Origin of the sequence: Mycoplasma sp. 21DD0573, assembly GCF_034863425.1 — a bacterium.
In the GTDB taxonomy this organism is placed as follows: Bacteria; Bacillota_I; Bacilli_A; order Mycoplasmatales; family Metamycoplasmataceae; genus Mycoplasmopsis.
The window spans coordinates 1-55,523 of the sequence record NZ_JAYFEZ010000005.1 but is presented as its reverse complement, the minus strand read 5'-3'; the positions used below and the strand labels follow the sequence as shown (position 1 = coordinate 55,523).

Below are 55,523 nucleotides of genomic sequence, written 5' to 3'. Positions count from 1 at the left end.
ATTCAGACATTTTAATGAATTATTAAAATAACTATTCAGTTTTCAAAGAATATTTAGCACCTTTAATGGTGTTTTTTTATTTTATTAAAAAATATTATAATTTTAATATATGACAAAAATCAAAAGAACAAATATTTCTAAAAGAAACGTAAAAAGACGCCAACAATGACATCTTCAGTTAAAGAAAGACAAAGAATTAAACAAACTTTATTTACGCAGAAGGCAAATAGGTAATGTGATTAATGCATCAAATACCCTTGTAGTGAAGTTGACGAATGAAGAATTATCATCTGAATTTGAGAATAAAATTGAAAGAGTAAATAAAGAATTGAAGAAATTCATTTATTTTCAAGATGTAAAATTTATTTTATATTTTGTGAAGCAAAGATTAGAATTAATAAATAAAGATAATGATAAGTTATCATATAGATTTATAGGTTTTGACTTATTTGATATCTTGTTTAAAGAAATGAGATTACTATTCAAAACAAAAGATATAGATCATAAATTATTTTACAAAGTCATAACAGATATCATTTCGAATAAAATATCAAATATTGATTTACTGAATGAAAAAATTTCAAAATATAATCCTGCAAATACTAATGATGAGTTCATTAATGACATTTTATTTGAGAAAGTAAATCAAAATAAAGAAATTATTTTGCAAAATTTAAATAGATTTGTTCATAACTTCACAAAAAGAGACAGAATTCACAAATTCAATAAATACATTTACTTACATATTACAAATATTACGGAAAAGCATTTCAAAAATAAGAAATTTATTTTCAATAATTTAAATCAAATGATAAAAACATCAGATGAACATTACACTATAATAACACATACAAATTGAGTAGGTATACCTATTAATGTTTTCTTATTCAAACATCTTCCTTATGCAGATAAGGATAAACTAATTTTAGATACTATTCAGTTATATAAAAGAGATGATAAAAGTATTTCAGTTATTCCTTATGATTGACCTCTTGACATTGAGAACTTATCAAGTAAAAGTAAGGAGCTTAATAAGTCAGTCGCTAAATATATTATGTATTCTAAAAATATATTTACTGAAAAATTAAATGACCATTACAAAAAGAGAATAAATACAGTTTGATCTAGAGTTTTTAGTAGAAAAGATAGTAATAAAGTAAATATTATTTCTAAGAAACCATTAAATCGTCTAAATTACTTATACATAGAAAGTTCTAAAGATAAAATCAATATAGATAAACAGGATTTAATTTATTTCAACAAATTGATAAATTTCGTAGAAAATAGGGATGACAATTTTGATGTAAGTAGTTTAAATAATATTGAACCAGATGAATATTGTGAAAAAGAAATGAAATATTCAAAAATTAAGAACATTATCAATATAAAAGATGGTTATGAAGCTCCAAAATTATGAGAGAAAATTCGTAGAGATAATAAGAATTTAGGATTACATTTCGCTTTTACAAATTTCAAAATACCTAAAAAGAAAGATTTAATTGATATATTAAAAAATGATGTAGATAACTATGAAAATAGTCAAATGATGAATATATTGATAAGTAGTTATAAAAAGTTTCTGAAATCATTTGAAGATATGAATGGATTTCTATTTACTAATTTAATAGCTATCTCAATAATTAAAATATTAAAATATATAATAAACTTATTTATTCGTTCAAATCCATATTGTATTTGTGATGAATTTAGTACATCGGAAATTTTACAATTAATTATATTTAATGAAACTAACAAATTCAGTAGTGAAATTAAATATAACCTTCAGAATTCGAAAGAAGATGATGTATTCTTTAACTTTTTAAACAAATATGATCAGTTTGCAAAAATCTTGAAATGAGCATTAATCAAAGAAGACAGTGATGATACTAATACACCTATTACATAGGTAAAAAAGTCTATTTTATACTCCTTTTATCAAATAATTTTATATAATATAAAACATGTTCAAAATAGGTGTGGATGCAACTAATATTAATAGATTTATTAATAAAAAAACATCTTTTATAAATAGAGTTTTATCAACGCAAGAATTAGCAGAATATAATCAAATAACTGATCAAAATTTGAAAGCTAAATTTCTCGCCAGAGCATGAGCTATTAAAGAATCTATTTACAAAATTGATAATAGCTACATCGATTTTCGTAATATTGATTTAGTTAAAAAAAACAATATTTGAGAATTTAAAAACTTCTGTATTTCTATTACATATGTTGATAATTTAGTTATTTCCGTTGCTATTTCTAAGGAGAAAAATGAAAAAATATAATGTAAATGTAATTTTTAAGATGATTTTATTTTCACCAGTGTGATTATTCAGATACTTTTTAATTAAATGAAAAGCTAGAAAATATAGAAAATCACCTGAAACAAGTAAATTAATCGAAAGATATGCTTTCTTACTCAAACTTTCTAAAAAAATGTTAAACCTTTACAATGTGGATGTAAAAATTGAGGGATATGAAAACCTTCCACAAAATGGTTCTGTGTTATTAGTGGCTAACCATAAGTCAAACTTTGACTCTTTAATCTTAATGAAAGCTACAGAGCAACAATCATATGAACAAGGTGCTAAAGCTATGATGCCTACTTTTTTAGCTAAGAGCGAGCTACAAAAGAAAAAAATAGTTAAGGATACTTTGTCACTTTTAGACACTGTTTTTATTGACAGAAAGAGTATTAAAAACAGTTTAAATGCATTAGGAGATTTCGGTGCATTTGTTAAAGTTCAAAAAACATATGGTGTAATTTTTCCTGAGGGAACAAGAGTGAAAAGTGAAGGTTTAGGTGAGTTTAAAGCTGGTGCATTTAGAGTTGCACAAAAAGATTATATGGCAATTATTCCTACTGTAATAATAAACTCTTTAGGTTCTGATAGTGTGCACAAAAAGCAAAGACAGCAAGTTACTGTTAAATTTTTACCAGCATTAAAACCATCTACATTTATGAATCAAGAAACATCAAAATTAGCAGAAAGAGTTAAAGGCTTAATTGAGTCAGAATTATTGAAGGAAAAAGATGAAAACTAATTACACAAATTACGATTCAGAATATAGCTTTAAAGTTGAAAAGTTTAATTTTGATGGACCATTAGATTTATTACTTGCATTAGTTAAAGATAAAAAGATCAGTATTAATGAAATTAACTTAGTAGAAATAGCAGATAGATATTTAGAAATTATTTCTCAATTAAAAGAGCAAGATATTGATTTAGCTGCTGATTATTTAGTTATGGCTGCTACATTACTTAAAATCAAAGCAGCTATGGCAATACAAGAACCAGGACAAGAAATCCCTGAAGAAATTGAAGAAGATAAAAGACAAATTTTGAGACAGTTAGCTGAATATGAACAATTTAAATCGATTAAAGAAGCTCTTAAAACATATGAATTAGATAGACAAGATATTTTCATCAAAGATCCATCAAATGTTGATGAATTTATCGTTGATACCAATGACACTAGGTTAGACGGTCATTCTAACCCAGTTAAATTAATTGCTGTTTTAAGAAAAATGTTTGAAAGAGTTTATGCTCAAAAACTTAGAACAGCAAAATTAGAAACATTTAAACTATCACCATCTGATCAATATGGAATGATTAAAGAGTTACTTAGAAAACATGAAAAATTAACTTTCCAAATGGTCTTTTCACAACCAAGTATGGGACACTTTGTTGTTACATTGCTTGCTGTATTAGTTTTAGCTAAAGAACAATATTTAAAAATAATTCAAGAAAAAGAATTTGAAGAAATCTCAATTATTAGAGGAGAACTTTACGATGAAAAATAAAATTTTAGAAGCACTATTATACATTCAAGGAGATGATGGACTTAACTTAGAACAAGTTAAAGACATTTTCTCACTAGCTACTTTAGCTGAAGCTAAAAAAGTAATGCAAGATTTCTTAAGAGAGTTTAATGACTTAGAAAGAGCGCTTAAAGTAGTTAACTTCAATGATGTTTACAAATTAGCAACTAGAGAAACATTCAAAGATTATGTTACAAAAATGGTTTCAGTTGTTAAAAAACAAAGATTATCAAATGCTGCTATCGAAGTCGCTGGTATCATCGCTTACAAACAACCAGTTACAAAAGGTCAAATTGCATCAATTAGAGGTGTTGCATCTGATCAAGTTGTTAATACACTTTTAATGAAAGGTGTTATTGAAGAAGTCGGGATTTCTCCTACACCAGGTAACCCTGTTCTATATGGAGTTACAAACAAATTCTATGATCACTTCAAATTAACAAGTATGAGGGACTTGCCTAAAATGACTGAATTTAACTATGTAGAAGGTGTAGAAGATGAAAATCAAGACTTTGACTTATTCGGAAGTCAAAGAGAAGAATAATTATATTCAAGATGCAAAATTACTATCACAAATTTAGTGATAGTAATTTTTATTTTTCTGATAAAAGTGACTAAAACGAACAAAGAGTATGCTTTGTCCGTTTCATATTAAAATATTTTTATGAAGCAATTAAAGCTGAAGCGGTTGGTAAACTTATTTGATAGATTTTCTTAGAAGACTCCTCAATTTCTTTTCTAGAAATTGCTTGAGAAGATTTTAACTTATTCAATCAAGTCTCACATATTGATTTGATTTCTCTAATTTTGCTTGCCATTCGTGAAGGTAATGTGTCTATGACACTATTCTCAGGTAATTGAGAATAAGCTGATTGTAATACTGCAGTAAATTGTGTTCTTTCTTCATCTGTGATTTTATCTTCTGGTTCTATTGAGGAACATGATATAGCAAATCCTGTGATAGTCATAGTAGGTGCTAAAACACCTGATAAAATTAATAATTTTCTAAGTTTAATTCGTCCCCTTTATATAAATTAAATTTAATTTAGATAAAATATATAACTTTCGTTTAAGTCTTGGAGACTATATTTTTAGCAATTTTAATATCCATTTTGTATGTTGTTCAATACTTTATTAGGTGGTAAAAAATATGTTTTAACTAAAAGTATTGATATTACATTTTTTATTTTATTTAATAAAATAAAAAAATATAATTACATTAATAAAGCAGGTAGAAATGATAGAAATAAAAGCAACATTAAATGATTCAGGAAGAACAATTTTAAAACTTATTCAAAAATATTTGCCTAATTTAAGTAAAGGATTTGTTGAAAAGTTATTTAGGAAAAATGAAATTAAAATAAATGGATTAAGAAAAATTCAAAAAAGTCAAATTGTAAATGAGAATGATGCTATCACTATTTATGGTTTGAGTGAATCTGATTTGCAACAAGAATATGAAGTTAAAAAATCAACTCCAGTTAATTTGAAAGTTTTATATGAAGATCAAAATATTTTAGTTTTAAATAAAGCAACTGGAATTTCAGTTCACGATGAAGATGATTCATTAGATGAACAAGTTTTATCATATTTAAACTATGTGCCTACTGATAGTTTTAAACCAACGCACGTTGGTCGTTTGGATAAACAAACAAGTGGGATCATCACTTATGCTAAAACTTATGAGGCCGCTAGACAATTGAATGATAATAGTGAATTCATCATTAAAAAATATATTTTCATCAGTGATATTAAGTTAGATAACTTTTCTGAACATAAACCTTTTGTAGTTAACAATTGAATTTACAAAGATGAACCAAATAAAAAAATGAAAGTTGCAAAAAGTAATATAAGAGATGCTAAGCAAGCGACAACTTTATTTTATTCAGAAAAAAATCGAAAAATTGCACAAATTAAAACAGGTAGAAAGCACCAAATTCGTGTGACTTTATCAAATTTAGGTTTTCCTATTTACGGTGACAAAAAGTATGGTGGTAAAAAAGAAACTAGATTAATGTTACATTCATATTATGTTAAATATAAAAATATGAAGAATAATTTAAGTTATTTAAATGATTTAGAGTTATATTGCTTACCTAATTGAAAGAAAGGTTAATTATGGAAAAATTAGATATTGAAAAATTAAACCAAATAGTTAAATCATTAATGTTTGAACCTACTAAAGAAGTTCAAGAACAAATTTTGTTAATTTGAAAAGATATTCAAGATGGAATTAAACTTCTTGACAAACTTGATTTATTAAATGTAAAACCAATGGAAAGAATTAATGAGCAACCTATTTTAGAACTCCTACGTGAGGACATTGAAGATATGAGTTATTCAGTTTCAAAAGGAAACATTTTAAATAATGCAAAAGAAAAAGATAGTGACTTTATTTTACTTACAAAGGTGGTTAAATAATGAGTAGAGAATTTTTAAATAAAGGTAATTTTGAAGCTGCATACAATGAACTTCAAAATGATAACAATAATGCAGTTAGCTGCTTATATGAAAAATCAGAACAAGTTTTAATTTCAAGCAATCTACTCAATGGTGTTGTTTTAACTATCAAAGATGTTTTTGCCACAGAAGATAAAATCACTAGAGCTTCAAGTAAGATTTTAGAAAACTTCAAACCTTATTACAATGCTACTGTTGTTGAAAGACTTTTACAAAATGGCGCAATTCCGGTTGCTAAGGTTAATAATGATGAATTAGCTTTAGGAGGTACAGGAACTCATAGTGCTTATGGTTTTATAGTTAACCCTAAAGATACTAAACGTTATGTCGGTGGTTCTTCTTCAGGTTCAGCTGCAACAATGACAAAAAATATAGGCATTGCCTTAGGTTCAGATACTGGAGATAGTGTTAGATTACCTGCTTCATTCAATGGTTTAGTAGGATTTAAACCATCATATGGCGCAATTAGTAGATATGGAATGTTCGCTTATGCTTCATCATTAGATACAGTCGCTTACTTTACTCATAATGTAAATGATGCAATCATTATTGCACAAGCTGTTTTTGGTAAAGATGACAAAGATATGACTTCAGTTGATGTTCAAATAAACAATGCAATTAAAACAAAACCAAAATCAGTAGTTGCTCTTGATTTTAGTTCATTAACAAAAGATTATGTGGATGCAAGATTTAATCAGTTACTCGAAAAATTAAGAGAGCAAGGTATAGAAGTCAAATTAGTGCAACCAAATTTTGATATTTTAAACACAATTTCTATTGTTTATAAAATCATTTCTTTCTCTGAAGCTAGTTCAAATTTAGCTAACTTAAATGGAATAGCTTTTGGTTCAAAGGTTGATGGAAACTCTTGAGAAGAAGTTATGTTTAATACAAGAAGTCAAAAATTTGGAAAAATGGTTCAAGAGAGATTAAGTTTAGGAAGTTACTTTTTATATTCAGAAAATCAAGAAGAAATTTTTATTAAAGCTCAAAAAGCTAGAAGAGTTATTGCTAAATACTTTGAGGACTTGAAAACACAAGGCGATGTTTTAATCTTTCCAGCTTACGTAGGTATTGCTCCATTATTTGAAGATAAATCAAAAAATGGTGTTATGGACTTTATTTTAACTGGTGCAAATTTATCAGGTCACCCATCAATAACAATTCCATTAGGTGAATATGAAAATATGCCATATAACTTAGCTCTTGAAACAAAATTATATTCAGATGAAAAATTATTAGGTTATGCAGAATACTTTGAAGAACTTATAGGAGATTTAAATGAATAATTTTGAAACTATTATAGGAATTGAAATTCACGTTGAATTAAAAACTAAAACAAAAATGTTTTCACCAGCCGGAATTGACTTTAATGCAGAACCTAATACAAAAGCACACCAAATTGACTTAGCTTACCCAGGAACATTGCCTCAAGTTAATAAAATAGCAGTTGAATATGGAATCAAACTTGCAAAAGCTCTTAATATGGAAATTGATGATGAATTACATTTTGATAGAAAAAACTACTTTTATCCAGATTTACCAAAAGGTTATCAAATTACGCAGTTTTTTAGACCAATCGGAAGCAATGGTTATGTAGAAATTCAAACTTCAGAAGGATTAAAACAAATCGGTATTGAAAGAATTCACCTTGAAGAGGATACTGCAAGACAACACCACGACGATTTAGTTACAAAATTGGATTATAATAGAGCTGGAATCCCTTTAATTGAAATTGTTACTTACCCAGTGATTAGAAGTGGTGAGGAAGCTGCATTATATGTTGACATGATTAGAAAAATTGTGCAATTTTTAGATATTTCTGAAGGTAAGTTAGAACAAGGAACATTAAGAGCCGATATTAATATTTCTCTTAAACCTTATGGTGTAGATAAATTTGGTACAAAAGTTGAAATAAAAAATATGAACTCAATTTCTAACATTAAAAAAGCAATTGATAATGAAATTAAAATTCAAAAAGAAAAACTTCTTAAAGGTGAAGAAATATTACAACAAACAAAACGTTTTGATGATCAAACTAACACAAACGTGGTTATGAGAACAAAAACAGGTTCTGTTGATTACAAATATTTTGCAGATCCAAACATTCCGATCATTAAGTTATCTCAAGCATTTATTGATAATGTTAAATTAAATGAGCTTCCAAACCAAAAAGTAAAAAGATATAAAGATGCAAATATTGCAGATATTTACATTAACAGTTTAATTGATGATATACCATTAGCTAATTACTTTGACTCTATTGATTATGATAATAAGGAAGCTTTATCAAAAATTTTCTTCTCAGAAGTAGTTTCATTAGCAAATGCACAAAATAAACACGTTATTGATCTTGATATTAAACCTGAATATTTAGTTCAGAGTTTACAATTATTAAACCAAGAAATTATTTCAAGTAAGTCGCTTAAAAAACTTATAACACTATTACCAAGTTATAAAGGTGACATAAACGACTTATTAGATGCGCACAAATTAAAACAAATAACAGATAAAAATATTATTGCAAGTTATATAGACGCAATTATTAAAAATAATATTTCAATGTTAGATGAATATGAAACTAGACCTGAAAGAGTCATTAAATTTATACTTGGTGCATTAATGAAAGAAACTAATGGACAAGTTAATCCACAGTTGTCAAATGATATTGTTTTAGAAAAAATCAATGAGTTTATTAAACAAAAAAACTAATACAAACACTGATTATAATAAGTTAATAAAACTTAAAAATGTAACTAAAAAAACTAAAAAAACCTTTCATCAAAACTTAATTTTTCCTGAAAGATTTACATTTTTTTCAAAGATTTATGAGTTTATAATCAAGAAATGCTTGATTAGATTTTTCGCAAGCATACTGATTTGAGTTAGAAATGAATCAGATCATAGAAAACGTTTAAAAGTTGTGGATAATGTATATAGTAAATTCACAAGTAGTGAATATAACTTTATTTGATTGTCTACTGCATTTTACTTATTAATATCATTTGTCCCTGTAATATATGTGGTTTTCTTGTTAAACATATTTTTCGGTTTTATTCCAGGCTATAACAATCTAGTTGGAAGCAATTTCCAAGATAACTTCATAACAATTATTATGTCAAGATTCATCCCTGGGTCGCAAAACTACTTACAAAGCATTCAAATGAAAGATCAAGGTACATCTGCATTCAATTTGCAAGCATTGCTACCTAACATTTTCCTATTTTTATCATCACTATATATATCAAGCACAGGATATGGAAAGTTAATTTCAGCAAATAACTACATTTACAAACATAATAAAATTGGTTCATATTGAGGTAATAAAATAAAAGGATTATTCTTAGTTTTATTTGTATCAATATTATTCTGAGTTTTTTCAACAATTGACATCATCATTGAAAAAAAAATAACAGAAAAATATAACGGAACGATTTGATTAAATACGTTTGTTTATATATTAATTTCATTTGTCTTTGTGTTTGTAATGTTAGTCGGCTTATTCAAACTTATTCCATCATTTAAGTTAACCATTAAATCTGTTTATAAAGGAGCTATCTTATCAACCACTCCAATTGTTTTATTAGTATTATTATTTAAAACAATTAATCAACACATTAACTATGACAAATATGGTGGTCCTGTAGGGTTCTTCCTTACGATTGCATTCTTTATAAACTGAGTTGTTTACTTTATGTTCTTAGGTATTGCTTTCAATAATGCATACTATAAAAACTATATCAGTGAGAGAACAATCACAAAGAGAAATTGATTTATTTAACCAGTATACACTGGTTATTTTTATTACAAAAGAGTATAATTAAAATATGAGAAAAATGTTAAAGCTAACTAATGACTATAAGGATAGAATTTTAGAATTCCTTTATGCACAAGACAAATACCTTAATATGATGTTAATTGCAGATATCGAAACATTTGGTCTAGAAGGCGAAAATATTGATAGTTACATTGACTATGTAAATGAAAGACCTGTTTTAATTTTTTATAGATTCCATGATACATTGTTAATTTTCGGAAGAAAATTAAGAGGTAAATACGAAGATTTAGAGAATATTGTTAAAAAATATAATATCAAGAACTTTGTCTATCAAAAAGAACTTTATAACGAATTAAATAATGCATTATCAATAATTATTGGAAATAATATTGTCCCTACTTATCAATATGTTTTAACTTTGAATAAAAAAGATTTTAAGAAACCAACTAATTTAAAATCAACAATGATTAAAATTTCAGATCTTGAAAATATCATTGAAAGTAGAAAATTAATTCCTGAATTTGCAGGGCTATCATCACATACGCTTGATATTAAACACTTAAAAAGATCATTTGAAAAAGGTGCATATTGAGGATATGTGCTAAAAGATGAAAATGAGAAAGTTTTATCACATGCATCAATTAACTGTCAATCAAAAGATGCAGTTATGATCGGAGGTGTTTTCACAATTCCTGAAGCAAGAAAGAAAGGATATGCAAAGGATTGTGTAATGAACATTTGCGAAAGGATACTATACATAGAAAAAACACCTGTTTTGTTTTTCAGTAACAAAATTGCAGGTGCTATGTATTATGGACTTGGCTTCAAAGATTATGATAAGATCGCTTTAACAAAAGTTAAACCTACAATCAAACAAAAATAATTACTTTTATCCCTAAAAATTGTGGAAAAAAGTTTTTTTGTATTATAATATTGTTATTACAAGCTTTTAAAAGGAGACATTGAAATGACTAAAAAAGAATACATTTTAGAAGTTGCAGATCGTGCTGAAATGACACCAAGAGATGTTGAAAGAGTTTTCGATGCTATGGTTTTCGTTCTTAAAGAACAATTAATCATGGAAGATAAAGTTAGATTATCACATTTAGGAATTTTTTCAACAACAGTTAAACCACAAAGAAAAATGGTAAACAAATTCAAAAAATCAGAAAATGATGCTGATTTTATTGTGGTTCCACAAAGACGTGTTGTTAAATATACACCTTCAAAATACTTACGTGAATTAATAGATTTTAAAGCTTAATTTAAAAATGTTAAATATCCAGGAAATTCTAAAAATAACTTTTTAGAATTTCTTTTTATTTCTTCATATTTGACACTACTTTTATTTTTAAAATATTGTAATAATTCTGGAACAGTTATTTTATAGAACTCATCATATAATGAAAAGTACACAATAGCAAAAGAAATGCCTTTATTGCTATGTATAAGGTTTAAATATTCGATTTGATGTTTCTTAAATAATTTTTTAGTGAGTGAATTATTATTTGTACTCTTGGCTTCAAAACAAATAAATTTACCATTATACATACCTACGTAATCCACTGTTGATTTCTTAATTCTAAATGAACCCAAGACATTATTTTTGGTCTTTGATTGAATATTTTTTATATCAAGAGGAGTGCTCTTTTTCTCGATGAATGCAATGTTCTCTTGTCATAAATAAGCTATGGTGTTGTTGATTATTTTTTCTAAAAACATCCCTCTATTTTTATTATTTGAACTAATTTGCATATTCTAATTTCTTCATTCTTAATTCAAGTTCAGCTATCCTATGTTTTATAAAGTCAGATGATCTAACTTTCTCTAATCTTTTCATTTTTAAGAACATTAATCTGGAAATATAAATGTATATAAAAGGATAAATTATGTAGTATCAAAATTGATAATAAAACTTATATGTAACATTTGCTTTTGATAATAGCTGGATGAAAGATTGTGCTAACTCAGCAAATGGAACTGCTATAAAAGTTATTGGTAAAGTTAAGGTAAAGAAAATAATTAAAAACTGAAATATTGGTGTCAAAATAATTGAGTAAACATAAGATATTAAACTAATTTCTCTTATATATGCACTAATTATGGATATAGAAATGAATCAGGGCACGAAATAACCTACAAAAAAGTTTACTGTTTTTTGTTTTCATTTTTTAGGTTTTCAAAATTTATCCAAATCTACATTTAACATAACAATAGTCAAAATATATGATAGTCAATAACCTAAATTCATAACACTATAAGGTCTAAAGGATAAGAATAAAAATGCTATTACGAATAATGGGCAACCGACATTCAATTCTTGATCTTTTTTAAATATTTTTCAAAAATGAATGACAAGTATGAATAAATAAGTTCTTATGATTGACACTGATTTCTTGCAAAATAGAAAATAAATAGTAAGTATAAGAACTTGTAAAATTCCATATTTATCAAACTTTGAAAATATCATTCTAACGAATACGTAAATAGTACCTAGATGTAGGCCGCTAACAATCATTAAATGAACTACCCCCATTTCTTTTAAGGTAGTTAATGTTTCGTTATTTGTAGATGTGTTTATACCAAAAATCAATGGGAAAATAAAATCAGAATATGCTTTATTTTTGTTTAGAAAATGGTTATAAAACATATGTCTTAAATTGAACCAATTATTAACAACAATAACTTTGTTAGGTTTAATTAAAAAATCAATTTCATTAGCTAGCAAGTAATTTGATTTTACTTTAAGTTCCTTCAATGTTCCTCAAATAAATATTTTTGAATAGATAGTTATTTGGTCTTTAGCAGATTTTAATTCAGACCTGTTGAGTATGAATTTGTTCATAAATTTATCCTCAACATAAAGAGCTTTATTGGACATATCAATCACTGTGTAAGTTTCGGAGACACCTTTATTACTGTAGAATCATGCATTTATAATAATATGTTTAAGATTAAAAAATATCAAAAATGTTAATAATATTGCTAACAAAATTACGAAGTCATTTCTTTTTAAAATAATGGAAAAAATAAAGAGTGGAATTAAATATACCAATAAAATTAAATCTGAAGTGACTAGCAATAAACAAAATACAGATAAAATTAAAAAGAAATTAAACCATCTTAAGTTAATTCTATAACCGTTTGCAAGTATTCTATAGTACGAGTAGAAATTCCTTTTATATCTAGCAATTCTCGTCATGAGTGTAAACTTTCATTCTTTTCGCGATGTTTATAAATTAACTTTGCAACTCTTGAGTTTAGACCTAATCATTTTAAAGTCTCAACATCTTTGATTTCTTCCCATTTTATTTTGTATTTTCTTAAACCAACATTAATGACACTAGATGTAGTTGCTAAATCATCTAGGTTGTAATTACTTATATCTGAACTTGTTTTAAGCTTTACTTTATTAAAAACATCTCTGTATGTTAAAGGCTTGTCTGATTCAAATGTAGCAGGAAATAATACATTACCAGCTACTGTATATTTGTAAATTTTATTTTGCTTATTTAGTTCGTCATCTATTTTCTTTGTTTGTTTCATTTCTTTAAATTTAACAACACTTATGAAAACACCTGAACTTAAACAAATAATTACTAATAATATATTGAATCAACTAATCTTTTTCATACATATATTTAGTAAATTTCTTCAAAAATGTACAAAGTAGTAAAAAAGTGCATAAAAAAACACTCAAAGAGTGGTTTGTTAACAATTGGCGGGGCAGAGAGGATTCGAACCTCCGCTGGTGTTGCCACCACTACAGTCTTAGCAGGACCGCCTCTTCAGCCTCTTGAGTACTACCCCAATAATTAAAAAAATTATAATATAAAAAATAGATTTTCTTAATTCAATTAAAAAAATATTTCAACTTTTTAATTATGCTTCTCTAATTCCGTTAAAATAAAAAAATCATGAAAAAAGAAATTACATTATTCGAAATGTTTGCAGGAATAGGTTCGCAATACAAAGCATTAAAAAATATATCTAAGAAATTGAATTTTTCAGTTAAATCACTAGGAACATGTGATTTTTATATTGATGCCATTGTATCATATTTAAGCATTCACTACGGTATATTAGAACCAGAAAATAAGTTGACTAAAGAAGAAATGCTTGATAAATTAAACAAGTATCTTTTTTCTGCCGACTCCAAAAAACCAGTTAATAAAAAATACTTTATGAGAATGCCAGAAAATAAATTAAGAAATTTATTCTCTTATCTTTATTCATATGTTGATAATGACTATATGAGTGAAAGATATGGCTTCAGAGAGAGAGAGAGAGAGCGGTACAGACATTACTGCTTATAACACTTTACCTAAAAGCATAGATATTTTTACTTATTCATTTCCTTGTCAAGATTTATCACAACAAGGTAAACAAAGAGGAATTAACGAAAACACAAGATCAGGGTTATTGTATGAAATTGAAAGAATTCTTAAAAATAATTTAGATAGATTACCTAAGGTCTTATTATTAGAAAACGTTAAAGCATTGGTTTCATCTAAATTCAAAAACGATTTTCTCAAATGAATAGATGCATTGGAAACATTGGGTTATAAAAGTTATTGAAAAGTTTTAAATGCAGTTGATTCAGGTTCGGCTCAAAATAGAGAAAGAGTTTTTATGGTTTCTATTTTAGATGGCGAAGATTTTGAATTCATTCAAAAGAATGAAAAAAACTTAATGCTCAATCAAATCATTGATGAAAATGCTGTTCATATTGATCTGACAAAATTATTAACTTTATACAAAAAGACACCATTTACATTAACTAAAAACAAAATCAATAAGTCTAGATTATTAGGATACACTAATTTCAATAGTGAATCTTACATTTATAAAACAGATCACAAAGGCCCTACATTAACAGCTTCTGGTGGAAATGCAAGACTAAAATTCTTATTAGAAGAAGAAAAATTAGTTTTAATAAATTCAGAAGAAGCATATCTATATATGGGGTTCGATAAAGTTGATGCATTAAAGGTTCGCCAAACCGGTTTAGTTCATGAAAATAAAATGATTTTTACAGCCGGAAACAGCATATCTGTTGAAGTTTTAGAAGATATATTTACTGAAGTTATTAAAAAATATTTTTAATTATTATGAATTTTGAATCTAGTGAATTTGTAAATTTAAAAAAACAAATTAAAATTTATAGCATTTTAAACGTATTTTCTAAAGAAAACAGCAAAAATCATTTTAATGCAAAAATCTATTGCTTTTTTGATTCAAATGGACTATTAATTTATTGATATATAAAATTTCTTGCAGGTACATCCTTAGATTTAAAAACTACTACAAGATGATTTAAGGATAAAACCACCACATTTAAATGTAGGGAAAAATTATTTTCACTTATCGGTAGCAGTTTAAAACAAGAACCTAGAGAAAACAAAAATGATAAAAATATCTTATTTTTAAATAATCAGGAATTAGCTGCTCTGAATTATTATGTTAATTTTGATTATAAAGGAACTTTTAATAACTTAATTGGTGTATTAAAAGGTAATAATCCAACAGGTAGTTATGAAAAACCCAACAGTTCCGAAGTAAAGTCTAGTTATGAAAATCTAAAAAATAATCCACTTATGTATTTGGATATTATTAAAGACAATTGATATTACAATAGTTTTAAGAACTTTATAGCAAATGAAGATGATTTCAACAATCTACTTAGCACTTTAAAAAAAGAAAATGATTTTATTAGTTACTTCAAAAATAGTGGTAATAATTCATTTTTACCTATTCAAGATTTAATTCATACAATTGAATACGAAAATAAAACAAAAGGTCTTAATGATGATGAAACTAGAAAAGAATTTAGAAATAAAATAAAAAGAGTCAAAAAACCACTAGAAACATTATTTAAAATTCAAAATGAAATAGAAAATCAAATTTCAAGAACTAGATCAAAAGTCCAAAAAATTCCTACTGAATCAATTCAATCATTTAATTTAGAAGAAAATACAATAATTGAAAGAGCTCATATTTATCCTGTTTACAAAATAAGGGAAAGAATAAGAAATGAAATAGAAAAATTATTTTCCAAAATCATTGTTGATTCAAGAGATAAATTTAAAACAGATGCATTAACGATGATTTATGATGCAAATAATTTGTTAAATTTATCACCTGATATTCACGAAATTTATGATAAACAGAATCTTATTTATTGAGACACAAGTGGAAAGTTGTGCTTTATTCGCAAGGATAAAATTTCAAATGATAGTCAAGAAAAGTTAAGTAAATCATTTAATCAAATTAGAAATTTAACACCTGAAATGAAGAAATATTTACAAATGTATTTTGATGAAATGGCAAGCACTTATATTCATAAAAAAGATTAGCTTATGTGTGGAATAAAAGCTAAAAATGTATAAAATTTATAACATCTATAAATATAAGGAGTTTGTATGGAAAAAAAATATGAAAAATTAGCTTCTAGATTAGAAAAATATATGTCAATTGAAGCTATTTCTAGATTTGAAGAACCAGTTGCAGATGAACTAAGAAAAAATATTAAACCAGGTTTTGAAATTTCACGTGATGCATTTGGTTCAATTATTTTCTTCAAAAAATCTAAAGTTGCTAATGCGCCTAAAGTTATGTTAGCTGCTCACATGGATGAAGTTGGTTATATGGTTAAATCAATTGCTGAAAACGGAAACATATTAGTTACAACAATTGGTGGTGTTTGACCATCTGTAGTTATTGGAACAAAAGCAGTTGTAGTTTCATCAAAAACAAATGAAAGATTTTATGGTGTATTTGGACACACAAGTATCCATATTATGGATAGAGACAAAATCACAGTTGCACTTAAAGAATCAGACTTATTTGTTGATTTAGGTTTCAAATCTAAAAAAGAAGTTGAAGAAGCACACATTCAAATTGGGGACAAAATTTTCTTATCTGGAGAAACAATTCATTTTGCAAATAACATTATTGGTGGAAAAGCAATGGACAATAGAGCAGGTGTGACTGCTTTAGAATTTATCGCAAATAATATTGCTGATTTAGAATTAGGATGTGATGTTTACTTAGTAGGAACAGTTCAAGAAGAAGTCGGAACAAGAGGTGCTAAAACATCAGTTTCAATCATTAATCCAGATGTTGCTTTTGCTGTTGACACAGGCGCTGCACACGATACAACAGGTGCAAAACCTGGAACACCAGTTTTAGGTAAAGGAGTAAGTCTTTTAGTTAAAGATGGTGGAACATTGCCAGATCCAAAATTAATTAATGTATTAACAAATATTGCTGCTACAAAAGAAATTCCAGCTTACAAATATGTTGCCGAGGGTGGAGGCACTGATGCAGCTGAATTACAATTTGCTCCTGGTGGCGCTGCAGTTATGACAATTTCAATTCCACAAAGATACTTACACAGTCCAATTGGATTAGCTTCACTTGTTGATATTCAAGCTACAATTGATTTAATGACCGAATTTATCAAAGCATTTGATAAAGAAATGTATGAAGGAAAATTAGCTTACAAATAGTATTGAATTTTGAAATTAAAAGTAGATAGAAAATCTATCTGCTTTTTTGCTTTAAATTAGTTTTTAGACAGCTTGATAAGGCTATCATTTAGAGCTAAAAGTAATATAATATAGAAAATTTAATAATAGATTCAGGAGGTACGAGATTATGGCAAAAGTATTGTTCATACTTATAATAATTGTTTCAATTATTGTTCTTTTACTCTTAGTCTACTTGCTTTCTGTGAACTTATTTAAACAATCATTACAAAAATTTAGTATACGCTCAAAAGATGCGATAACTAAACAAAATCATCAAAATCAATCTTTATATTCAAAAGTTAAAACAACGACTTATTTTAATCACGAGCTTGAGAATATGCTTAATTCATTGATTGAAGTGAAACAAAGTATCGAAACTATAAATCAAGAAATTTCAGTTAAACTTTCTGAACTTGATGAATTGCTAGCTGAAAAACAAAAAGTTAAATCTTACAAAAAATATAAAGCAATTAAACAACAACAAAAAGAAGTTTCTAAAAAACAAATAGAATTTAACAAAATTTCAGATGACTATTCAAAGAACTGAAACAACATTGATGAAATCACTTCAACAATTCTGGAGATTAGGGACTTTTTAAATGGCAAGCTTAAAAGTTATGAGAAAGCAATACCTAATCAATATGAAAATCTTCAAAAAAAATTAGCTGAATTATCAATTCAAATCACATTAATTGATGATCTTAAAGTTAAAGCTGATTTCTTAAGAGCTCTTGAAAACATAACAAAGAGAAAAGAAGAATTGGAAAACTATACAAAAATCATTTTTGCATCAAAAAATATTGAGTATTCACTTTTTGAATCTCTACCAAAAGTGGTTGAGCAAGCTATAAAAGATAAAAATAACGAGCAAATTAAAGGTAAATTAATAGAGTTAAAGGATAAAACCACAGCACTTCAATCAGCTATTAAAGGTAAAAATACTGCTGAAACTTTAGATGCAAATATTAAGTCAGTTTATAGAACTTTTTACAAATTAGTCAACCTTGTTAATTCAATGTTTTCTATTAAAGATTTCATTGATCAAACAATTCCAATTATTCGTGATTTATATTCTAAATTGAATAAAACTCACAAAAACATACTTGCACCAAATAGTATTCAACAAAGAAATTATGAAGCAGTAAAGAACGCATTTGACAAAATCAAACAATCTTTTGAAAATAAATCATTAAAAAACATCCAAACATTAGTTCAAGATTTAGTTGTTAAATATGAAAATTATGAAAAAACTAATGTAGTTATTGAATCAAAATCTAAAGAATTAAAAGAACTAAATGATAATTTTCAAATTCAAATTGATGAAGCTATTGATACCTATTTATCTTGCATTTATCATCCTGAAATCCCAGATGATCCAAAAATAAATAAATTAAGATCTGAATTAATTTATTTATATGAAAGAAATTTCAAAAAACAAAAGTCCTGAAATAAAATTAAGACGATTTGAGATGAATTCATTAGTAAATTAGCTACTTTAATTAAAGTGATTTCGCTCAACGCAAAATACAAAGAAATTTATAACAATATAAGATTAGAACTTCAAAGAAATGACTCATTTATAAATAATCAAGAAACTTTTGCTAATTACATTGATATTAGCAAAAGTATTGAGAATGTAATTAAAGAAGAAAATAATTATAAAAATGCTTATTTAGCACTTAAAAAGTTTTTAATAAAGGAGAAATATGTACAGTAAAATTTTGATTCGTTACGGCGAGTTAGTGCTGAAAAAGAAAAACAGAAAACAGTTTATTAATCAACTTGCAATTAATATTAAACACATTGTTGGTGTAGCTCCAGAAGTTGAATTTGACAGAATGTATTTACCTTATTCAGAAGAAAATATGAATAACTTAAATTATGTATTCGGAATCAGTTCATACTCACCGGTTATGGTTGTTGAAAATAATATAGAAGTTTTCGGAAATGCAGTTTTATCATCAATTAGATCTGATTCAAAAACTTTTAAAATTGCCGCTAGAAGAAATTACAAAAAGTTTGAATTCTCATCAGACCAAATTAACAATTACCTAGGTGGTGTAGTCTTAAAAAACACAAATCTTAAAGTCGATGTACATAATCCTGATCAAACTTTTTATGTTGAAGTTAGAAACGGAAAAACTTACATTTTCTCTGATTACACTAAAGGTTTAGGAGGTTTACCTGTAGGAGTGTCAGGTAAAGTTCTTCACCTTATTTCTGGTGGTTTTGATTCTCCAGTCGCTGCTTGACAAATGATGAAAAGAGGACTCAAAGTTGACTTTTTAACCTTTATCACACCCCCTCAAACAGATATTAGAACTGTAGAAAAAATTACAAATTTGGTTAAAGTTTTAAATAAATATCAAGTAACATCAAACTTATTGATTGCAGATTACTCACACTTAATGAACTACATTTCATTTGTTTCAAAAGAATCATACAAAATCACTTTAATGAGAAGAAGTTTTTACCGTATAGCTGAGCAAATAGCACAAAAATATAATCAACAAGCAATTTCAAATGGTGATAATTTAGGTCAAGTTGCATCTCAAACAATTGAATCATTATCAACAATTGGAGAAGCGACAAGAATGCAAATTTTACGTCCATTATTAACATACGATAAAAATGATATTATTGATATTGCTAGAAAAATCGGTACAGAAAATATTTCAATTATTAAAGCTAATGAAACTTGTGAACTATTTGCGCCTAAAGAACCAGTTACAAAACCTACAATCCAGGAAGCTTTAAGACTTGAAAATGAACTTGAAAATATTAAAGAACTAGAGCAAGAATTGCTAAATTCAAAAATTGAATTAGTTAAAGTCAAAAAAGAAATTTAAGCTGTATAGCTTATTTTTTTATGCAACTTAAAACTTTTTATTTCTATGCCATAGAGCTTTTAGTTTCATACATAAAAAAATAAATTATTTATAATAATAAATAATTATGAATACACTACTTAACAAAAATATTAATAAGCAAAATTCAAAAGTTTCAAGAAAAGAAAATCCACAATCATTTTTAGGCTACAAAACTGGTGACGTTGCTTCAGCAAAAATAATTACATCAGGTTCAAAGTTTATAAAACTTCACGACAAATATGGTAATTCATTTTTGATTTACAGAAAAGATATTACAGATTTTACACATCATCAAATGTCAGATTTATTTTCAATTGGCGACATTATCAACTTTATTGTTTTAAATTTTGATAACAATAAAAAACAAGGTTTAGGTTCATTTAAGAAAAATCATCCAAACCATCAAGGGAAAGACTTTTACAAAAGAGAAAAATATTACAATGAACTAAAAGCAACAAAAAATGGATTTAGAAATTTAATTAATTACACAAATAGTTATTTTGTTGAAAATAAGAAATACGACAATAAAAATAATAATCACAAGAATAAGTAGTTAAATGCAAGTAATTTCAATTAAGAAAAATTATTTTCAATCTCAACACGAGTTGCAAATTCAACAAAAGCAAGCTTCAGAAGTAATTGATAAAATTAAATCTTTAAATTTTGATGGTTCATCATATTTAGGTTTCGATGATATTGCATTAAACTTTGGACTCAACGGTGTAGATAAAATAATTCAATTTTGCAACAATTTATATTCAACAAATATTTCTAAGTTAATTATTTGAACTTCTAAAACAATTGAACTGTCAATTAAAGCTGCAATGGAATTTATTTTTGGACAAATCGATATTAATAAGGATAAGAAAATTGAATTAATCTTTATTAATCCATCAATTCCGATTAATAAAATCGAACAGTTAATTCAAACTTTTAAAAATGGAATTGGCGATAACGTTGGTTTTATGTTTTTAAACGAAACCGGAAATAATGATTATGAAAATGAATGAATTTCATACATTACAAATATTTTTGAGCAACATTCAAATGAATTTATGATCAAAAATCATATGTTTTATGTAGGTAGCAAAACTAATTTTTCAAACTTAAGCAAATTTAAATTTGCAAGCAGCAATATTTTATTTGTTTCAAATGATGTCCATCCAGAATATAGTGTATTAAGTGAAATTGGATTATTGATTATGTCGCTTCAGGGGATTAATATTCAAAAAGTTATTCATGGTTATGTTGAAGCTTCAAAAAATATTCTTAATCCTGATGTTTATTTCAACAGAGCACTTGAATTGGCTTTATTAATCAACGAAAGTGTTCTTAAAAACAAAGAAGATGGATTTGCTAATGTTTTTGTTTCATATGATTCATTTTTAAATAATTATTTCGCTTGATTTGCAAATCAATTCAATAATACAACTAAGCAAATTAAAACAATCAGCACATCAATAAACTTTCCACAGCAAATTGCAACTTATACTCAACCATTGCTTTCAGGAAAAGGGAATAAATTTGTTACTTTTGGTTTAATTAAACAAAGATTCTTTGATTATCAGTTATCTTCAAACCTTGAAAATGATGACTTAATTGACAAGTTTCAAAACTTATCAATTAATCAAATTAAAGATGAAACTTATCAAACTTTTGTTAATTATTTATCAAGTTTTAATAACGAAGTTAACTCAATTACAATTGAAATTGCAAACAATTTTGAAGAAACTTTAGGACAATTAATCTCATTATTGTACTGAAGTAGAATATTTTATTGTGTTTTAAATTCACTCAATCCATTTGCAAATTAAAACTTTTAATACTATGAGCAAGCTATAAAAATTAAAAGCTTGCTTTTTTATTTTAGCTTTGTTAAAAATAGTTTAACAATTTTTGCAATTTGCTTGTTTACTCTTTAATTTGGTAAAATTTTATGAAATTAGTTTTATATACACTTATAGTGTATATAAGAGAGGTGATTATGAAAAAACAAAAAAAGTTAACGTTAATTTCATTAGCTGCAATCTTAACTTCAGCTAGTGTTGTTTCTGCGTCTTGTCAAGCACCAGGTTCATCAAAACCAATCGGTAGATGAACTGATTTAAACGATGGTGATGCACCAATCATCAATAAACCTGAACCGGTTGATCCAACTCGTGGAATTAAAATTACTGAACCAGGAGCAAATAATGGCAATGGTTCTCAAAACGGAGGTAATGATTCAAACCAAAACCCTGATGGAAAAACTGATGTTGAACGTGCCAAAGAAAAATTATCTAAACGTCTTGTTTCAAATAACTTCATATCAAAAGATCAAAAAATTAGATATGTTGCATTAGGAGATTCAATCACTGCAGGATATGATGGAGCGCTTCCAAAGGATTATCCAGGTAAATTAGAAGCTAACGGAGAAATCACCGGAGCTTCTTATGCTGCGTTTTTAGCAAGATTACTAAATCAAAATTCAAATAATAGACTTGAATATTTTGAAAACTTCGCAGCTTCTGGTGCTCGTATAGTTGACTGATTTAAAATTTTCGGAATCGACTATGACAACCCTTACAACGACACACCTGATTGACCTGCTGTTAACAAAACTTTCAAAAATAAAAATATGCAAGAAATGGGTCCAATCATCAAGGAACAATTAAAAGAAGCAAACTTAGTAACTATGTCAATTAGTGCTAATGACTTTTTCTTCTTGCTAATTGATACAGTTTCAAAAAATAGACCAATGGAAATTGTTAATGAATTCAGAAAAGAAAAACCTAACTATGGAAAGATTATTGAGTTTTTCAACAAAGTTCTTACAAACACACTTCCAGAAGTTAGAAAAAGAGCTTTACTTTTAGTTAATGAACTTAAAAAACTTGCTCCAAAAGCAAACATTAACTTAGTAGCTTACCCATTACCACTTTCTGGTTTCAAAAGAGCGATTGACAAATTCTTCCAATCTAAATTAGGAAACATTCCAGTAGATCCAACTCAAGTTTTATTACAACAAATTAACAGCTCATTGTATGATGTTGCGAAAATTACAGATGTTAATGTTCTAAATGCATACAATGTTGATTATTGATCTGCTCATTCAGATGAAATTTCTGATGTTTATATTGATATTCACCCTAACACAAGGGGATACAAAAAAATGGCTATGGATATGTATATTAAACTTACATCTCCATCTTTTGACCTCGCAAATTTTGATCCAACTTATAACTTTAACCAAGATTATTTACTCACCGACTCTACAACACTAAAATACCAAATCGAACCTTTTGTATCTAACTTACAATTATTTGGGTCTGATACAAATTCATATTTAGATTCTTCAATTCCATTCATTGATGAAATTAACAAACTTAGAACTCCATACAATTACCCTAATAGACTTTTAAGAATGTCAGCTACATTTAGAAATGTAACTGCTTCAGCAATTAATGGTCTTACAAATAATGAAATTTATAAACAACTTGATCCAGAAGGTAAATTAAAGGAATTAATTCTAGATACAGAAAACAATGGTGAAAATGGTTTTGTTACAATCATTGAATCTATTGTCAATTCAGGATTAATTCAACAAATTTACTTAGATTTCCAAAATGAATTATCAAGATTAAACAGAGAAGACAAACTTGAATTAATGGAAATTCCTCAAATTTTCATTAAATCAGTTCTTAAAGAAGAAAACTTATTCAAACTTATTAGAGCAATTGCGTCTTCAAAATTCATTACATATAAAAAACCTGAATTAATCTCAGCTCTTCAAGGTGTAATTACAAACTTATTTGCGCTAAAAAGTGAAATGATTTCAGATGCAATCACAGGTCTTGCTTACAAATATGTTGAACCTTTCAAAATTGAAAAAGATGATCTTAAATCATTAATCACTCAAATTGTAACTAATCCAAATATTTCGAAAGTTATCGGACTTGCACTTGAAAGTTTCATTAGTAACTCTGAGCAATTTGCACAAGTAGAAAACTTACAACAATTAATCAAAGTTTTCTTATCAGATAAAGAAAATATTAAGAAAATTGCAAACTCAATTTCTGATTTTGCGTGAGACATTGTTTCAAATGATGTTACCAAAAATATCCTTAAAGACATTTTATGAAACTTACTTGAAAACAATGGATTATCAAGCCAACTTATCAAAGCTCAATCAGATAATTTTGTTGATAGTTTATTAAACAATATAACAAGTTTAAAACCAGACTCAATTAAAGAGTTTATTTCAGATTTTATTTCTCAATTTGCTGACTTATTAAATCAAAATGAATCAGCTTCACTTGACAACATTAAACAAATTACAACTCAAGCAGGAAAAATTGCTATTGATAATTTTGTTGCTAAAATGAACAACTCAGATTCTGAAGAAGAAACAAACGAATTTAATGTTTTCAAAATTCTTAAATTCATTAATGATTCAAAATTAGTAACAAATAATCAAACATTTATTAAACAACTTATTAAGAATGTTTTAAACAATCTTGATCGTTTAAACATCCCTTCAATGGTTGCAAAAGCATTATCATCAACAAAAATTACTTCATTTGTAGGTGAAGAAAATATCGATTCACTTGTTAATTCATTGCTTAAAAATCAAAACTTACATAACCTTGTAAATTACTTAGTTGAATCTTATGTAGATAATTTTGCAGAATTTGCTGATGTTGAAGATTTAAACGCATTAATTCAAAAATTATTAGTAATTCCTAACTTAGAAACTGTTAAAGAACACCTTGAGAGATTAGTTGCTGACTTAACTGATGATCAACTTGCTTCTAACTTACTTGGTAATGTACTTAAATCGGTTGCTAAAAAATACAACCAAGCAGCTAGCGATGAACAAATCACAGCATTTGTTAACGACTCAAAAGTTGAATTATTAAACTTTGTAAAATCATTAGACATTATTAATCCACTTATTGATTTTGTGTTTAGTCAACTTGAAACAATTAAAACAAGCAGCACACCTTATGCTGATATAAGGGTATTACCTTCAAAAATTACTGATTTCTTAAAATCAAAATTAGCTTCTGACCCTATTGCTTTAGTTAAAAAAGTTGCTAACTTAGAAACATTTAGTTCTTATGCACCTATCTGAAAAGAAATTATTAAAAATGTATTTACTGAATTAAATGAAAACAATGCGGTTGTTTTAAAAATCAGAGATATTTTAATTTCTACAGTTTCTTCAAATGAAACTTTAGCTAAATATGCAGATATTGATGAAGTCAAAACAATTGTTAACAAGATTTTTGATACAGAACAAATTAATTCACTAATTCCAAATGTTTTTAATTTAATTTTTAACAACATTACAGAATTAAAAACAGTTGAAAACATTACTGACTTAATTAATTTAGTAATCAACAAACCTGAATTCAAAACTATATTAACTTCAAACATCAAACCAATTTTAGATAATGTGGTTACTGATTTAACAATTAACAAAACTCTTACAAAAGTGTTTGTAGTTTTACTTGAAAAAGCAGGATTTACTTACGATGCTAAATTCAATTCAATGTTAAATACTGTATTTGCAAACTTAATGAATAACTTAAGTGCAGATAATAAACTTAACAATTTAATTGCTGAAGTTATTGCGTTATTCGATAATGAAAACATTACATTAAGCAGTTTAACTTCACAATTACCAAATGTAATTCTTAAAAACTTGAAGGTGACAGAATTTGAGTTTATTAAAAATCTTTTAAGTGCACCACTTAGTGACATTGAAAAAGCTTCATTAAAAGAATTTATTCAATCATTATTATCACAACTTAAAACAAATGATAAAGTTTCAGAATTTATTAATAATTTAAATCTTGATTCTGTTGCTACAAAACTTAATGTTTCAGCAGACGAACTTAAACAATTACTTAACGACATTGTTGTTTCAGAACCTCTTGTAAATATCGGAACAAGTTTAACTGACTTTATCTTAAATAACCAAGAACAAATTGCTAACTTATCTTCTTTAACTGATTTAGTGGTTTTAGTTCTTAAGGATGTTAACTTTATTCACGATGTTAAGGGTTCACTTAAAACTGCATTCGATGCATTAAAATCAAATCCAACAATTAAGAAAATGGTTACTGGATTTATAAGTAACCTTGTGAAAACAAATGAATCAATTAGTTGATTACTTCAAGATGTTCAAAACATTGATGGATTACTTTCTGATTTATTTGACTTATTACCAAACTACAGTGATACATTCAACATTTTTGCACATATCTACAGTGGTCTAGAAGAGTTTAATCAAAATGGAAACTACACAAAATTATCCGATTTAGGTACATTAATTTTAAAATCATTTGCAGAAGAATTTGGTGGAGAAAATCAAGAAACAAACATTATCAAAGCAATCAAGATTTTATGTGATAGCTTACTTTCAAAACACAATCAAGATATTAATCAAATTATCAGAAATGTTTACAACAAGATTGCTACTGATTCACAAATGTTTGAATCAATTTTCGCGAAAGTTCCTGCAAACTTAAAAGAAAAGATTGAAAATTATGTTTCATTTGATAACTTAAAAGAATTAGTTAAATTCGTTTTAAACAATGACTCATTCAAAGTTGTATTCTTAAATCAACTTACAAATGTTCTTAATTCAATTGCAACTGCAGAGCAATTTACAACTTACAATGATTTAATAATCACAATTCTTAAAGGGCTTGATTATGAGCAAATGAAATCTAACTTAAGTAATTTCATTTCTGAATTATTTGAAAACGAAAATAACAAAGTTATATTAAAAGAGTTAATCAATAATGTTGTTAAATCAACTCTTCCTGACTTATATTCACAATTAAGCAAAGACTTTGTAAGTGATTTAGTGGATAATTTAATCCCATTATTAAATTCATTAAATATTTATCAACCTGTATTTGACAAGGTATTTGAAGTTCTTTCAAATGCTAAAAATGCAGATGAACCATTAAGTGTAATTAAAACATTACCAAATGAAATTGTTTCATTAATTGTTGCTGAATTTAACAAAGATAAGCAAGCATTTGTAAACAAAATCTTAGCTTCTCCTATTTATTCAGAAAACAAGCAATTCATCAAAAACTTATTACACTACTTAGTTTCAACAATCTTAGTTAAAGATTCAACAATCACAAAATTAACTTCAATGATTAATGATGCAAATTTAGGTGAATTAGTTTCATCAGAAGGCGCATCACAAGTAGCTAACGATGTTTTAAGAAATAGTAATTTACCAACATTACTTAACTCATTAGTTGATGCAATTGTTGATAATGATTTATTAGACTCGATCTTCACAAATCCTAAAGATGTTATTTTCAAAGCTCTTAAAAATTCAAATGTTACAACAGAGCACAAATATGAACTTGCAAGTGTTATTCATACAATTTTAAGTTCAAACGGTTTAGATAAACTAATGCATAAAGCATTAAATAAAATGCTTGCTGACCAAGGTTTATTGTCTTCAGAATTACCGCTTGAATTCTATACAGCACTTAAACAAACATTAAATCAATTAATTAACTACAACCCTACAAACACAATGGTTGATCAATTAATTGAAATCGTTAATGCAGGTCTACAAGAGTCAAATAGTTTAGATGAATTAATCAAGTACATTACTTCAAATGTAAAATCATTATTAAACATTAAAGAATTCGGATACATTAAAACATTATTAAATTCAAACATTTGAAATCACTCAGATCAAATCAAAGAATTAGTTTCTAATGTAATTTCTAAATACTATGTTGATGAAAATATCCAAAAAGTTGCAGCAATGATACCTGTTGCATCAATTGCTGATAAATTAAAAATTGATGCTCAAGTTTTATCAGACTTATTTATTGATATTCTTAAGTCACAAAATACTAAAGACATTATTAATTTAGTAAAAAACTTTATTATTGATAATAATTCAACACTAAGAGAAGCAAACTCATTTGACCAATTAGCTATTGCTATAGCTTCAGATGAAAACTTTGTTGCTTCAATCAAACCAAAAGTTCTAAACATAATTGAACAGATAATGACAGGAACAAATGCACTTGAAAAACTTTCACAAGCTTTAGCAGCATTTATTAAGAACCCGGATTATGCAAAATATTTTGCAGGTGTTCAAGAACCTGAGCAATTAGCTAAAAACATTATTAACATTTACTCAATTATCGATAGAAACTTTGGTGTTTCAGAAATCGCTTTTGATGCTTTAATTAACTACATTAAAAAATCAGGAATTACAAACTTCTCAATTTCATCAGTTATTTCTTCATTTACTAAAACAATTAAGGAAAGAATTTCAGAAGATCCATCTGCATTTGAAACAAAAGTTGTTTCAACATTCAAAGAAGTCATTACTTCTGACTTATTCACAAAGAGCAAGGATGATTTACTAAAAATTATTGACAACATATTCAATGTAATTCCTGCTAACGAATTAGCTACAAGTATTGTTAACCAAATAATGTCAAAAGCAGGAAATTCAATTGAAAACTACTTCTCTAGAGATGAATTAATTGCACTTCTTGAATTTGTCTTAAGTAATGAACACTTTAAAAACTTATTTGAAAAGATTGCATCTAATGCAATTCAAAGAGCAAATGAATTTGTTGATGTAACTTCTTACGTTGATATTATCAAGAAAGCGTTTGTTTTAATTAATCCTCAATCAGTTAAAGAAGATACAACCGGATTATTAAATGGATTATTAACTAACCAAGTTACAAAAGATTTTGTTTATAAATCACTTGTGAAATTATTTGGAACCTTAAACATTGAAGTTACTCCTCAAGTTGATAAATTGTTCAGAGATTTATCAAATAACTTAAAATCAGTTGTTGATTCACTCGAACTTGTAAATCCCGCCTTGGATATCTTCTTCGATAAGTTAACAGAAGCCTCACAAGCTGAAAATAAACAAATCTTAGCTATATTAGGTCAAATTCCACAAGCATTATCAGATTTAATTAACAAACAAGTTCTTTCGGATATTAAAGGATTTGTTGACAGAATCATTAATCTCGACGTTGTTACTGATAACTATGAAACAATTATTAACTTAATTCCTAAAGTAATAATTGCGTTAAGAAATAATGGAACAATTACAAAACTTGTAAATTCACAAATCAAAAAGCTTTCTGATTCAAATACATTATTCAAATACACAACTAAAGAACATTTAGGAAACTTTGTAAATGAACTTATTTCAATTAGTGAGATAGATGATTTACTTATTGAGTTTGTTCCATGATTACTTGAGGATAAATCTTGAACAAATTACATCAATTTACCACTTGATGTAATTGAAAAATTCAAGACTAACTCAGAAAAAACCGAATCACTTAAATCAAAAATTCAATTAATCATTGAAAAAACACTCAAGTTTGACTCAACTAAAGTTATTGTTTTAGATTTAATCAATACATTCGCTAGAAAATACAATATTCAATTAGCCGGAATTAATTTAGATAAAGTTGTAGGTGACTTATTACAAAACTTAAACTCATTTGCAATCTCTGCTAAATTATTACCTAATGTTGCAAATATCTTTGTTGACACATTTATTTCAACTAAAGATACAAACCAAACTATAAGTGCTGTAGTTGAATACATCAAAGGATTACTAAAATCAGATGCATACAACATTGTTAAATCATTATTCAAACATTTATCAACATTAGCAGTTAACCAAGATGAAGTTATTAAATTAGTTAATGCAATAATTGAAACTATTAAAGTTAATGATGAACTTAAAGAAACAATCATTTCTAAGTTACCATTAGATAAATTACTTGAAAGCTTCGGTATTACAAAAGACCAAATCAAACAAGCTTATGATTTAGTTGTAAAAATGCCTGAAGTTAAGGATTTAATCAACACAGTCTTAAGATTCTTATTCAAAAACTGATCAAGTTGAGCTAATGCGAACTCATTTGATGAATTAATTGTGATAATTTTAGAAACACCTGATCTTAAAGAATCAATTACAAACTTAGTTTCTAGAATTATTTACACAATCACAAGAGATCAAAATGTTCAAGATATGGTTGCAACTGCTGCTGTAAGATATCTTCAATCATCACCTTACGCTTCAATTTTCAATGACATCAGCGATCCTACGCATTTAGTTAAATCACTTTTAGCTAACATTGAAGGAATTGATAATGAATTAAACATTATTGAGCAAGTTGCAAATTCTATAGTTAAATTATTATTACAAAGACAAACTAATATCACGACTTTAGATATTACTTCAGCCATTACAAGTGCACTTGGTGCAATTACTAAACAAGAAGGATTCGAACAAAAAGCAATCAGATTGCTTAACTTAGTAATCAACTCACTTAAACAAGCAAATCATCAACAAGATTTATACTCACTTATTACAAATGCACTTCACTTATTTGAGAACAGAATTAACTTAGGTGAAATTATTTGAAATATCTTTGACGACGAAACACATAGTTACCTAGAAGAAAAAGTTATTTCTCAAGATTCATTTGTACAGTTAGTTAACTCAGTTGTGACTTCTGATGAATTAAAAGCATTAATCACAGAAGTTTCAAGTTACATTGTTGAAAATAACCAATTCCTAGAAAACACAACTACTTTCTACGATATTCTTAAGATTTACTTAAATGTAAATGAAAATGTTAAAAGATTTGGTGATTTAGTTGAGGGAATAATTGTTAAAACACTTAACAATGACATTAGTAAAGGTGTTGTTAAAAAATTACTTAATAGATTTATCAACTTCCTTGAAATTCCAAGAACAAGTGAACTTGAAGAATTTATTCCTACATTAATCGATAACTTACCAGTTATCTTACAACGTGCCGGAATATTCAGATCAGTTGTAGATAGCATTGTTTCGACATACAAAAAATCAGCTTCATTCAGTGAATTTGGTTCAAGTGTTGTAGGAGCAGTTGTTAAAGGAATTGACTTTACAACATTCAATACAGTTAAGAAGATTCTTCTTGATCCGTTTATTCAAGATAATAAACAAAAAATTATCGACTTATTCAGAAGCATCATTACACAAATGCTTAATAATAAACAAAAATTAACAAGAGTTATTTCTCAATTTGGTTTAGGAAAAGCGTTATTAGGTACAAACGATTACGACACAGCAATTAACAATATGGCTGTTAATGCATTAGGAAACGAAAACTTAATTAACTTATTAGTTACAGTATTCACTGATGTACTTGATAGATCAGAAGATTATGCTAAACGTAATTCATTCTCATCTGTGCTTAATGAAATCTTTGTTTCACCTAAATCACCTCAAATTAAGCAATATATTGTTCAATGAGTTAACCACATTTTAGATAATGAAGATGCTGAAATTTCTCATGGTATAGGACTTATTATTTCAAATATGTTCAAAGGAATGGGATTTGCATTTAATGATTCAGATTCACAAATCTTTGACAACATGGTTTCAGGATTATTCAAAACTCTTAGAGGTTCAGATGAACTTAGAACTATTGTTGACAATATTTATGAATTAATTCAAAAAACTGACTTTGAACAAATCGAAGACAGAATTAAAGCTCTTAAAGATATTGTTATTCATGGTATTATGTCAATCATCTTGAATAAAAATGGAAACATTTCAATGAATAAAATTCTCGAAAAAGGACCATTCGTTGGAAAAATTATCAAGAATATGGGTAATGGTACTTTTGTCAAATTTATCAACAGATTGTTTGAAAGCTCAACATTACAACCTGAAAAAACTGGTATTTACAAGATTATTGATGGTCTGATGAATCCAAATCAATCTTCATCATCCTCATCATCTTCATCTAACAATAATCAAGGAAGCTCATCATCACCAAAATACAAATTTGAGTTTGACGTAAGTATTTTTGAAATTGTGGGTAGAGTTAAAGAATTTATTAAAGAACTTTACATTCCTATCTGAGAATATATGTTTGAAGAAATTCAATCAGGTAGATATAACACAAGTCTTAGAAATAATGCTTACAAACAAAATGATGCATATAAAGCAGTTTTCAGATTTACGACATTTGCTTTATGAGCCGCTAAAGAAAAAGGAAATATTTCAGATTTCTTATTCTGAAACGGAACAACTCTTGAACTCGAAAACATCTTCCTTGATGGAACTGAAATGGCTTGAACAACAGTTAAAAATAGACACGCTCAAGAATTCAATAGATGAACAGAAGAGCAAAAACGTGCATTTGGTAAAGCAGAAAGAGGAAATGGTTACAACTATGAATTTATAGTTGGAAACAGATCTAACAGTACAAATAACTCGAACTATTGAAAAGATCAAGTTTTAGTTTACATCTACTATAGAAAAACAAAACCTATTGATAAATTCACAAGAAAAACTAAAACAGAAATTCTTTACGAAATGCTTAGAGATGGTTACATTAATAAAAATTAATCTCTAGTTTCAAAGTGCTACACATCAGTTGTGTAGCGCTTTTTAATATAGATTTGACCCTAAAACTTTTAACTTTGAAATAATGAAAAATGTAATACAATAGATTACAAGAGTTTTAAAACTACTCTTACAAAAATTAACAAATATATCAGTAAGTATGGATTCACTTGGGTGTGCTAATCATAGTGCTAGGTGCTCGAAATATTTACGTAGCAAAACAAACTAAAAGGAAATTAAAATTATGAACAACGCAGAAAACAAAAAAGAAAATGTTAAAGTTGTTGAAAAACAACAAAGAACACCAATTGTTTCAAAAACAAAATTATTAGAAGCCGGAGCATACTTCGGACACAAAACTCACGCTTGAAACCCAAAAATGAAAGATTACATTGTTCCAAACAAAAAGAACAAAGGATCACACATTATTGACATTATCAAAACACAAAAATACTTAGAATACGCTTACTCATTAGTAAACACATTAGCATCTAAAAATGCACAATTTATTTTTGTTGGTACAAAAAAACAAGCTAGAGAAGCAGTTAAAGAAGCAGCTGAAAGAACAAACTCATTATACGTAACAGAAAGATGATTAGGTGGTACATTAACAAACAACCAAACAATCATGTCACGTGTAAACAAAATGAAAGAATTAGAAGCTAAAGCAGCTAACGGATTTGCTGGATACACAAAGAAAGAAGCTTTAGACTTACAAAAGAAATTAGATAAATTACACAAAAACTTAGATGGAATCAGAAACATGAACAGATTACCACAAGTAATGATTGTTGCTGATCCAAATGAAGATGCAATCGCAGTTAAAGAAGCTAAAAGAAAGAAAATCAAAGTTATTGGTATTTTAGATACAAATGCTAACCCAGATTTATTAGACTTCGGAATTCCTGCAAACGATGACTCTTCAAAATCAATCGCTTTAATTATGACAATTTTAGCTGACGCTATTGTTAAAGCACGTGGTGGACAAGTTAAATTTGCATACCAAGAAGACGATAAAGTTGTTTTACCTTCATTCCAAAAACAAGAAGAAAACTCAAACAACTAATTAATCACAAAATAATTTAATTAAGGAGTAATCATGGCAGACATGAAAATGGAAAAAATTAAAGAATTAAGAGCTAGAACAAATTCAGCCTTAATCGATGTTAAAAAAGCATTAGAAGCTACAGAATACGACATTGAAAAAGCTATTCAATGATTAAAAGAAAATGGAATTGTTAAAGCTGCTAAAAAAGCAGGTCGTATTACTGCTGAAGGTGCAGTTTCAGCTCATGGAACAGATAAAGAAGCTGTTATGGTTGAAATTAACTCAGAAACCGATTTCGTTGCTAAGAACGACAAGTTCCTTAACTTATTAAACGAAGTTACAAAATCAGTTTTTAAATCAAAGGCTAACACCTTAGAAGAAGCCTTAGCTACAAAAATGAATGACAACGAAACTGTTGAACAAGCTTTAATTCAAGCTACATCAGTTATTGGAGAAAAAATTTCTCTTCGTCGGATTCAAAGAGTAGTTGCTGAAGAAGACCAAGTTTTAGGTATATACGTTCATGTTAACCGTCAAGTTGCAGCAGTAGTTACAGTTAAAGGTAACAATGTAGAAGCTGCTAAAAACGTGGCAATGCATGTTTCAGCTATGAATCCTGAATTCACATTAGTTTCAGATATCCCTGCAGAAAAATTAGAAGAAATCAAAGCAGGATTTGAGAAACCAAATGGTTTTGACTCTAAACCAGAAAAAATACAACAACAAATTACAGAAGGTTGATTAAACAAACAATTATCAGAAATCGTTTTAGCTAAACAACCTGTTGTTGTTGACGATTCAGTATCAGTTGAAAAATACTTATCAAATCACAATGATGAGTTAGTTTCAGCTGTTAGATTTGAAGTTGGTGAAGGTATTGAAAAAGTTCAATCAAACTTTGCTGACGAAGTAGCTGGAATGGTTGTTAAGTAGTTCTTACTTAACTTCTATTTTGATATAACGCATATTCTAATCACTTGGAATGTGCGTTTTTCTTTATAAATTAATAAATTAATTTATAATAAAACTTATAAAATCAAATTAACTAAAAAAATCAATAAAACAAAGGATAAATCATATGAAAGCAAGATTAAAATCATTAGTTTTAGGTTTAAGTGGTGCAGCATTACTTTCACCAATGTTATTAGTATCATGTAATAACTCATCAAGCTCACAAAAAAGTCAAGCAGAACTTAAAGCAGAAAAAGCAAAATTAAACACAGATATTCAAGCTGAATTTAACAAATACAGTTCAGTTGCTAAATCTGGAGACAGCTTAGATCAATTAGTATCAAAAAAACAAAATGAATTATTTGCTTTAATTGCTGAATTAGATAAAAAAGAAGTTTTATCAGATTCAGACGTTAAGAAATTAGCTGACTTTTTACAAACATTAAAAGATCAAGCTGCAGACGTATTATTACGTGGATTTGTTGATAAAAACTTAGAAGTTGTTGCAATCGAAAAACAACTTGAAGCAGCTAAAAAGGAATTAGAAGATCTTAAAGCCGACACTGAAGGTGCAAACAAGGAAACATTAGCAGAAAAAGAAAGAGAAATTCAGGCTCTTAACGATCAATTAGAAATTGCTAAAAACGAATTAGAAGATGTTAAGTCAAAAATGGTAAAGAGAGCTCCTTCAGGTAAGCAATCATTACTTAAAATCACAAAAGCAATTCTTTTCTACTTAAGCTCATTTAAATCAAAATACCCTGAACTTTATAAATCAAACCAATCAATCATTGATGGTGCTGTTTCAACATGAGAAAAAAGTAGTAAAGAATATGAAGCTCAAGAAGATGACTACAATAACATTAACTATTTCTATGCTCAAACAATGTATGCTTTAAACTGATATACAATTATTAAAAATTACTTCCCTGAAGCTAAAGTTGAAATGCCGTTTCCTAAAGAAGAATTCATGAATTCATTATTCCAATGAAGAATTAAAGATTTAGAAAATGTTGCAGTTAACTTATCAAGTATGGATCGTTCAACTTTATCAGCTGAAGAAAGTGCAAAAGTTGATGAAAACATTCAATTAGTTAATGGTGTTAAAACAAACTATGAAGAAGCATTAAATACATCTACAAACTTAGACGAACAATTTATTAACTTCCAAGCATTAGAAATTCAATTCTGAAGCAAATACATTTACAACACAAATTCATTCAATGAATATAAACCTTCATTATTGGTTCCTTCATTAAGAATTTCTAAGTTCCCATTATCAAATGAAATAATTGATGCAGAAGTTTTAGAGCAATTAAAACCAGTTTCTAAAGAAATCGCAGACAAGTTCTCAGAATTCTACACAAACACAGGATTTAAATACTTACCTTCAGTTTACTACACAAATCTTTACAACCAATTCCGTGATGATCTTTTCAATGTTATTAGATACCAATTTATCCCTAAGCAAACCACATTAGAGGGGTTATTATACGTTCTTTCAAAATCGGAAAATGATTTATCAAAATACAATATTGATACAACACAAATTCTTGCTGATATTAACGCAAAAGCTAACGAAATGTATAACGGAGCCTACAGCGGTAGCACATACGCTCTATACAATAGAAAAGTTAAGGCAAAATGAAATGAACAAATGTATGATGGAGATGAAAATTCAGCAATTTACAAATCATATAAAAAATTCAATACATGAGCTGTTAAGCAAATGAACGAAATTAAAGCTCTTTCACAAGAACAATTTGTTTCAGCAGTTGATAGATATATGTTAATTAAAGCTTTTGACTTTAAATTACAGACATTAGTTAACTTATTTGAATACTGAAAACTTCAAGGGATTGATCCGAAATCAGAAGAAATGGAAGCTGTTTTACAACTTTCAAAATCAGCTTCAAAATATCAAGCAAGAATTAAATCTGCAGAAGATACAATCGCTGATTTAGAAGCTATCAAAGCAAAATTAAAAGAATTAGTAAGTTCATACAATTTAGATACAATTAACCATCCAGATTACACAACAATTGAACAATACTCATCTACTCTAAATGAAGATAAAGCTAAAGTTCAAGCGGTTATTGATACATATTCAGCATTAACAGGAACTGATGGAATGTTTGAATTTACATTTAGCGAAATTACAGACTTTTTCAATAGTGCTGTAGACAATTTCAGAACAATTATTAATAAATGAGATCAGTTTGTTGCTGATTCTAATACAGAAGGTTTTGCAGAAACTTACAAAGTTTTAGCTGACTTCAAAACAGTATTAGAACAAAAAGTTGGTGATGAAAACGACGGTAACATGGATATGCTTTACGTAAAATTTGCTGACATTTACCAAGACAACAGATCAGGTGATAAATACACAAATGGTTTAGCTTTATTAGATGAATATACAGCATTTGCTAACTCTTTAAAACACGGCGAATTCGCAAATGAAACAGATGCTAGAGCATATTTAAACGACAAATACTCACAATTTGAGCAATTAAATGGAAAAATGACAGCTGCTAGAGAAGAAGGTGGAGTATTTTATGCATTAGATGATTACCAAGGATTCACAAGCGAATTAGACTATGAATGAGCTGAATTTGCAACTACATTTAGAGATCACGCTTATGATTCAATGTCTCTTGATGACTTAAATTCTAAAGTTGCTTCACTTAATGAAAAATCCGTTGAATATTCAGCTAACTTTGGTAAATTACCAGCTACTGGTGAAACATTTATGAAACTTATTGCAGGTGATATTGAAAGAGAAAACTCAAACATTGAAAACTTTAGAAGACAAGATAAGAAAGCAAAACAAAGTTTATATATTGTTCCGGGTCAAGAAATTTATGCATTCATTAGACAAATTTATAAATCAGTTTCAGCCGAATTATCAGAAACTTCAATTAGCGAAGATCACCAAGATAAAGTTGTTTATGACGCAACACACAAAGCTATTGATAATTTAGTTAAAAAAGATTTAACATTTAGAAACATAATTTTTGCTAACGCTGATGGTTTTGAATACTTAACAGATGAACAAGAAGCATCAGGAAAACCTAAATCAGAGTTATACACAGAAATGATGAATTTAGAATCAGCTTACTATCAAGCAAACTTAGCGTACTTAAAAGCTGATGACAATTCAAAAGATGAGAAAAAACAACAATTACAGCAAGCTAGAGTAGCTTACTACAACTTCTTAAATTCAGATAATTTCTCAATTTCAAGAAGTTCATACTTAAAATTCAATTTAAATGTTTACCGAACATATGACGATGACAGTGAATTTACACCATTTGATTTAGCATTATTATTTGCTCAATACGATGGTTCAATTGAATTATTAAGATTCGTTGAGAATACATACATTAAAAACAATCAATAATTTATTTAGTTAAAAACTGGTATCAAAAACCAGTTTTTAATTTTTTTAATTACTAAACTTGAACTTAATAAGGTTTAAATCCTCAGTTAATTTTTGATTATCAGAAATTTGTTTTTCTAATAACTTTTCAATGTTCGCAGGATCAGTCACATATCTTTTTATAGCAATGTCCAAGGCCTCTTTGTAACTTAGGTATCTTTTATACTCAGCATCATGGTAATCGATTGATATTAAATCTAATTCATATCTACCATCTTCTTTGTATTGTCTGAGTTTCTCAGGATCTTTTTCAGCTTCTTTAATGTCTCTCTTAGCTTTCTCTACACATTTAAAATTATCATCAACTAATTTATTGATTTCACTTATCTTGGTTGTTAAGAATGTTTTGATATTTTGTTTTCTATTTGAATCATTTTTCAGATTTGTAAGTATATTTGTTAGAAATTCATTTACTTTAGTGAATTTTGAAACATTAATTTGAAAATTGAATTGTAAGTTTGATTTTAAATTAGCTTTATATTCTTCTTTAAAATCATTAACCTGCTGTCTGATTTCATCAGTGATTCAACTTTCATTATACTCAGCAAGGGTTAATTTGTTTTCTCAGAAAGTGTTAATTACAAAATTATTAATGCTTGAAAATGATTTAAGTAACATTTCTTGGTCTGATGTAATTTGACTATTATTGCTTTCAATTTTTGCAAAATCATAATTTGGTTCAGAACTGTTTATAGTTAATATTTCATTTTTAACAGTGTTCAATCTAAAATCTGAATTTTGCTTTAAACTTCCTAAAGTTTCTTTTGCTGTTTGCAATTGAGTAAATCAAAATTTATTTTTTTCTTCTTTATTAGTATTAAAGTAACTTGAATTAATGAATTCATTATGAGCAATATTTGCTTCTTTGGTTTTTTTAGTGATCATTCAAAGTTGTTCACCTAAAAAGAAATCCTGAAGTTCTAATTTTGCTTTTTCAATTAATAATGGTTCTAATCTGTCGAAATTATTGTTATAAAAGTCTTTGTAAGATTGATATGAACCTGTTGCTCTATTAAGCACGTTTATATTTGCAGTTTGCATTTCAAGAACTTTATTGTAGATAATTTGTAAACTATCGGCTACAAATGTTATTGTCTTATAAATTTGTTCAATAGGATCTTCATCAATAATTTGATTATATTTTGTGATAGTTTCATCTATTATATCTTTGAGCTCATCTGAATTGGTTTCATTAATATAACCTTTCATATAGTTGAAAAGTGTTATAAATTTGTTGTATTTCTGAGTTAAATATTCGATAAATTTATTCCTAATTTCACTATTTGCTAGGCGTTTTAGTCTTGAAAGTAATTCTGTATCTGTCTTGAAATGAGCACTTAAATAGTTGTTAGTTTGAATTAAATTTGATTGAATTTGTCAATTTAGACTCATCAATTTTATACTTGATAAATTCAAACTAATTAATTCATTATCTAAATTATCTAAATATTGATAATTACTTTTAATACCTTCTAATTCAGCGTGATAGTTATTTCATAACTGGTCATTTTTAAAACATAAATCCTCAATTAATGGAACAAACTCTTCTACATTTGCTTTTGTTAATATGTGATTTTCAAGAAAGTTTATGATTTTTTCACATTCTAAAATATGACTTTCGACAATGTTATTTATTTTATTCAACACTTCTTGTTCTGTTGTGTTTAAATTGTGAAATTCAAAATTAGTTCATAAATTTTTAAATTCTTTAAGCCACTTAATTGATGATTTCATTTGTCCTACAACAAATTTCCTATATTGTTTTATGTTTTCTAAAAATTTATTCATATTTTGAGGTTCTTGAATAAAAAAGTCTTTGTAAACATTTCTACCATGCAATAAGGTTGAATTATGTCATTTAAGGTCAGGGAAATCTAATAAATGCATTTTTGCTTGAGCACTTAAAATGCTTGCCACATAATTTATTCAAGTATTTGAATTAGCATTAGTAAATGAACTAAAGTTTGATTGATTTAGTTCTGTTAGTGCATTAAATTTGCTAAAAATTGCATCTTCATAATTTAGAGTGTTTGACAATACTCTCGATTCATTTACACCTACAGGAGTATTAAAAATAGGTGCAGGTTGCACAATTGGTACATTGATTTTGCTTTTATTTTCTTTCTTTTCGATTGGCTCACTAGACACTGGTGCAGAATGAATATTTCTTACAATTAATCAAGTTCCTACACCGATTGAACCTGCGACCATTAGTGAACCCAAAATTGTTAGCCATTTATTTTTAAATATTTTTATTTTCTTCATTTTTCTCCTCACTTTATTAGTAAAAATGATCAAAAAAGAACTAAAAAAGAACATAATAAGCTTTTGAAAAATCTACATTTAATGTAAAATTGAATTTATTTATATATTTATATATAAATAAGGATTTTAATCAAAATTTGAAATTCAATAAAGGAGTACTATATGAAAAATTTAGCTTTAAAATACAAAGTTTTATTAGCATTAGGTATATTAGCTGGAGCGTCCGGTATTGCTGTTGGTTCAATTTACGGATATGCAAATAATTCTGACGAAAAGAATGGACCAACAAATCCGGTTGATCAAAAATTATTTGTAAACAACTTTAAAAAATTCTATGATGAAAATGATCAAATTAAACCTGAAGTTTGTGTTTTAGATCCACTTAAATCAAAAATTGTTGCTAATGTAGTTTCAAACAATGAAGCTTACAATGAATACAACTTTGTTGGTGAAACAGAAAAATATTCATTTGACGAATTTTTCAAAGAATATTACAAAAGATACAATGAATCATTCATATTAGAAGTTAAATACGGCTCATTCAGTTTTTACAATGAGTACGTTTTAGCTGTTAGACCAAAACAATTTATTGAATTTTCAAATTGATTTATGTCAAACGTATCTTGAGGTCCTGACCTCTTAACTTTAGACTCATTTAGAATTGTTCCAGGAGTTGAGCAAAATGGTAATGCTATTACTTTAGGGTCCCACTCAACATTGCACAAAGAATACAGTGAAATTAAATTCTTCCCTGATGCATTCTTTGGTTCATTACCTTACTACTCAACGGTTGGTGGTAGAGGAAATGCACAAGATGCGTTAACTTATTCAACATTTAATTATGAAGTTCCTAAAGCTGATGTTGATATGTTCTTAAACAACATTCCTTTAGCAACTGCAATTAAAAACTCTTCAATGCTACCTAACAATACAGCATTTAGAGAAATTACTATTCCAAGAAAATTAATTAACAAAGATTTCTTAGTTTACATTCCGGGTTCAGCACCACAACTTGATGTTGAAAAAATTCAAACAGTTTACTTGCCAAGTGACATTAGTTCTGAAGAATTTGCAAAAGTTGCAGAGGAACTCAAACCTAACTTTGGTACAGTTTCATTAAGTGACTTCAAACCAGTTATTATTAAAGATGTTAACAGTAATTACAATACAGAAAAAAAGAAAACAACTTTTGAAGTCTTCTTTGATTACAAAAATAAAGCTGACTCAGACGCGGTTAAAAACTTTGATAGAGATTCACTTTCAGAAACTGATAAAGCAAAACTTGATCAAGTTATTGCTGCTAGAGGTGACTTTAATGTTAGAACAAGTTTAGACTTTACAAGAATTTCAGAAGCTTCAGCAATTACATACAGAAACTTTGTAAAAGCTATAAATGAAGATATTATTCACTTCTTAGATTTTTATGACGTTAATTCATATGTTGGAACAAAACTTTTTGTTTATAAAGAAGGAGATAAAACTTATTACTTTGATTCATTTGTTAAAGCAATCAATGAAGTTCCTACTTTAAAAGATAAAACTTATGAAGAACAAAAAGCGTTAGTTAAAGAATGTGAAATTAAAGAGTTTACAATTCAAAACTCTAAATCAACACATATGCTTTCAGTTAAACTTGAAGACTCAAACAGATTTATCTTACGTGAACAATTTGTTGCAAGTGCTTCAAATAATTATTCACCAGCCGGATTTGCTCAATTTAAGGAAGCTGCTGGATATTTAGGTTCAATCACTCCTCTTATTTTAGGTTACACAAGTGAAGAAAAAGATGCTAATGGACAAACATTAAGAGGACTTGATTCAAGAAAATACCAGGTTTATACAGAGGTTTATAATGGACTTGCTGAAAAAGTTCTAGAAAAATACCCACACTTACTTAAATCATTAAACGGACCACACTTAGAAAAATCTGTAAATGCTAAAGGGGTATATGAATACAAAATTGTTCAAGGTGAATACAAAGGTGTTTCAGAATCAGATAGAATTGGACTTCCACTTGTTTTAGGAACTCTTATTGAAGACTTTGAAGGTATTTCAACAGACTTCTTAAAATATGTTGCAACTCACGAATATGGACATCACTACACACTTGATCAAGGTCAATCTTGAATCGATTCTAAAAACCCTATTTTAGTTGGTGGTCTTTCAACTCGTGGTGGAGCTAGCGACTCTTCATTCTACTCATACAAATCTCTTAAAAACTATTTAGAAGCTAGAACAAACCTTACAGTTATTAGAACAAACAGTTTAGGTGCTCCAACTGAAAACGGTAAATTCATCAAATTCCGGTTTGGTATCCTTGATGAAAATGGAAACGTTGTTTCTCAAGAAGTTGAAACTAAAAATCAAATGTGAGGTGCTGTAGGTGTGGCTGGACAAGACATCTACACAGTCTTAGCTAACCCACAAAGACGTTTCTTACAAGATTATGAAGGAATGATTGAAGCAGCTAAACTTAGAAAAGTTGCTCTAGGGGACTTATTTATTGCAAACTCATTTGATGAACAATCAGGAACACTTAACCCGGCAATTTCTGGAAAATCTAAAGTATTCAAAAAATTCGAAAATGGTGAAATTAAATTTGCACAAGTAACTGCTAAAAACGTTATTGAACAATTAACAGATGGTTCTGGACAACCTATTGCGCAATTTGTTGACTTTATCAATGATGATGAATTCAAAGTTAGAGTTTATGAAACTGAAACTGTAAATGACAAAACAGTTATTACAAAAGTTAACTTCAAAAAACCGGATGGTTCACCAGTTATTAATGTTCCTTTAAATGTTGAACTTGATACAGAAAGCTGAAACTACATTCGTTCACAAGAAAGATTAATTGTTCAATCACTTCAAGAAGTTATCAAAGCTGACTTATTCGATTCAGGATGAAACACTAATGCAACGAGATTAGGTGGTTCACTTGCAATTTACCTTAAAGACTTATTTAATGCAGTTGATTTAAATGACTACTTTAAATTATTTAAAAACAGAGGAAACCAAATTGAATACGATCCACAATACAACTCTGTTTTAGCAAACTTTGCTCAACCAGGTCAAGATGCACCTGAACAACACAGAGAAGCATTACAATACTTATCACTTCGCTCAAGTTTACAAGGTTCACTTAGAGATATTGTTAACACATTCTATGGTTATATAGACACAAAATACAAAATGCAAAATAGAGCAAACATTAACTCTGTTTTAACATTTGCAAACTACAGAGATTTACAAAACTCAACTAAATATACATTCCCATATGTTTCAAGCTCAGCATTCTTAAGTACATACACATACTCAAAAGACAGACTTAGTCAAACAATGAATGAGTACGCTACTGAATTGGGTCTTGAATCAGTTGATGGAAGATGACAAAATAACTTTTCTATTGCATTTTCATATGCTCTTGGAATTGCTAGATTAGGTAACAACTCATCAGACTTGTTTACTTACTTAGACAAAGACCAAAATATGTTAACTTTAGAAAACTTACGTGAGTTACTTACAAGTGGTCCAGATGCTTTTGATAAAACTGTGAAATATGTTGGACTTAATCCATTCTCATCAGCTTACAAAAAAGCTGATTCAAACTTAATTGAAGCTTTTGTTGCTAACTACAAAGTTAATGCAACAAGATTAGATACAAACAAAACTGCAAAATCACTTGGTTTTGCTTCACTTGATAAAATGATGGAATTATTATCAATTGACTACTCAAAAGCTTCATTTGATGTTGCTTCTAAATCATTCAATTGAGATTTAGATTATGTAAAATCAAAATTTGATTTAAACAAAATTAAATCAGTTGTATTAGCAGGTGACTTCACAGTTTCAACAGATAAAAAAGTTGAAATCGGTGCATCACAACAACTTTTAGCTAACTATGCAATGAAAGCGTTTAAAAACTCAAACTTACTTCTTGCAGTTAAAGACTTTAATGTTGCTACTGATTTAGTTGCTAACCAAGCATTCTTCTCAAAAGAATATGGAATTAGAATCGAAAGTCCTGAATTTAGAGAAAACTATGTTGAAGACGCTTCATTAATTAACCCAGAATCAAAATTACAATTTGATGCAGCTAAATTACAAGAATTCCTTAATGAACTTCTTTCAAAATATGGTGTAAGTGATTACAAACAATATTTTGACACTCAAGACTTAATCCTTTTATTAGGGAACATTACATTCATTAGAAACTTTGGTGTTATTGGAGAAAATCTTCTTATCGGTGATATTTACTACGGTGGATTCTCTTCAGGTAAACCATCAAGTGATGTATTCAACTACAATGAAACAAGAGTTGAACCATTATTAAATGACAAATTCACAGATTATATTTACTCAATTGCTGAAACATTAACAAGAGATTATGTTCAAACAACTTACTTACCAAGTTTTGAAAACTTTGGTAACTTACCAAAATTCTTAGGTGGAGTAAATGAATCAGTTACTGGACTTGATTACATTGTTGATGGGACTAAATTAGCTTACTTAAACGATATTAAAAATAGTCAATCAGATATGGTGCAAGGTATTTATGCAGCTATTCAATCACATAAATATAAAGAATATATTGCACAAACTTTAGATTTCCAAATTCAAACAAACATTAAGATCGCTGAATTCAAATCTAAAGTTGATAACTTAAAATTAAATTTAATTCCATCTGCTGAAGCTGCAATCACTGATCATAAAGAACAAATTAAATCTGAAGAACAAAAATTAGCTTCAATGCAACAAGGTAGCGACGAATACAATCAAACAGAACAAAAAATCGCTGACCTTAAAGAACAATTAGCTACTAAAGAGCAAGAATTCAATAACTTACAAGCAGAACTTTCAAGAACTAATATCGATTTAGCTAACGAATCAATTGAAAAGAATAAAAAACTTGTAACTGAATTCAAGGAACCGATTTTTGGAATCTGAAATGACACATCAATGCTTCAAAGAAATGAAGATGGAAGAAGAAATTCAAACTACTTTGGAAGCTTCATCTCAAATAACAATGGATTCTTTAAAGATAGATTTGAAAAAGAAAAAATTGGTATGGAACTTTATGATGAAAATAGAAATGCCATCCAAGACAACAACATTAGATTAAAAGACTTTGAAGGAAACAAAATTACTTCAAGACCTAAAGCATTCTTTGTTTCACAACTTCTTAACTATGGAGTTTCAGAAAGAACAATTTCAGGTATGTTCAGAAATAAAAAACTTGATGCAGTTGCTATGTATGGATACATTCCAAATCAATTAGCAGAGCAAGTTAAATACATTAAGTTCACTGACATTGATACAAATGAAGCGCACTACTTACCTGTCAACATTGATAAAACAAACAACATTTTCTATTATGAAAAACAAGGTGATGCAGATTCTAAAGTTACACTTGAACAATTAGGTTACCAATCTTGAATTTCTGATTATGCACTTATGTCTAAATACAGAAACTCATTATTAAAACCAAAACACAGATTCTATATTGATTTTGCTAATGAAAACAAAGATACAGTAGGTGGATTTACAATCGGTGACCTTGATGCAATGATTGAAAACGGTAAAGCTGATGAACAATCACCAATCAAGATAATGCCTGAAAAAGATGAAAACAACAACGACACAGGAAAAACAATTATTTACGTAGATTACCAATTTAACATTTCAGGATAATAAGGAGAAGAAGATGAAATTAAAAAATAAATTATTATTGACATTAACAGCAGCTTCTGCTCCTGTTGTCTCGTCAATTGCATTACTATCTTGTCAATCAGGTGGATTATTCACTAAATCAATTGATTATGATTTAGGATTAGCAACTGAACCAATTAACAACTTAAACTATGTTAGATATAAATCAATGGACAAAATTGTTCCATCATTAGTGGACTCATATTTAAAAACAGGTCCTACAGCTCAACTTAAATCATTACTCAACAAAGCTTCATACAACTTTGTTGTTATGGAAAATAGCACAGTTAAAGATTCAGCTAAATTTACTGACTACTTAAATGCATCTAGAAGTGAACTTTTAGATAATGATGGTAAAGGTAAAATTTCAAATGCATTCTATGGAATTGATAACTTCCAAACAGTGGGTGGATTAGCTGACTTATCAGATGGAAATATCCAAGAAAAAAGTACTATTTATGCTTACAGAAACCCTAGAAACCCTAATAACTATATGGCTATTACAGGGTACACTAGAAAAAAACAAAATATGTGATCTAACGGTGACTTTGTAACTTCAAATGACATCAGAGATTACTTAGAATACATTTTAGACCTTAACACAGGGTCTCAAAAATTAGACACAGTTAGAAAATACGGAATTAGAGCAGTTGATAAATTTATTGACGCTCAAAAAGAGTACCAACAAAAATTCAAACAATCATATAAAAACCCATTTGGACGTAGAGATTATGTTTGATCAGAAGTATTGAACAGATACATTCAAAATCCAAACCAAGAAGTGTTCACTTCACAAATCAAAGATGAAAATGGAAATCCACTTGATACTGTGGAAGTTGAAGCGATTAAGCAAGCTGCATTAGAATTTGGTTTCTATACAGGTCAATTATTCTTAGATTATGATAACGATTACATTGCAGAACACTTATCATTACCTGAAAACTCTTCTTTTGCTTTAGATAAAGAAGTTCAAGACTTTACAGTTTTAGTTAATGGTGAGAAAAAGCAAATTAAGATTGTTAAAAATATGTATGTAAACCCATATCAAGAGTTTAATAAAACAAACAAAGACTTACAAGGTACAATCAAAGCACTTTCAAGTAGCGAAAACTCATTCACAATGATTTTCGATGACACTAAAACACCTGATTTATCATATTTATTATTCACAATCCTTTACAACTTATTCCCAATCAATAGAAAACACGTTGAAACTGTTGCTGGTGGAATTGATAAATATGGTTCAGAACCTAAAACATTCTTAACATCAGGTCCATTTAAAATTGCACAAAATGGTGAAGGTATTCTTTTAGGAGATAACGGTTACATTATTCTTGAAAAAGATAAAGATTACTTTGACGCTGAAAACACAATTTCAAACAAAATCAAAATTATGTTCTCAACTAACAAGAACACAAACTCATTATTCTTTGAAGATGGTTTAATTTCACAAACATATATTCCTGCTTCAAAAATGAACCTTTATTGATCTGATCCTAAAATGAAAAAATACCTTAACAAAAACACAGGGTATGGAACAATTGCTTTTGCTTTCAACTTAGATAGCGAAACAAATGGAAATTCATATTTACAAGATCAAGATTTAAGAAATGCAATGTATTTTGCAGTTAACAGAGAAAAAGCTCTTAAATTCGTTGGATGAGATTTCTCATTCCCTGTTAACACTTGAACATCTTATGGACAATACAAAACATTCGATGGTAAAAACATTGAAATGTTCTTTGAAGGTCAAAAATCTGCAACTAAAAATGGTAAAGAATTTGACTTACAAAACTATGAATTCGTTGTTCACTTAGCTAAGTCATTCACATTTGAAAAAACTGAACGTAAAGATTTAACTCACGATATTCAAACAGCAAAATACTATTTAGATAGATTCAAAGCAAAACATCCAGAATTACAATCAGTTAAATTTGAATTCTTAAACAATGGTTCAGAAGAACAAAAGAACGCTGGTTTATTCTTAAAAGGTGCTCTCGAAACTATGTCAAATGGTTACATTTCAATTGAAACAAAAACATTACCTGAAAACATCTATGCAAGCTTTATTGAAAAAGGTGCATACCAAATTATTTATCAAAACTATGATAGATTAGGTGGTAATGGAGCACAGGACTATGTATCAGTATTCTTCAAACGTGATGAAGTTGATACAATCAACCAAAAAACAATTGCTTTCAAAGATAACCCTGTTGGTTCATACATTTATGGGGACTACATAGGTGAATTAGTTATTGAACAACTCCAAAAACAAGATGCTAGTGTTTCAAAACTTTCATTAATGCAATCTGACATTAATTGAATTAATAAGCTTATTAATTCAAACTCATTATCAGGTGACTATGTAAACATTGCATCAGATTATAATTCAGCAAAAGCTTCACAAAGTAGCAGTGAAATAGCAGTATTTGTTAAAAAATATGCAAAACCGGTTTCGCTTGCGCTTGCAAGTTTAAACGAAGCTAAAAAAGCAAGATATTCAGAGCAATATGTTGAAAACTTACTTGGGTATATTATTATTAATAACAAAAACATTAAAACAAACAGAATCAACAATGCATTTATTACATATTTAGCTACTGAATTTACAACAGAACAAATAGCTAACTTAACAAATGAAACACAACAAAGATTACAATTCAACCAAGAAGAATTATTAAGAAGCGAAAGCGCAAAACCAGATGATGCAATTCCAGTATTCTGAAATAAATTCATTGAGTTATCACTTCAACATCCAGATGAATCGATTTCACAATACACTTCAAGAATTAACTCATTCTTCTCAGGTAACTTCACAGATGAGGAACTTTTAGAAAACTGATCTCAAACAAGAGTTTACTTATTTATCGCAGGACTTGAAAAAGTTATCAGAGATACAGCAGTTGTAATTCCACTTATGGAAGTTGATACAAACTGAGAAATTACAAAAGTTGGAGGGGTTGATAGTTTATTCAGATTCTCACTTCAATATGCATACGATATGACAAGACCACCAATGGCAAAATTACCAAGAACTAAAGAAGGGAACTAATGAAAAAAGTACAAGTAGATAATAAAACTTATGAACTGAACGATAACAAAGTTATCTTCAGAAGTAAAAGAAATGTTGAATTAACACTTAAAGATAAACTTCTTTCAATTGATTCACCATTCTTAAAAACATCTTGAAAATTCTTCAAAATTATTGCTGAATTTATTGTTATTGGATTTATTGTTATATCAATTACATTCTTCTTAATTAACTCAGTTCCAGGTGAAAATCCACTTACACAAGGTAAGGATGAAACTGCAAGAAAAATTATTGAAGCAAAATATGGATTGAATCAACCTTTACTTACAAGATACTTTAAGTACTTAAACGGTCTATTCCACGGTGACTTTGGTATTTCTTATTCACTTTTCCCTGAGCGTCCTATTACTGAATTTATTTGAGATAGATTTTACAAATCATTCTTAGTTGGAATTTTCTCAGTATTCTTAACAGTTACAATCGGTATTTCACTTGGTATTTGAGTTGGTAAAAATCCAGGAGGACTTGTAGATAACGTTTCAACTGTTATTGTTTCAATTTTCTCATCTGTTCCTTCTATTATTTTCGCTTTACTTCTTGTCTTTATCGGACGTGTTGTCGGAATACCTTATGTATTTGACCAGTATAATTTTGCAACCTATATACTGCCTGGTCTAGCGCTTTCATTAGGAAGCATCATTGTTTATATCAAATACATTAGAACAGAGCTTAACAGAGAGCTTAACTCAGTTCACGCTAAGTTTGCTTACTTAAAAGGTGTGTCAAGAAACAGATTCGTTTGAAGACATGCGCTTAAACCTGCGCTATTCCCGATTGCTACATTCTTCCCTGCTGTTATTTTTGGATCGTTCATCGGAAGTATCTTCATTGAACAAATTTTCTTAATTCCTGGTTCAGGAGGTATGTTACTTAATGCTATTACTTCAAAAGACTACAATGTTATCTTATTTTTAATTGTTATGTTCTCACTTCTTACAGTTCTATCATATGCATTCAGAGATATTCTTTATGAAGCAATTGACCCAAGAATTAGAAGGAGAGGTGCTTAATGAAATTTAAAGAACATTTACACAAATTTAATTCATCAGTTAAGAAATTCTTCGAAAAGACAGCAAGCAAAATTAAAGGGCGTGAAGCAACTGCTTCAATGTCTAAAGAAGAATTAGCAACAGCACCAAACCCAATTACACAACCATTTGTGTATCAGTCTTGAAAAATTGTCGGAAAAATTGTAGACTTCCAAACTGATATGCATATGCAAGCTCAACCAAGAGTTTTCAAAGAATTTATTAACAGATTCTCAAGAAGTTTTGCCGGAGTTTTTGGTTTTGTTACATTAGTTTCATTAATCTTATTAGCAATTGTTATTCCATTTACAACACAAGATCCAAACGTTACAAGTGTTGATGATTCAAAACTTATTTTCAATACAGTAGATAGCAAGGGTATGTTCCACATTCTTGGAACAGATCACTTAGGAAGAGATTTTTGAGCTAGATTATGATGAGGACTTAGGTATTCAATTGCACTTGCATTTGTTGTAACAGCAATTGAGGTTGCTATTGGACTTACAATTGGAATTATGATGGGTCAATTTGAATTCTTTGACAAAATTATGACTTTCATCATCAAAGTTATTTCAATTGTTCCTACAATTATCATCCTTATCTTAATGACTATTATTATCAAACCTAGTTTCTGAGTTGTTGTATTCTCACTTTCACTTACATCTTGAACAGGTATGGCTAACCAAATTAGAGCTCAAGTTAAGCGTGCTAAATACTTTGAATGAGTATCAGCATCAAAAATCTTAGGTACACCAACTTGAAAAATTCTTAAAAATTATGTACCTGTTATATTACCTATTTTAATTACTCAATTAGTATTCACAATTCCTGGTGTTGTTTTATCAGAGACATCACTTGCATTCATCGGTCTTGCTATCGATGATGTTCCTACATTAGGAAACTTAATTTCTGAAGGTCAAAAATTATTCCCTGATTACTTAAGATACGTATTTGTTCCTTCAACATTCTTAATCTTAATTACAACAAGTGTTCAATTAATTGGTGCATCAGTTCAAGATGCATTAAGAAGACAAAGATAGGAGAGTTTTATGAAAAAAGATAATAACTTATCTAATCAATCAGAAAAACAATCATTCAAGTCTAAATGAGAACACTTTAAAAGAAAAATAAATGTTGCAATCACAAACGCTTTTTCTGGTATTGGATTAGGGAACAGAAAAAATATGTTTGATTGAGAAACATTTATGGAAAATGTTGAGTTCAAAGAATTTTCAGATGGAACAAAACTTAAAATTGCTGCAGAAATTAAAGACATTCACTTATCATTCTTAAACCCATCTGTACCAGGTCAAAAGAACAAAGTTCTCCGTGGACCATCTATTCAAATTTATGAAGGAAAAGTTCATGCAATTATCGGTGAATCTGGTTCAGGTAAATCAGTTATTACATCTCTTCTTTATGGACTTACAGGAGATAATGCTGTAATTGATAGTGGTGAAATTAAACTTTACAATAATCACGTTGAAAAGTTCTCAATGCGTGATTGAGAACGTTCACACTATAGAGGAAGAGTTGTTTCAGCTGTCTTCCAAAACCCTATGTCTACATTAAACCCAACTATGAAAGTTGGAGCACAAATTATGGAAGGTATGCTTGTTAACAGAGTTGTTAAAAACAAAAAAGAAGCATACGAACGTGCTGTAGAATTCCTTAAATTGACAAAAATTAATGACCCTGAAGCTGTTATGAAATTATACCCACACGAAATGTCCGGAGGTATGATTCAACGTGTTGTTATAGCTGCTATTGTTGCGCTTGAACCAAAAATATTAGTAATGGACGAGCCTACAACAGCGCTTGATCCAACAGTTCAAGCTTTAGTTCTTGAAGTTGTTAAAGAATTACAAGAAAAACTTAAATTATCAATCGTGTTTATTACTCACGACCTTGGAGTTGTTGCTTCGATAGCTGACTACATTTCAATTATGTATGCAGGTCAAATCATTGAAGAAGGAACTACAAGAGAAATCTTAAAATATCCACAACACCCATATACTTGAGGTTTAATCTTAAGTATGCCTGATGTTAATAATGGTAAAAGACTTTCAACAATTAGAGGTTCAGTTCCATCTAACTTAAATAATATTGTTGGAGATGCTTTTGCAGTTAGAAATGATTATGCACTTGGTAGAGATTTTGAAGTTGAACCTGACTTTTACTATGTTTCAGAAACACATAGAGTTAAATCAGCACTTTTAGATAAAAAAGCACCTAAATATACACCACCTGCACACATTGCAAAATTATGAAAGGAGTTTTTAGCAAGTTCTAAAAAATAAGTTATGAAAAAAGACTATTACATAGAAACACAAAAAAAATTCCTTTTCTGAAAAAAAGAATTCATAAGATATAACATTAAAGGTGTAGATGAAATGTTAAAAGTTCCTCAAGGTAAGGAAGTTTTAGCAACATTAAGAAACGTGGATGTTACATATGGTTCTCGTTCAAAAGCATTTAGAGCTGTAGTAGACTTTAACTTAAATATTTACAAAGGTGAAGTTTTAGGTATCGTTGGTGAATCTGGTTCAGGTAAAAGTACAATTGGACGTGCTATTATCGGACTTACACCACACAGCTTTGGCCAAATCAAAATCCTTGATAAATTATTACCTAAGAAAATGGTTAGAGGATTTAAGCTTGGTAAATCACTTAAAGAATATAAAGAAATCGTTAACTTTATGGTTAATAAAGTGCAAATGATTTTTCAAGATCCAGCTAACTCACTTAATCCACACGTTAATATTGAAACAGTTGTTTCTGAAGGTTTAACGAATACAAAGAACTCTAAAGAAATTTACTTATTTAACTACGACCAAGAGGTTGTTAAACATTTATACTCAATGATTGATAAAAAAGAATATCGTTCTTTATTTGGAAAGTTCAAAGATGAATTAGATCACAAAATTTCAATCAATGAGAACGTTGCATATGATGCTTTATATGTTGACTTTGAAAAAACAATCAATGAAACTTGAGGTTTATCAGAAGTTGCAGCTAAATTAGCTGAATACAAAGCAAAACGTGATGAATTAAATAAATTAACAGAAAATGAATGTAAAACAATTTTAGTTAAAGACATTCTTAAGAGTGTAGGACTTGATGAATCAGTTTTAAAACGTTATCCACTCGAATTCTCAGGAGGACAACAACAACGTATCGGGATTTCTAGAGCCGTTGTGCTTAGACCTACATTACTTATTGCTGACGAACCAATTTCAGCGCTTGACGTTTCTATCCAAGCACAAGTTGTAAACATCTTTAATGAACTTAAAGAAAAATATAATCTTACAATTGTGTTCATTGCTCACGACTTACGTATGGTTGAATATATTTCGGATAGAATTGCTGTTATGAATAAAGGTAGATTACTTGAAGTTGGTACAACTGAAGAAATTATGAAGCACTCACTTCATCCATATACAAAATCATTACTTGAGTCAGTTCCATCGATCGATTCTGATAAAGGTAGCTTGCTAGGATATGAATATAATCCTGCAATGCATAATTACACAGAAGATTATCAACCTGAATGAATTAAAATCAATGATAATCACTTTGTGTTAGCTACACCTAAAGAAGTTCAAGATTGAAAAAATAATAAATATTAATTTAAATTCAAATAACCTAACAAAACAAAATAGAAAGGAGGCTATATGAAAAAAATTAATAAAAGAATTTTATTTGGTAGTTTTTCATTAGTTTCAATGTCGTTACCAATCGTTGCTCTTTCTTGCAATAATACAAACAACCCACAACCGAATCCGGGAAATAATAAAACAAATCCAAATCCTGAAATTACATTCGAGCAAAGCAAAGCAATTGCTATTTCTCAAGTTGAATCATCATATTCAAACTTAACAGAGGAGCAAAGAACTAAGATTAAAGAATTAATCCAAGCATCAGAAAACCAAGAACAACTTAAAAACATTCAAACAAATGCTAATTACTTAAATGAATTAGTTTCAAGTTTAAAAGAAGCTGTTGCAGATTATTCAGATGTTAAAGCTAGCTACAAATATGCAAATGATGAACAGCAAGCTAGAAAAGATGCGTTCGATACTGCTTACAATAATGTTAATAATGTTGTAAATTACTTAGATTTTTCAAATAATGGAACTGCATTAAACTTTGATGTTGAGGCACTTAAAGCGGCTTACAATGATGCTAAAAATGCATTAGCTGGTCAAGAGGTTCAAAAAGATCCTAAACCAGCTATGTATACAGATGCAGCTACAAGATTTGGTAAATGATTCACACTTCCTGAAAGTCAAGAAGTTTCTTACACAATAGTTGATACAGCTAAACAATTTGAAGAAAACACATATGAAGTTCATACATTAGGACCACTAGTTGATGGAAAAAGAACATATCCAATTAAAAACTACAAAGCGGATGCACCGGAATTACCTAATAATATTGAATTTTCTGTAAGTGATTTCCAAACATATCAAAAAATGATTAAACTTAGACAAAAGGTTCTAGACACTTTCTTTAGATTAATTGTTAAATCAGATGGTAAGAAAGTTTATGAATTCTTCAACCACGATGCTGCTTATGCACCTACTAGATATTCAATTAGTAAATTAATGTTAATCATTGATAAATTAATTATTACAGGTAACATTTATGAAGAGTACTTAATTGAGTTAGAGGGTACAAAGGAGGATTCAAAAGTTAAATTGTTCCAAGATCCAGCACACAAATATTCATATTATGCTATCTTACCTAAAGCAGAGCAAATGAAAAACGCTGTGTAGTAAGTTTAAAAGTCAAAATTAAGTAGCTTATGCTACTTTTTTATTACAAAAAAGCACATTAAAGTTTATTTAATGCACTTAAGTTATGTGTTATTAGATATATTGAAAATTAGAAATGGAACAAATAAGAAAGGTTTGTATTCTTTTCCCACGTTTCCAATTTATGCTATAAAGTAGGAAACGTGGGATAACCAGAGATAATTAAAAATAATAATCTCTGGTTTTTATATTCTTTAGTTTATTAAATTCTGAAAAAGTTGATTTTTAAACCTGAGTTTCCAAGTTAAAAAGGGTTAAAAAACGAAAACACCTATAAATAAG

The 55,523-nt window shown here is 28.1% G+C and carries 36 protein-coding genes and 1 tRNA gene; 31 read left to right on the top strand and 6 right to left on the bottom strand.

The genetic code is table 4. The features are described 5' to 3' along the window. Nucleotides 1-109: 109 nt before the first annotated feature. Genes VBM86_RS01100 through scpB form a run of 5 tightly spaced genes read left to right on the top strand, consistent with a single transcriptional unit; the run spans nucleotide 110 to nucleotide 4,370 of the window. Nucleotides 110-1,906 (top strand): hypothetical protein, encoded by a 1,797-nt coding sequence (locus VBM86_RS01100; protein WP_323176490.1) that lies wholly within the window; start codon nucleotides 110-112, stop codon nucleotides 1,904-1,906. A 55-nt stretch (nucleotides 1,907-1,961) separates the two neighbouring features. After that, on the top strand, nucleotides 1,962-2,288 hold the full coding sequence (locus tag VBM86_RS01095) for a 4'-phosphopantetheinyl transferase superfamily protein (RefSeq protein ID WP_323176489.1): 327 nt from the start codon (nucleotides 1,962-1,964) through the stop codon (nucleotides 2,286-2,288). Then, nucleotides 2,275-3,048: a lysophospholipid acyltransferase family protein gene (locus VBM86_RS01090; RefSeq protein WP_323176488.1), complete on the top strand. Its 774-nt coding sequence runs from the start codon at nucleotides 2,275-2,277 to the stop codon at nucleotides 3,046-3,048. The genes VBM86_RS01095 and VBM86_RS01090 overlap by 14 nt, the downstream gene beginning before the upstream one ends. Beyond that, nucleotides 3,038-3,808, top strand: coding sequence for a segregation/condensation protein A (locus tag VBM86_RS01085; RefSeq protein WP_323176487.1), 771 nt, complete (start codon nucleotides 3,038-3,040; stop codon nucleotides 3,806-3,808). Before VBM86_RS01090 ends, VBM86_RS01085 begins: the two co-directional genes overlap by 11 nt. Continuing rightward, complete coding sequence (gene scpB, locus VBM86_RS01080) at nucleotides 3,798-4,370, top strand: SMC-Scp complex subunit ScpB (RefSeq protein WP_323176486.1); 573 nt, start codon at nucleotides 3,798-3,800, stop codon at nucleotides 4,368-4,370. The genes VBM86_RS01085 and scpB overlap by 11 nt, the downstream gene beginning before the upstream one ends. A gap of 118 nt (nucleotides 4,371-4,488) precedes the next feature. Here scpB and VBM86_RS01075 read toward each other — a convergent pair whose 3' ends face one another. Next, nucleotides 4,489-4,794: a hypothetical protein gene (locus tag VBM86_RS01075; protein ID WP_323176485.1), complete on the bottom strand. Its 306-nt coding sequence runs from the start codon at nucleotides 4,792-4,794 to the stop codon at nucleotides 4,489-4,491. 269 nt (nucleotides 4,795-5,063) lie between these two features. Between VBM86_RS01075 and VBM86_RS01070 the strand changes: the two genes are divergently transcribed. The 7 genes from VBM86_RS01070 (at nucleotide 5,064) to VBM86_RS01040 (ending at nucleotide 11,328) form a co-directional block, all read left to right on the top strand. Beyond that, nucleotides 5,064-5,942: an RluA family pseudouridine synthase gene (locus tag VBM86_RS01070; protein ID WP_323189573.1), complete on the top strand. Its 879-nt coding sequence runs from the start codon at nucleotides 5,064-5,066 to the stop codon at nucleotides 5,940-5,942. A 2-nt stretch (nucleotides 5,943-5,944) separates the two neighbouring features. Beyond that, nucleotides 5,945-6,247, top strand: a complete 303-nt coding sequence (locus tag VBM86_RS01065; protein ID WP_323177593.1) for a glutamyl-tRNA amidotransferase — start codon at nucleotides 5,945-5,947, stop codon at nucleotides 6,245-6,247. After that, nucleotides 6,247-7,575, top strand: coding sequence for an amidase family protein (locus VBM86_RS01060; RefSeq protein WP_323189572.1), 1,329 nt, complete (start codon nucleotides 6,247-6,249; stop codon nucleotides 7,573-7,575). Before VBM86_RS01065 ends, VBM86_RS01060 begins: the two co-directional genes overlap by 1 nt. Continuing rightward, nucleotides 7,568-8,998, top strand: a complete 1,431-nt coding sequence (gene gatB, locus VBM86_RS01055; protein WP_323189571.1) for an Asp-tRNA(Asn)/Glu-tRNA(Gln) amidotransferase subunit GatB — start codon at nucleotides 7,568-7,570, stop codon at nucleotides 8,996-8,998. Before VBM86_RS01060 ends, gatB begins: the two co-directional genes overlap by 8 nt. A 139-nt stretch (nucleotides 8,999-9,137) precedes the next feature. Further along, a complete protein-coding gene (locus VBM86_RS01050; RefSeq protein WP_323189570.1) occupies nucleotides 9,138-10,067 on the top strand; it encodes a YhjD/YihY/BrkB family envelope integrity protein in 930 nt (309 codons plus the stop codon). A 46-nt stretch (nucleotides 10,068-10,113) separates the two neighbouring features. Further along, nucleotides 10,114-10,947: a GNAT family N-acetyltransferase gene (locus VBM86_RS01045; protein WP_323189569.1), complete on the top strand. Its 834-nt coding sequence runs from the start codon at nucleotides 10,114-10,116 to the stop codon at nucleotides 10,945-10,947. An 84-nt stretch (nucleotides 10,948-11,031) separates the two neighbouring features. Continuing rightward, the gene (locus VBM86_RS01040; protein ID WP_257089537.1) at nucleotides 11,032-11,328 is read left to right on the top strand and encodes an HU family DNA-binding protein; all 297 of its coding nucleotides are present in this window, start codon (nucleotides 11,032-11,034) and stop codon (nucleotides 11,326-11,328) included. Here the strand turns inward: VBM86_RS01040 and recU are convergent. The 4 genes from recU to VBM86_RS01020 all read right to left on the bottom strand — a co-directional run bounded on the left by recU (nucleotide 11,325) and on the right by VBM86_RS01020 (nucleotide 13,874). After that, nucleotides 11,325-11,819, bottom strand: coding sequence for a Holliday junction resolvase RecU (recU, locus tag VBM86_RS01035; protein ID WP_323189568.1), 495 nt, complete (start codon nucleotides 11,817-11,819; stop codon nucleotides 11,325-11,327). The genes VBM86_RS01040 and recU overlap by 4 nt on opposite strands. After that, nucleotides 11,809-12,945, bottom strand: a complete 1,137-nt coding sequence (locus tag VBM86_RS01030; RefSeq protein WP_323189567.1) for a ComEC/Rec2 family competence protein — start codon at nucleotides 12,943-12,945, stop codon at nucleotides 11,809-11,811. The genes recU and VBM86_RS01030 overlap by 11 nt, the downstream gene beginning before the upstream one ends. A 242-nt stretch (nucleotides 12,946-13,187) precedes the next feature. Then, the gene (locus tag VBM86_RS01025) at nucleotides 13,188-13,697 is read right to left on the bottom strand and encodes an MAG0490 family ComEA-like DNA-binding protein (RefSeq protein WP_323189566.1); all 510 of its coding nucleotides are present in this window, start codon (nucleotides 13,695-13,697) and stop codon (nucleotides 13,188-13,190) included. Between the two features lie 86 nt (nucleotides 13,698-13,783). Then, nucleotides 13,784-13,874 (bottom strand) — tRNA-Ser (locus tag VBM86_RS01020). 107 nt (nucleotides 13,875-13,981) lie between these two features. Here VBM86_RS01020 and dcm_N point away from each other — a divergent pair. From dcm_N to VBM86_RS00960, 12 genes are all read left to right on the top strand, one after another. Then, nucleotides 13,982-14,380 carry a DNA (cytosine-5-)-methyltransferase N-terminal subunit gene (gene dcm_N, locus VBM86_RS01015; RefSeq protein ID WP_323189565.1) on the top strand — a complete coding sequence of 133 codons (399 nt, stop codon included), beginning with the start codon at nucleotides 13,982-13,984 and terminating at the stop codon, nucleotides 14,378-14,380. Beyond that, entirely contained in the window at nucleotides 14,331-15,170 is an 840-nt protein-coding gene (gene dcm, locus VBM86_RS01010; RefSeq protein WP_323189564.1) for a DNA (cytosine-5-)-methyltransferase, read from the top strand. The genes dcm_N and dcm overlap by 50 nt, the downstream gene beginning before the upstream one ends. Nucleotides 15,171-15,175: 5 nt before the next feature. Continuing rightward, nucleotides 15,176-16,420: an MAG4270 family putative restriction endonuclease gene (locus tag VBM86_RS01005; protein ID WP_323189563.1), complete on the top strand. Its 1,245-nt coding sequence runs from the start codon at nucleotides 15,176-15,178 to the stop codon at nucleotides 16,418-16,420. Nucleotides 16,421-16,486: 66 nt separating this feature from the next. Next, entirely contained in the window at nucleotides 16,487-17,575 is a 1,089-nt protein-coding gene (locus VBM86_RS01000; RefSeq protein WP_323189562.1) for a M42 family peptidase, read from the top strand. Nucleotides 17,576-17,723: 148 nt separating this feature from the next. Continuing rightward, the gene (locus VBM86_RS00995; RefSeq protein WP_323189561.1) at nucleotides 17,724-19,313 is read left to right on the top strand and encodes a hypothetical protein; all 1,590 of its coding nucleotides are present in this window, start codon (nucleotides 17,724-17,726) and stop codon (nucleotides 19,311-19,313) included. Continuing rightward, nucleotides 19,303-20,445 (top strand): tRNA uracil 4-sulfurtransferase ThiI, encoded by a 1,143-nt coding sequence (gene thiI, locus VBM86_RS00990; RefSeq protein WP_323189560.1) that lies wholly within the window; start codon nucleotides 19,303-19,305, stop codon nucleotides 20,443-20,445. Before VBM86_RS00995 ends, thiI begins: the two co-directional genes overlap by 11 nt. 106 nt (nucleotides 20,446-20,551) lie before the next feature. Then, nucleotides 20,552-21,019, top strand: a complete 468-nt coding sequence (locus VBM86_RS00985; protein WP_323177580.1) for a hypothetical protein — start codon at nucleotides 20,552-20,554, stop codon at nucleotides 21,017-21,019. A 4-nt stretch (nucleotides 21,020-21,023) separates the two neighbouring features. Beyond that, entirely contained in the window at nucleotides 21,024-22,280 is a 1,257-nt protein-coding gene (locus tag VBM86_RS00980) for a hypothetical protein (protein WP_323189559.1), read from the top strand. A 170-nt stretch (nucleotides 22,281-22,450) separates the two neighbouring features. After that, nucleotides 22,451-32,896: an SGNH/GDSL hydrolase family protein gene (locus VBM86_RS00975; RefSeq protein WP_323189082.1), complete on the top strand. Its 10,446-nt coding sequence runs from the start codon at nucleotides 22,451-22,453 to the stop codon at nucleotides 32,894-32,896. Nucleotides 32,897-33,137: 241 nt separating this feature from the next. Then, the gene (rpsB, locus tag VBM86_RS00970) at nucleotides 33,138-33,959 is read left to right on the top strand and encodes a 30S ribosomal protein S2 (protein ID WP_323176468.1); all 822 of its coding nucleotides are present in this window, start codon (nucleotides 33,138-33,140) and stop codon (nucleotides 33,957-33,959) included. A 33-nt stretch (nucleotides 33,960-33,992) separates the two neighbouring features. After that, nucleotides 33,993-34,874, top strand: a complete 882-nt coding sequence (gene tsf, locus VBM86_RS00965; RefSeq protein ID WP_323177577.1) for a translation elongation factor Ts — start codon at nucleotides 33,993-33,995, stop codon at nucleotides 34,872-34,874. A 145-nt stretch (nucleotides 34,875-35,019) separates the two neighbouring features. After that, the gene (locus VBM86_RS00960) at nucleotides 35,020-38,292 is read left to right on the top strand and encodes a coiled-coil domain-containing protein (RefSeq protein ID WP_323189558.1); all 3,273 of its coding nucleotides are present in this window, start codon (nucleotides 35,020-35,022) and stop codon (nucleotides 38,290-38,292) included. A 45-nt stretch (nucleotides 38,293-38,337) separates the two neighbouring features. On the opposite strand, the gene VBM86_RS00955 is transcribed toward VBM86_RS00960, so the two are convergent. After that, a complete protein-coding gene (locus tag VBM86_RS00955; RefSeq protein WP_323189557.1) occupies nucleotides 38,338-40,596 on the bottom strand; it encodes a hypothetical protein in 2,259 nt (752 codons plus the stop codon). A 162-nt stretch (nucleotides 40,597-40,758) separates the two neighbouring features. Between VBM86_RS00955 and VBM86_RS00950 the strand changes: the two genes are divergently transcribed. From VBM86_RS00950 to VBM86_RS00920, 7 genes are read left to right on the top strand one after another with little or no spacing between them, the layout of a single operon-like run. After that, the gene (locus tag VBM86_RS00950; protein WP_323189556.1) at nucleotides 40,759-46,287 is read left to right on the top strand and encodes a PDxFFG protein; all 5,529 of its coding nucleotides are present in this window, start codon (nucleotides 40,759-40,761) and stop codon (nucleotides 46,285-46,287) included. A 13-nt stretch (nucleotides 46,288-46,300) separates the two neighbouring features. Next, nucleotides 46,301-49,357, top strand: coding sequence for a hypothetical protein (locus VBM86_RS00945; protein WP_323189555.1), 3,057 nt, complete (start codon nucleotides 46,301-46,303; stop codon nucleotides 49,355-49,357). After that, the gene (locus tag VBM86_RS00940) at nucleotides 49,357-50,406 is read left to right on the top strand and encodes an ABC transporter permease (RefSeq protein ID WP_323189554.1); all 1,050 of its coding nucleotides are present in this window, start codon (nucleotides 49,357-49,359) and stop codon (nucleotides 50,404-50,406) included. Before VBM86_RS00945 ends, VBM86_RS00940 begins: the two co-directional genes overlap by 1 nt. Continuing rightward, on the top strand, nucleotides 50,406-51,464 hold the full coding sequence (locus VBM86_RS00935; RefSeq protein ID WP_323189553.1) for an ABC transporter permease: 1,059 nt from the start codon (nucleotides 50,406-50,408) through the stop codon (nucleotides 51,462-51,464). The genes VBM86_RS00940 and VBM86_RS00935 overlap by 1 nt, the downstream gene beginning before the upstream one ends. A gap of 9 nt (nucleotides 51,465-51,473) precedes the next feature. Next, nucleotides 51,474-52,724 carry an ABC transporter ATP-binding protein gene (locus VBM86_RS00930; RefSeq protein ID WP_323189552.1) on the top strand — a complete coding sequence of 417 codons (1,251 nt, stop codon included), beginning with the start codon at nucleotides 51,474-51,476 and terminating at the stop codon, nucleotides 52,722-52,724. A gap of 3 nt (nucleotides 52,725-52,727) precedes the next feature. Further along, complete coding sequence (locus tag VBM86_RS00925) at nucleotides 52,728-54,053, top strand: ABC transporter ATP-binding protein (RefSeq protein WP_323189551.1); 1,326 nt, start codon at nucleotides 52,728-52,730, stop codon at nucleotides 54,051-54,053. A gap of 45 nt (nucleotides 54,054-54,098) precedes the next feature. After that, nucleotides 54,099-55,202, top strand: coding sequence for a variable surface lipoprotein (locus VBM86_RS00920; RefSeq protein ID WP_323189550.1), 1,104 nt, complete (start codon nucleotides 54,099-54,101; stop codon nucleotides 55,200-55,202). Nucleotides 55,203-55,523: the final 321 nt, after the last annotated feature.